The organism is Stenotrophomonas sp. IS26, assembly GCF_054188265.1.
In genome coordinates, this window is sequence record NZ_JBSZJV010000019.1 from 1 (window position 1) to 56235 (window position 56235).

The window sequence follows — 56235 nt, forward strand, 5'->3', positions numbered from 1 at the left end:
TTCTTGTCGTGGTCGACCATGGTGTCGTGGTACGGCGACTGCCAACGCCCGGCCTGGCCCTTGCTCTCTTCCTTGGTGTGCGTATACAGGTGCATGTGGGTGAAGTTGACCCAGACGAAGAACGGCGTGTCATCGTCGCTCGCCTTCTTGATGAAGCCCTTGGCGCGCTCGGCGAAGTCGTCATCGCAGGTCAGCATGCGCTTGCGGTCCAGCGGGCCGGTGTCTTCGATCTTCTGCTTGCCTACCTTGCCCCAGCGCTTCTGGTCGGTGCTGTCATCTTTGTCGGTGGCGAAACTGTGGATCACCCCGCGCGGCTTGATGGTCTCGATGAAATCCCCGAACTCGTCCTTGGGGAAGTAGTCGTACATCTCCGGCTCTTCTTCGGCATTGAGGTGGTAGAGGTTGCCGTAGAACTCATCGAACCCATGGTTGGTGGGCAGCATGTGGTTCAGATCGCCAAGATGGTTCTTGCCGAACTGCCCGGTGGTATAGCCCTCGTTCTTCAGCAGCGCGGCAATGGTGACGATCTTCTCGTTCATCCCGACCGGCGCACCGGGAATGCCCACCTTCGACAGACCGGTACGCAGCACGCTCTGCCCGGTGATGAACGATGAGCGGCCGGCGGTACAGGACTGCTCACCGTAGGAGTCGGTGAACAGCATGCCCTCGTTGGCCAGGCGGTCGATGTTGGGGGTCTGGTAGCCCATCAACCCGCGCGAGTAGCAGCTCAGGTTGGAGATGCCGATGTCGTCTCCCCAGATGACGAGGATGTTGGGCTTCTTTGCGGATGAACCGGGCTTCTTCTTTGCGGATGAGCTGGCCATGCACTTCTCCGACGACGGTGGTGCTCAATAGTCGGTGTGGGTCGCGATGGCGGCCAGCGTGTTTCTACTTAGATCGCATCAGTAAGTCTTCGCCTCCCCTGCTCATCCTTCCCAGCCGATGCCTTTTGGCGCACTGGAGAAACCGGCGGCCCGCAGCGCGTCCATCAGGCCATCGCGTCGGGCCGGCGCATCGTCGATCAGCTCCACGGTGAACGAGGTGCGCCGGCCCCGCCGCAGTGCACCGACCAGCGCCTGCGCCGCGGCAGCCGTCGTGCCGGCCAGGGACACATCGTCCGCATCGAAGAACGTCAGCAGCTGGCGCCCCCCCTGGGCCAGGTACATCAACAGACGCCCACCGCCGATCACCACCACGGCGCCGGCACGTCGCACCGGCCGGACCGCCGAGCCGTGCACCGGCCAGGGCACCACGGTACCGAACGGGTTGGCCGGGTCCACCGCGGACAGCCCGATCGCCACCTCGCCAGCACCGGGCCGCAGGGCATCGGCGACGCCACGCAGCCGATCCACGATCAGGCGATCGGCGAACTGGGCCCCGCCCAGCCCGTCCACGAAGCGCCCGCGCAGCACCCGTCCCGCATCTTCCATGCCGCGATACACCTGTTGCAGCGCCGGGAAGCCGCCGGCGATCCCTTCGGCCATCGCGGCCCCGCGGGTCACGATGCCGTGCCGGTCCAGCAGCCCCTCGGCCAGCGCCACCGCGCGCGCCGTGTCACTGATCGCCTCACGCTGCAACAGCGACCAGCGCCCGGCCAGCGCGGGGGCCGCAAAGCTGGCGATCACCGCCGGCGCGCCGTCGGCCAAGGGCGTGTCGTGCATCGGGATGCCACGGACGCGTCGACCGCGCCGCGAGGCGCGCGCGACCCGCGGCCGTAGCGCGCGGCCACCGGCCATGCCACGCAGCGGCGCCCACAGATCCGTGGTCAGGTGCCCCGACCAGGCCAGGCCCCACAAGGCATCGTGCAGCTGCGCGGCGGTGATCTCCATGGGCGGGCTGCCGGCCCGCGCCCCGTGCGTGCCCACCGCAGTGACCAGCTGGCGCGCGAAGTAAGCGCCACCGTCGGCCAGCGCCTGCAGCAGCGCGTCCTGCAGCGGCGACAGCGCGGTTGCCACCGCCAACGCGGGCAGCGTTTCTGCCGCGAATTCCTGCAGGTGCAGCGAGACCAGTCCGTCCTCCTCGCCGAGCCGCCCGTGCCCGGCCCACACCACGGTGCCCGTAGCGAGCAGCTCATCGAGCATCGCCGGCGCGTAATCGACCACGCGCGCAGGCAGGATCTGCTGTTCCCACACCGACGCCGGCAGCGCCACGCCCGCCAGCAGGAAGCAGATCTCCAGCGCCAACAGTCGTTGCAGGTCAGCGCTTCGCTGGAACAGGCCAAGCAGCAGGCGGTCAGCCTGAGCACGGACCTGCGCAGCAGCCACAGCGAACTGGACGCGCTCAACCAGCGCATCCAGACATTGCAGGCCCAGCAGCTGAACCCGGCACTATCGCTGCCATCGGCCGAGACGGCCACGCCGGACCCTGCCCCGCAGGGCAACCCCGGCAACCCGTAACGGCATGACGCCCTGTAGTTGCAGGGCACGTGACAGACGGCGCCGAGGGCGCCGTCGTTCTTTCCGGTGCAGTACCCTTGGTGGCGCAGACGTACTGCGCATCAGCAAGGAGTGCACCATGCCCGTTCCACGCCCCCGTAGCGCCCTGTCCCGCGCGCGCGCCGCCCTGGTGTCCTCCCGCACACGGCTGGCCGCGGCCTTGGTTGCCGCGCTCGCCCTGCCGGTCGCCGCCCCTGCCGCCCCGGCCCCGCCCGCATCGCCGCCACTGTCGGCCGAAGCGTCCGATCCCAGGCGGCTGGGCTGGATGCAGGGCGCGCCGCCGCCGGAAGACAAGCGCATCCGTTACACGGATGACGACTATTTCAGCTTCCCCAAGCTGCGCTGGACGGCCTGCCATTTCCGCCAGTTGATGCCCACCGTGGGCGTCAGCCGGGGACCGGGTGCCGCGCATGACCTGCCGCGTCGGCTGGATGCCGCGATCGACGCGCTGTCGTTCACGCCCACCGGCACCAACCGTCAGATGACCTGGGCACAGTCGCTGTCGGCCAACTACACCGACGGCATCGTGGTGCTGCACGACGGGGTGGTGGTCTACGAACGTTACAGCGGCTGCCTGGACGAGCACGGCCAGCACGGTGCGATGTCCGTCAGCAAGTCGATGACCGGCCTGCTCGGCGAGATGCTGGTCGCCGAGGGGGTGATCGATGAAACCCAGCGCGTCAGCGCGATTGTTCCCGAGCTGAAGGACAGTGCGTTCGGCGATGCCACGGTCAAGCAGGTACTGGAGATGACCACGGCACTGCGCTACAGCGAAGACTACGCCGACCCCAACGCCGAGGTCTGGGCGTTTTCCGCCGCGGGCAGCACCCTGCCCCCTGCCCCCGGCTACACCGGGCCGCGCAGCTATTACGATTACCTGCAGACCGTGCAGAAGCAGGGCCGCCACGGCGAGGCGTTCGGCTACAAAACGATCAATACGGACGCGCTGGGCTGGATCATCGCCCGGCGTACGGGGCAGTCGGTTGCACAGGTGCTGCAATCGCGGATCTGGCAACGCGTTGGCGCCGAGCAGGACGCGTACTACACCGTTGATTCCACCGGCACGCCGTTTGCGGGCGGCGGCTTCAATGCCGGCCTGCGTGATCTGGCCCGCGTCGGCCAACTGCTGCTTGACGATGGCAAGATCAACGGCCAGCCCATCGTGCCCGCCGCCGCCATCGCCCGTATCCGCGCTGGCGGCAACAAGCAGGCCTTCGCCAAGGCCGGCTATCCCCAGCTGCCGGGCTGGAGCTATCGCGGCATGTGGTGGATATCGCACAACGACCATGGCGCCTACATGGCGCGCGGCGTGCACGGCCAGGCGCTGTACATCGATCCCACCGCACGCGTGGTGATCGCGCGGTTCGGCTCGCACCCGGTGGCCGGCAACAGCGCCAATGACCCGACCACCCTGCCGGCGTTCGATGCCGTGGCGCGCTATCTGATGGACCGCCACTGACGGCAGTGACTGCCGACGATGCCTGCACCTCATCGGCAGGCATCGTGCACCAGGTCATCCATCCGCCGGCTCAGTGCCAGGCTCGGGCGGTCACCCGCCTTTGCGTAGGTTGCCTCGCGCTGGCGGCGCGCGGCATCGCACCGGACCGGATCGGCATGTACCGAGATCACTGCGCCCCGGAAGGCGGGCGCCGGCCGCACGTTGCGGCGCGGCGACCGGCGCGGGCGCGCCGGTGCGGTCTCTGCGCGCCGTTTGGACTTGAGCTCCTGGCGAAGCGATTCGATGTACAACGCATTGGCGCGCGTATCCACAGGCGGCGGCATGTCACGGATGCGCTCGGTCCGGCCGCTGCACGGCGTGGACTGGTACTGACGGTTGCCTTCCACGACACAGGTGTGCACCTGCCGCGGAGAAGCCTCGCTCGCTGCAGCGCTCATCATGATGGCCAACATCCACACAGGCATGGCTCAGCTCCCTCCAGGAGGCTGCAGCATCTCCCCGGCCCATCATCCCCGGCCGTGACCTGCCGCACGCTGGACGCGCGACGCGGATGATCCCGACACGGAGTCAGTGCTACGCCCTACCCCGATCCTACGGCGTGGCGCCCACGTGCAGCTCGAGCACCTCATCGCCCAGCGCATCGATCTCACCGGTCGGCCGCCAGCCGAGATAACGATAGAACCCGTGCGAGCGCACCGCCGGATCCGCTGCACACCCCAGGATCAGCCGCGTATGGCCCGCCTCGACCAGATCGGCGATGGCCAGATCCAGCAAGTACCGACCGATGCCCCGCCCTTCATAGGCCGGCAGCAACGCCAGGACCACGATCTCGCCGCCTTCGCGATCGCCAAAGCAATAGCCGACCATCCGCCCGTCTTCGAGTGCGACATGCCCCGGCAATGCATCGTCACGGATACCGGCCGCCCAGCTGTCTTCGGTGATGCCCAGTTCGGCCAGCTGAGCGGCGGAGAAGGCGTTCTCGCGGGTGCGTCCGCGCAGATCGATGCAGGCAGCGGCATCGTCTGGCAGCGCACGGCGGTAGTGAAGGTGATTTACCATGGCGCATGGATTGCAGTGAGTTTCAGGCGGTGAGCATACGCGAGCGCCGCCCTTCCGGCCGCATTGCCTCGGATAATGACGTCTGGCGCGACCCCCGGCTGCCCTGGGTTGAGTCACGCCGCGCGTGCAACAGCCGGGCCTGTTACCGCCCGCACAGTCACCCAACCTGGTCGATCGGCGCCGTGGACGCGGGTGAGAGCATTTTCAGCGGCGCGCCTGGCGGCCAGCACCGCCTTCAACCAGGCACCTTGGTCATCGTGCCGGCGCACCGTGTACACGCCTGCAATCCGGCGCCCAACACCGCCTGGAGCTATCAGATGCTGCATCTGGATGCGGCATGGGTGGCGGCAGTCACAGAAGACATGCAATCCATCGACAAAAGCGCCCCAACGGCGCCGCTGATCCGGATCGACCGCAGCCTTGCGCGCTACCGGACGTTCTGCGACATGAATGCCCTGCTGTTCTCCGGTGCCGATCCCGGAGAAAAAGAAGCAGCTGTCGTCGCTTTCATCGACGATCTCGACGTCACTGCCGGGGCGCCGGTTCCCGCCCCGGACGCAAGCGCAGCGCAACACCGGCGACTGCAGCCAGCACTCGCCCTGCTGGATGCCGCGCCGATGTCGAGCGTATCGCTGGCCGATCTGGCCACATGCACGGGGATGGACCGCTACGCGATGATCCGGGCGTTTCGCAAGGCCACGGGGCTGACGCCACATGCCTGGCAGCTCAATCGGCGGATCAATCTCGCCCGCGAGCGCCTTGCTCAAGGGCAACCGCTGGCCGAGGTCGCACACGCGCTCGGCTTTGCAGACCAGAGCCATTTCCAGCGCCTGTTCAAGGCTCACGCCGGTATTACGCCAGGCCGTTATCGCCGCTGAGTACTACGCAATATCGTGCAATACATCAACCCGCAACACCGGCACAGTCAGGCGCCCCGTTGAAGCCTGCCTACCCCCCATGGAACAGTTTCTGCTCGTTGCTGCCCTGCACTTTCTGGCGTTGCTGTCGCCCGGGCCGGACTTCTTTCTGATCACCCGCACCGCAATCCGTCAGGGCTGGCGTGTTGCAAGCGGCGCCTGCATCGGGGTCGCACTGGCCAATGGGGCCTATATTGCGCTGGCATTCTTCGGCGTCGCGGGGCTGCAGGCGGGCAGCGCGCTGTTTCAGGTGATCCAGATAGCGGGCTGCGCTTTACTGCTCTACATCGGCCTGCTGTTCCTGCGCCATGCCGGGACCGCCTCACTGCGTCTGCCGGGTGAGCAACCGGCGGAGCTGTCCCGCCTGGCACAGCGTTCGGCGTGGTTCCGAGCCCTCGGACTGGGCGCCACCTCCGCCCTGCTCAATCCCAAGAACGCCTTGTTCTACGCCAGCTTGGCGGCCATGTTGAGTGGGCCGGACACTACCGCCGGAACACGGCTGTTCTATGCGGTGTGGATGTTCGCGGTGGTGCTCGGCTGGGACCTGTTGATGGCCGGTATGGTTGGGCGCGCGGCAGCGATGGGCCGATTCAACGCAGCGCTGCCGTGGATCGAGCGCCTGTCTGGCGTGCTGCTGATCATCCTGGCACTGGCGGTATTGGGCGCGATGGTGATCTGAGCAGCTTCGACGCCTGTGACCCAGACGCAGCGGGCCCGGCATTGCCGGGCCCGCGAGCGGATTACAGGAAGCGGTAGTCGAACTCCAGCCACAACTGACGGCCGTAAGGGTCGTAGTTGCCGACCGGGTAGAACGGCCAACCACCGCCGTTCTTGTCTGCCGGTGGGCGGCTGTCACGCAGGTTGTTGACGATCAGGCCGAGCGTGGCGTTGTCATTGAGCTTGCGGTACAGGCTGGCGTTGTAGGTCATGTACGGGGCGATGCGGCCACTGCCGTCGGTCTTGGGCAACGAGCCGTAGCGCATGCCGTACAGCGTGGCGGTCCAGTCATTGATCGCCCAGGTGACGCTGCCGTTGACCTTGCTGCGCCACTGGTAGGAATCCAGCGAATTGCGCTGGTCCTGCACGTCATCGCCAGCAAACTGGCGGTAGCTGTGGTCGATCACCAGCGAATACGCCACGCGGGCCGAGAAACGACCGTAACGGCCTGCATCCCAGCGCAGATTCGACTTCAGGTCGATGCCGCGCACGGTTTCGGAGGCGGCGTTGATCGGGTTGATCAGCACGCGCACGACCTGATTGGGCTGCACGGCGGCATCGGCCGGGTTGCGGATCACCCGGCGCAGTGCATCCTGGCATTGTGCCGAGCCGATATCGCGTGCGTCACCGCCCACGGTCTGGCCGAGGCGGCAGTCCGCTTCGTCCTTCAGGATGCGGGTGGCATCGAGGTTGGTGACCTCATCGTCAATGCGGATGTCGTAGTAGTCCGCCGTGAAGTCCAGGTTCGCCGAGGGCGACCACACGAAGCCCAGGCCATACGATCTGGCGGTTTCCGGCTGCAGCTGCGGGTTGGCGCCGCTGGTGTAGTCGATCGCCAGCCCGCTGAAGTCACAGTCGTCATACGTCTGGCCGGCACTGCGGCAGCGCCAGTAGTCGGTCATGCCGGGGTTGTAGCCACGCGTTTCGGTCGCGAACACGTAGTTCATGTCCGGCGCACGGAAGCTGGTCGCCGCACTGGCACGCAGCAGCAGCGTATCGAACGGACGGAACTCCAGGCCGGTGCTCCAGGTCGCCTTGCCCAGGTGATCACCGGCGGCGCGGTACTGGTCGTAGCGTCCAGCCACGGTGGCGGTCAGGCGCTCCAGCAACGGCAGCTGCAGCTCCACGCCGGCCGCATAGCGATCACGTTCGCCACCGGCGGGAATGCCGGCATTGAGGTTCCAGAACGCACCCTGTGCCAACGCCGGGTCCGGGCGGTTGCTGTAGCCCTGGCTGCCCGCTTCGACAACGGCTGCCAGCGCGGCACGGCCACCGGGCAGATCGAACAGCTGGCCGTTGACGCTGACGCTGGCCGTCTGCAGCCACGCGGCGTTGCGGCTCTCGTAACGGTCCGACAGGCCCTCGTACTCGCCCGGGGTCAGCGGCTGGTACAGACGCGACGGATCCGGCGCGTAGACCTCCACGCCATTGCGGGTGCCGAGCTGCGGGCCGAGCAGGTACTCGTTGATACCGATCAACAGGCCCGGGCGCTGCGTCTTGTTCTCATAGCGCGAGCGGCTGTAGGCCGCTTCGTAATCCCAGTCCGAGCCGCCGATGCTGCCACGCGCGCCCACGTTGAACGACCAGGACTGCTCCAGGAACCGGTTGGCATTGCGCTGCACGCCGCCGATCTCTTCCGGTGCGAAACGCCGGTACCAGCTTTCCAGCTGACCGCTGTTCTGGTTGTAGAAGTAATTGCGCGAGGAGGTCCAGCTCGGTGCACGGGTGTTGTTGTAGATGCGCGCGGTGCCGATGGCCGCATCGGCGAACAGTTCCTGGCGATCGTTCAAGCGCCAGGTCACCGCGCTGTAGGCGTCGATGTTGCGCTTCTCGGTCTGCACGGTCCAGAACGTGGGCGCGGCCTCATTGCTGCCGCAGTACCAGCCCTGGCGCGGATTCTGCGCGCGGAACACGCTGTCGCCATACAGCGTGCTGGTGGCATCGCAGCCGTCGGTACCGGGATCGATGTAATTATTGGTGGAGGCGTTGCGGCGATACGCCACCGCCGTCGCCAGCGGTGCCACGCCACGCGGATCGTCGGTCAGCGAATCCATGAAATCGCGCTGCGAGCCGTAGATGGCCTTGCGGTTGGCGATCTCCAGCCCGAAGATCGCGTCCCACTGCTCGCCCGAGCCGCCGCCGACCGCCTGCAGGCGCTGATTGTCGCCGCCGCCCTGTTCGGTGGTGCCGGCGCGCACATTGATGCCGACGCCGTCGTAGGTCTTTTTGAGGATGATGTTGACCACACCGGCGATCGCATCGGAGCCATACACCGCCGAGGCGCCCCCGGCCAGCACTTCGATCCGGTCGATCAACGCACTCGGGATGTTGGCCAGGTTGACCACATTGACCGAGCCCTCGTAGGCCAGCGGGTAATCCGACTGGCGGCGACCGTTGACCAGCACCAGGGTGCGGTTGGGGCCGAGGCCACGCAGGTTGATGGTGTTGGCGGCCGGCGTGAAGGTGTTGCCGAAATCCTCACCCTGCACGTTGCCGGTGTTCTCGGTCAGCGCGCTGAGCGCTTCGAAGGCGCTGCGGTAGCCCTGCGCCTCGATCTGCTCCTGGGTGATCACGGTGACCGGAGATGGGCCTTCCACGCTCGCGCGGGGGATGCGCGAGCCGGTGACCGTGACGGCATCGAGCTGGGTGGGCGCATCGGCCGCGTGGACCATGGAACCTGCGCCGAGCAGGGGCAACAACGACAGAACCAGGACCCGCCGACGCAGCGGGCGATACAGCACAGACATGCAGATTTCCGGTAAAAGAGCTACGTAACGGCGCGGGCAGGCCCGTGCCAGAGCGTAGTGAGGGAGGGGCCGTGATTCTGCTGAACAGGCGGAAAAGGGGGAAATGACCGCCCGGGATATGCTTATCGGGATTTCGCCTAAGCCCTGCCCTGCAAGGACTCCGCATGCGCTTCATCCAGACCTTCGAGCTGCATCCCTTCCTGGACACCGTGGTCAGCCTGGTCGCCGCGTTCGTGCTCGGCACGTTGATCGGCGCGGAACGGCAGTACCGCCAGCGCACCGCCGGGCTGCGCACCAATGTGCTGGTGGCGGTCGGCGCAGCGGCCTTCGTGGATCTGGGCATGCGCATCGCCGGCAACGCTGAAGCCGTGCGGGTGATCTCCTACGTGGTGTCCGGGGTCGGTTTCCTTGGCGCCGGTGTGATCATGAAGGAAGGCATGAACGTGCGTGGCCTGAACACCGCCGCGACGCTGTGGTGCTCGGCGGCGGTCGGTGCGTGCACCGGTGCGGACATGCTGGCCGAAGGCGCGCTGCTGACGGTGCTGATCATCGCCGGCAACACGCTGCTGCGCCCGCTGGTCAACGCGATCAACCGCATCCCGATCAATGAGGCCGCCTCTGAAGCGACCTACGAGGTGCGCCTGAGCGTGGACCCTGCCGCCACGCCCCTGGCACGCGAACGCCTGGTGGACGCACTGGAGGCCGCGCAGTACCCGGTCAGCGACGTGCAGGTGATCGAACACGGCGACGGCCCGGTCGAGCTGGTCGCGATCCTGGTCAGCACGGCGGTCAGTGCCGACGAGCTCGATGCCGTGGTCGCCCGCCTGCAGCGGCAGCCTGGCGTGGTGCATGCCAACTGGGAAGTCAGCACCCGCGACTGATCCGCACCTTACCCTGCACAACGAAGAACGGCGACCCTGCGGCCGCCGTTTCCGTGATGGCCCGTGCGCCTTGAATCAGGCGTCGGCAGGCAGCGCGCTCTGTCGGCTCACCAGCGCGCTGAAACGTGCCAGCGAGCTCAGGTGGTGATGCACCAGCGCCAGCCAGCCGCTGCGGTGCCAGGCCACGACGGTGGCGTCCGGCAACGCGGCGAACTTCTCCACGTCCACGACCTGGAAGCCGTTGATCGACATCTGCCGGCCATCGGCCAGGGTGACGTCGATGTTGCGGTCGATCAGCAGATCGTTCTCGATCAGCGCGGCGGTGAAGCGACGGGTCTGATCATGCTCGCGCGTGTAATCGCCGCAGAAGCGCATCGCGTTGTCGACAATCTCGGTCGCCTTGCCATCCTGGAACAGCGGCACGCCGTCCTCGCTCTGGCCCTGGTTGACCTGCTTGGCGGCCGAGTCGAGCGCGAGCACGTACTCGTCCTGCTCACCGGCCTGCATGAACACGAACGGGTAGCGGCGCACGTACGCCGGCACGTAGCTCTGCTCGTCCCATACGCCATCGGCAACGAACAGGTTGCGCTGGGCCAGGCCGACGGCCACCAGCGGCATCGCGTCCTTCCCGGTGAAAATGATCGGGTAATGCTGGGCCAGCGAGCCGAACTCGCCGATCACGGCGGGGATCGCATTGGTGTCGGCAGCAAAATGCGCGGTGTCGGGCACCAGGCGCCAGGCGGCATGCAGATCCGAGCGCAGCGGCACGGGCGCTTGGTAGAACAGCGGACCGGTGGCCTGGGACGGCGCAGCGGCGGGCGGAGTCGTGGTTTCAGCAGTCATGGATTAAGTCGGATACGACGCGCCAGTCAGCCCGGGCGCGAAAGCGGGAACCGCATTGAACGGCCACTATAACGTGCCACGTCCGCGGTTTTTATTTCAATCGCGCGTTGGATTCCCGCGCCCCACTACAGTTCGGTGAATTCGCTGCAGTCCGGCAATGCCTGATCGGCCATATAGGCACCGTTCTGGAAGCGGTACACCCGCTGATACGAGCAGGCCGGATCCGACACGGTGCGCAGTTCCGACGTTTTTACCCGGCCATGCGCAAGCGAATCCTGGTTGCGTGAGGCAAACGCAGGAAACCGGTGCGCGTGCGTTTGATAGTGCAGCACCGGCATGCCCTCGCCAGCCGGATCCAGGCTCAGCGCTGCATCGAAACCATACTCGTCGTGACAGGCGCCGGCGCGGAGGTCCATATCACGCTCGCTGAAGCAGGCGCGGATGCTGGCATGGCCCTGCACCGGCAGCCGCAGCACCTCGCCAGAGTCGGCGTCGGCGTCGGCGTCGGCTGCGTGGCGCATGACGCGCGCCACGACCCGCTCGGTCACGCTGGCGCCGCCGCCGGAGTACATCGTGCTGGCCTGGGCATCCACGCCGACCAGTACACCGCCCCGCGCGGCCGGGCCAAGTTCGACCAGGGCCGGCCAAGGCTGCAGGCCGCCCTCGGCGTTGCCGATGGCCAGCGCGAGCGCGCGGCGGGAGATATCCCTGCCAGCGGAGCGCTCACGCACGATCAGCACCACCTGTTCCTCGTCGTCGCCCGGCTGCACGCGCACGCACCAGTGCTGGTCCGCGCTGCAGTACCAGCGCGGGTCGAACCCTTGGTCGCCGGCCGCCGCATCACTTGCCCCTGCAGGCGCTGCCGCGAGCGGTATCAGCCGATTGCCGGACACGTCCTGCAGGCGTGCACCCGCGTCATCCGCCGCTGCCCAGCACAACGCGGGCAACGGTGGCAGCACCATCCATACCGCCCACGCCCAGGTGCGCCTCACAGCACGCCCTCCAGCGGCCCGGCTGCACCGGTCAGCACGGCGCAGGCGTGGTCCTGGAGTTCCTCGCCACTGGCTTTGTTGCCCGCTGCCAGGTCCAGCCGGGTGGCCAGCAGCACGAAGCCCGGGGCACCGGCGGGGTCCGTCTGCCCGGCCACCACCAGCGACCAGTTGCCGATATCGGCAGGCTCGGCCAGATGAGCGGCCAGCAGACGGACCGGATTCGCGGTGAGCTCGGCACCCGGCAGCTGGCGGGCGAGATAGGCATGCCCGCGCAGCGGCTCCGGCAGTGGTTGCCAGTCCGCGCCGATGGAGGGCTGCAGCCGGCGCAGCTGGGTCAGGACATCCGCCCGCAGGCAATCCACGTGGATGTGCAACTGGTGCTGGGAGCGCCCATGCGGGGAGTTCAAGGCCAGGCTGGCCACGTCGCGCGGCAGGGACCGGCCCAGCGCCTGCTCGGTGTGGCTGCGGGCGGCCCAGGCCGCGGCGAAGTAGTTCGGTGCTCCGGCCCGCAGCAGCGCGGGGCTTTCGATCCCCGAGACCCGGTCCAGCGGCAACACCAGGAATTGGTAGTGGCCGTGCGAATCCTTGAGCAGCACATCGCGGCGCTGCGCCTCGGCGGCCACCGCCAGGCAGCTGCCACGGGGGGCGGCATCGCCGGCACAATCGCGCTGGATGATGCCCCACAGGGCGTCTGGATTGGCGGGCGGTTTGGCCGGTGGCCGGGCCGGCGTGGCGCAGGCGGCCAACAGCAGCAGCGCACAGGACAGGAAGAATCGGGCGATCACGGACAGGCTCGGACAAGGATGCGGGCCCGGCCGGCACGGCCGGTGGGCGGGCGCGATTGTACCGTGCCGGTTCTGTCGCTTCCGTGTCAGTAGGTGCTGTAAGGCACCTCGACCACCACCGGCGCGGCCGGTGCCGGCGGCTGCAGGGTGTAACGATCCAGCGCGCCGTTGTCATCGGCGAACCGCTGCGACTGCACCTGCAGGCGGTACATGACGGTGCCGAGCTTGATGTTGCCGCTGGCATCCAGCGCAGCCCCGGCCGGCAGCAGCAGGCCACCGAGATCGCTGTAGCCGCCGCCTTCCTGCGAGAAGACGTGGTCGACCAGCTCGCCTTCGCGCTTCATCGCGAACACATGCGGGTCGCCGTGCCGGCGGTTGTAGTCCTCGTTGCCGAGCAGATCGGCGATCCATACCCCGGGCAGCCGGTAGCGGGTCTCCAGCGCGATCGCATCGAGGCGGTCGCTGTCCACCACCAGGCAGCACACTGCCTGCTTGTTCTCGCGGTCCAGGATCGCGAAGCGCTCGCCCTTGGCAACCTCGCCCGGCAGGATCGCAAACGGCTGGTTCCTCAGTACCGGCTCGGCGCCACTGGCCGAATGCAGGTTGCGCCAGCCACCGAACACCGGTGCGTCCGGCTCGGCCGCCACGGCGTTGCCTGCCATCATCATTCCCAGCGTCACGATCACTGCGGCGGTGATCTTCCTGCTCTGCATGCGCTACTTCCGTTGGTTGACCTGTCGCGGCGACATCGCCGGACCTCACAAGACCGCGACACTATGCGCCAGCGGCACGGCCGCGGGCAATCGGGGCCGTTCAGCCGATCACGATGTAGTCACTGACCAGCGCGATGCCCTGGTGCTCCCCGCGCTCAAGCTGCACATACCGGCCGCCGACCTGATCGATGGCGATGCAGTCATCGACCTCCAGCAGGGCATCGGTATGCGGCTTGAACCAGCTGGCATCGCGCAGCGCCCTGGCCTTGTGCTTGGCCTCTTCGACACTGGTGGCGACCAGTAGCCGGTAGTCATGGGCCTCGCCCAGCGCGCCGGCGGCATACCCGCCTAGATTGAGAAAGTAGAGCCGCGGCGCGCCCGCCGCCGGGGCCACCTCGCCGAAGCGCACCTGGTACGCCTCCACCCCATCCACCGCGAGCCAGCCATCGACATGCAGCCCTTTGCGTTCGCCGAACCACTCCTGGCGCAACTGCGGGTAGGCCTCTTCGATGACATCGACGTTGGCGAAGGCCACATCGTGGACCTCGATCCTGGCCCGGGCATGGCGCCCGCCAAGCATGAACACGTGCAGCACCTGCGACTCCCTGCATGATCGATCGTGAGAGGCCGTCAGTGTAACGCCAGGGTAGCCACCACATGTCCCTGCGCACCGCGGTGGTATGGTCGGCGCCTGACCCCGCAGGAGCGACCCGATGACATCCCTTTACCGCTATCCCCTCGCCGCGATCATGCTCGCAGGCACCCTGTCACTGGCCGCCTGCGTCAGCACGCCGGGGCCGGAAATCAAGGGCCCAGGCCTGTGCAAGGCCGATGCGCTGGGCTGGGCTGTTGGCCAGCCGGCCGACGAAGCCAACATGCGCAAGCTGCTGGTACAGAGCGGCGCCGGCCTGATCAACCCGATCGGCCCGGCCACGATCACCACCCGTGACCTGCGCCAGGATCGCCTGCGGGTGTTCATCGACAAGGACAACGTGATCACCGCCGTCCGTTGCGAGTGATTCCGCGCGGGTAGAGCCACCCCATGGGGTGGCTCTACCCGTGGGTGGTGCAGTCGCAGCTGCCCCATCCGCGCGTTTTCGGGGTCTGGCCGATGCCCGGATTGAACGTATTGCTCGGATCCAGCTGCTGGTAGAACGCCGCCAGCGGCGGCTTGGCCGGGTACAGGTGGCCCACGTTGTGTTCGGCCGGATACTCGGCACCGCGCGCATCCAGCAGCGCCCACATCGCGTGCTCGATGGCCAATGGATCTTCCCCCTTGCGCACGATGTAGTCCTGGTGGAACACGTGGCACAGGAAATGGCCGTAATACAGCTTGCCGGCCAGGCGTGCATCGAGGTTGGATGGCAGGTGTTCCACCCACTGGCGGTCGTCGCGTCGCAGCGCCACGTCCAGGGCCACGATGTCCTCGACCTCGCGCCGGTGCACTTCGCGATACCGCACGGCCGCGCCGGCCACGGCGAAGCGATGCAGGAACGCCTTGCGCCCCTCCCCGGCGGTGCACTGGAAGAAGTCGCCCTCGCCGTCAGCGAAGTGATTGCGCAGGAAGGTCTCGGTTGCGGCGGCATCCACCGCCGACACCTTGAGCAGCAGATGGTGCTCGTAGCGGTCACGGAACTGGCCCATGCGCGCGGGCAGATGGCGTGGCAGGCAGCGCATCGCCCACTGGATCACCCGGTCGGTGACCCCGCGCAGGCCGAGACTTTCGAACCAGCCATCGACGCGGCTTTTCAACGCGAACGCAGCCGGCACCCGGGCCGTACCGAAGCGATCGATGAGCAGGAAGGTGTCCTTGCCGTAGCGCTCGCCGATGTCATACGCCTCGCGGTGCAGGTACTCGCCGGAGATCGGCAGGCGTTCGAACGCGGTCAGCAGATGGCGGCGGATCGCGGTCAGATCCTCCATCGCGTTGCTGCCGATGTAGAACACCTCACCCGGCTCGCGCGCAAACGTATCCAGCCGCACCGCGAACACCGCCAGCTTGCCGGCCGAGCCGGAGGCTTCGTAGTGGCGCGAGGGATCGGCGTTGTAGCGTGCCGGCGTGGCCGCATCGACCTGGCGCACCTGCTCGGCATACCGCGGGTCGGAGGCGGCGCGGCCGTTGCCGTTGTCCACATCGGCGGGCGCGTAGTCGCCGCGCTGCAGCCGTTCCAGGATCTGCTCGGGGGTGTCGCCCAGCGCGATGCCGAGATGATTGACCAGCTGCAGCTGGCCGTGGGCATCGACCTGGGCGAACAGCGCCATCTCGGTATACGCCGGGCCACGCCGCACCAGCGAGCCACCGGAGTTGTTGCAGACCCCGCCCAGCACCGACGCGCCGATGCACGACGAACCGATCACCGAGTGCGGCTCGCGATCCAGCGGCGCGAGCACGTTCTCCAGACGGTCCAACGTCGCCCCAGGCAGGCACACCACCTGGCGGCCCGCGTTGATCAGCTGCACGCCGGTGAGGCGCAGCGTGCTGATGATCACCACGGGACGGTCGTAATCGGCACCATCGGGGGTGGAGCCGCCGGTGAGGCCGGTGTTGGCGGCCTGCATGATCACGATGGCATCGGCCGCCACGATGACCTGCAGGGCGCGCCACTGTTCCAGCAGCGTGCCCGGGCGTACCACCGCCAGCACCGGGCCGTCGCCGAAGCGGTAGCCCCTGCGGAAGCGCCGCGTCGGTTTGTCGCCCGACAGCACGTGCGCGTCGCCGACGATGCCGCGCAGCTGCGCAAGCAACGCGGCGCTATCGCTGCCGACGCCGCTCACGGTGCGACCGCAAGGCGCCGGGTGGCGTCCACCAGCGAATCGGCACTGATATCGGCGATGGTCTTCGCGCCGGTGAGCGTCATCGCCACACGCATTTCCTTGGCCATCAGATCCAACAGGTTGGCCACGCCGGCCTCGCCCTGCGCGGCGAGCGCATAGACGAAGGCGCGGCCGAGCAGCACGCTGTCCGCGCCGAGCGCGATCATGCGCACCACGTCCAGGCCGTTGCGGATGCCCGAATCGGCCAGGATCTTCAACTCACCCTTGACCGCATCGGCGATCGCCGGCAAGGCCCGCGCGGTGGACAGCACGCCGTCCAGCTGGCGCCCGCCGTGGTTGGAGACCACGATGCCGTCGGCCCCGAAACGCACGGCATCGCGCGCATCGTGCGGATCGAGGATGCCCTTGATCACCATCGGGCCGGTCCAGAACTCGCGGATCCACTCCAGGTCTTTCCACGAAATGGACGGATCGAAGTTGTTGCCCAGCCAGCCGATGTAGTCGGCCAACCCGGTCGGGCTGCCGCGATACGTGGAGATGTTGCCCAGATCGTGCGGGCGGCCGAACAGGCCGACGTCCCACGCCCAGCGCGGGTGGGTCACCGCCTGCAGCATGCGCCGCGCCGGCGCGTTCGGGCCACTCATGCCCGAATGCGCATCGCGGTAACGTGCGCCCGGCGTCGGCATGTCCACGGTGAACACCAGCGTGGTCACGCCGGCCGCCTTGGCCCGCTCCAGCGCATTGCGCATGAAGCCGCGGTCCTTGAGCACATACAGCTGGAACCACATCGGCCGATCGATGGCCGGGGCCACCTCCTCGATCGGGCAGACCGACACCGTGGACAGCGTGAACGGAATCCCCCGGCTCGCCGCCGCCCTCGCCGCCTGCACCTCACCGCGGCGCGCGTACATGCCGGTCAGTCCGACCGGCGCCAACGCCACCGGCATCGCCAGGCGTTCGCCGAACAGCTCCGTTTCCAGGCTCAGATCGGACATGTTGCGCAGGATGCGCTGGCGCAGTGCGATGTCCGACAGGTCTGCAACGTTACGCTTCAGGGTGTGCTCGGCGTACGCGCCGCCATCGATGTAGTGGAACAGGAACGGCGGCAGGCGGCGTTGCGCCGCGGCGCGGTAATCGGTGGAGGCGGAAATGATCATGGGTCAACCGTGGGAAGAAGGAAGCCGCGACGCACGTGCGCGCCGGGCTTCGTTGTCGTCGAGCGTGCGCAGGGAGGTGTGCACGAATTCCAGGTGCGCGTGCGCGGCGGCACGCGCGCGTTCCGGGTCGCCGGAGAGCACCCCATCCATCATCTCGCGGTGCTGGACCGACAGCGGCTCAAAGGTGCGGGCCGAGGTATAGAGCTTCTCGCGGCTCTGCGAGATATTGGTCTGCAGCAGGTCGAACAGGCCGCGCATGACCTGCAGCAGCACCAGGTTGTGCGAGGCCTCGGCGATGGCCAGGTGGAAGGCCGCATCGGCCTGTGCCTCGCCGGCCGGATCGTCCTTGCCGTGCGCGGCCATCATGGTGTCGAAGGCCTGGCGGATCTTGGCGCGGTCTTCGTCGGTGGCGCGCAATGCCGCATGCCAGGCGGTCGCCCCTTCCAGCGCGTGGCGGATCTCCAGCACATCAAAGCGGTATTCCGGGTCCCCCTGGAACAGCGGCAGGTACGGCATCAACGGCTCATCGATGGTCTGCCGGGCCCGGGCCGCCGGCTCGCTCACGTAGGTGCCGCCGCCGACCCGCGCGCTCAGCAGGCCCTGGCTGGCCAGCTGCGCGATCGCTTCGCGCAGCGCCGTGCGCGACACCCCCAGCTGCACCGCCAGCGGTCGCTCGGCCGGCAGCCGGTCGCCCGGCTGCAGGTTCTGCTCACGGATCAGGCCACGCAGCTGCGCGGCCACCTTGTCGGACAGGCGTTCATTTTTCATGCCGCCATTGTCGCCCGCGTGGCGGCCGATGGGGTCGATGCCGGTGGCCGGAATGCCGCGCATGGGCTCAGGGAATCATCCAGGTCAGCCAGTAGGCCTGGACCGTGGTGATGATGCCGACCATCACGGTGAAGATCAGGCTGTGCTTGACCGTGAAGCGGAACAGGTCCGATTCCTTGCCGGCCAGGCCGACCGCCGCGCAGGCGATGGCGATCGACTGCGGCGAGATCATCTTGCCGGTCACCCCGCCAGTGGTATTGGCCGCGACCAGCAGCACCTCGGACACGCCGATCTGCTGTGCCGTGGTGGCCTGCAGCGCCGAGAACAGCGCGTTGGACGAGGTGTCCGAACCGGTCAGGAACACGCCCAGCCAGCCCAGGAACGGCGAGAAGAAGGTGAAGGCCTTGCCGGTGTGTGCCAGGGCCAGCGCCAACGTTGCCGACAACCCCGAGTAGTTGGCGATGAAGGCGAACGCCAGCACCATGCCGATGGAATAGATCGGCACTTTCAGCTCGTTGGCGGTTTCGCCGAAGGTGCGCAGCGCTGCGGCCGGGCGCATCTTCAGCAGCACGATCGCGATGACCGCGCCCAGCATGATCGCCGTGCCGGTCGCCGAGACCGCATCGAACCTGTAGACCGCCTCGTACCCGGTGGGCACCGGCACGATCGGCGGCATCTTCTGTACCAGCTGATCCAGCGACGGCACCGGGATCTTCAGCACCCAGTGCTCCAGCGCGCCGCCGGCGGCGAACAGTGCCTTGAACGGCGCGATGCTCCAGATCGTGACCATCGCGGTCAGGATCAGGAACGGCGACCACGCTTTGATGATCTGGCCGGTGGAATAGCGCGGCGCCTCCCGTGCCTGGGCGGCGGCTTCAGCGCTGGTCTCGGTATCGAAGCGGAAGATCCGCACGGGCCTCCACCTGCGCAGGAACAGGGTCAGGCAGACCAGCGACGTCAGCGAAGCGGTGATGTCCGGCAGCTCCGGGCCGATGAAATTGGAGGTCAGGTACTGCGCGATCGCGAAGGAACCGCCGGCTACCAGCACCGCCGGCCAGGTTTCCTTGACCCCGCGCCAGCCATCCATGATCGCCATGATCCAGAACAGCACGATGAGGGTCAGGAACGGCAGCTGGCGTCCAGCCATCTGCCCGATCTCGAACGGATCCAGCCCGGTCACCTGCCCGGCCACGATGATCGGAATGCCCATCGCGCCGAACGCCACCGGCGCGGTGTTGACGATCAGGCACAGGCCGGCCGCATACAGCGGCTTGAAGCCCAACCCGACCAGCAGCGCGGCGGTGATCGCCACTGGCGCACCGAAGCCGGCCGCCCCTTCCAGGAACGCGCCGAACGCGAACCCGACCATCAGCATCTGCAGGCGCTGGTCTTCGGTGACCGACAGGATCGAGGCGCGGATGATGTCGAACTGGCCGGTCTTGACCGAGACCTTGTACAGGAACACCGCGCCCAGGATGATCCAGGCAATCGGCCACAGGCCATAGACGAAGCCATACCCGGCCGCCGCGAACGCCTGCGACAGCGGCATCCGGTAGAACAGCAGGGCCACCGCCAACGCGATCGCTACGGTGATCGTGCCGGCCAGCCACCCCTTCATGCGCAGCACAGCCAAGGCGACGAAGAAGAAGGCGATCGGCAGCAGCGCGATCAGGCTGGACAGCCAGAGGTTGCCAGCGGGGTCATACAGTTGTTGCCAGGCCTGCATCGGCGGATCTCATCAAGACGGACAGGGGCCCGCGCGGTCAGCACCGCGCGAGCCAAGAACGTTCAACGATGCGCATTGGTAGTACCACTACTCATCGAAGTCGTTGAAACTGCCCGCATTGAAACGCCAAACGCAGGGCGAGCCTATTAGACCATAGGTCTAGGCTCGCCTATTGGTAGTACCATTTAACAGCCGCAGTCGTTGGAGCGGCCTTTGAGCTCGACCGAGTTGCCATCGGGATCGCGCAGGCGCAGCGACAGACCGTCGCCCTCCGCGCCGTAGTTGCGCTCGGCCGGTCCACTCAGCGCCACCTTCAGCCCCTGCAGATGCGCGCGCACCTGTTCGGCGTCGAACGGCTCCACGCGCAGGCAGACATGCTCGACATTGCGCCCTTCCCGCCCAGGTGCTGCGCCACCTTCGCGCCCCAGCGGGCCGTCGACACTGATCAGATCGATCAGCGATTCGCCGGCATGCAGATGCACCATGCCCAGCGAGGGCCGCTCGCGGGCAACCGTGCAGCCCAGCACGTCGCAGTAAAAGCGTACCGCGCGTGGCAGATCCTGCACGCGCAGCACCACATGGTCGATGCGCTGGATCTCGAAGGGACGTTCGCTGCTCATGACGACTCCAGTTTTTTAGCGATACGGCTGAACACCACCAGCACGATCAGGCACAACACGCTCACTCCGACAGCGATCACGTACTCGCCGATGCCGACCGCGATACCGATCGCCGCGGCCATGATCAGTGAGCTGGCCGTGGTCAGGCCGCTGACCTGATCGTCGCGCGAACCGCGCAGGATCGTACCGGCGGCGACAAAGCCGACGCAGGCCACCACTGCTTCGATCAGACGGACCGGATCGACCTGCAGCAGGTCGCGGTAGCGCTCTTCCTGGAAGTGCTCGGCAATGCTGTCACCGAGCCCGACAATGAGGGCGGCGGCACCGGCGATCAGCATGTGCGTGCGCAGCCCAGCCGCATGCTTGCCCATCTCCCGCTCGATGCCGAGCGTGGCGCCGAGCAGCATTGCCACGGCGATCCGCAGCAGGATTGATAGATCTTGTTCCAGTCCCATCTGCACCTCTCATCCAGCAATGGACGGAGCGTCGCAGACAAGGGCGTCTGAGCACCGTGAAGCCAGCGGCAGGCCCGGGTGAGCCTGCCGCTGCAAGGCTTACTGCGCCAGATAACCGCCATCGATGGCGTAGTACGTGCCGGTGGCAAAGCTGGCGTCCGCACTGGCCAACCAGGCCACCAGCGCAGCGACTTCCTCCGGGGTGCCGAGCCGGCCGAGCGCGTGCTTGCTCTCCAGCGCCTGCTTCACCTTCGGGTCCATCTTGTCCAGCAACGGCGTGGCGATGAACCCGGGGCCCACCGCATTGATGCGGATCTTGTCCGCGGCGTGCTCCCACGCCGCCGTCTGGGTCAGACCGACGACCCCATGCTTGGCCGCGACATAGGCCGCGGAGTTGTTGAAACCGACCTGGCCGAGGATGGAGGCCATGTTGATGATGCTGCCGCCCTTGCCCGCGCTGCGCATCGCCTGGATCTGCGCCCGCTGGCACAGGAACACGCTGTTGAGATTGACGTCGATGACGTTCTTCCAGCCCTCCACCGGGTAGTCGCCGCTGGCCGCCGACGGCCCACCGATACCGGCGTTGTTCACCGCGATATCCAGCCCGCCGAGTTCCTCGACGGTCTGCTTCACGGCCGCTTCAACGGCGTGCTCGTCGGTGACGTTCAAGGCGATGCCGATCGACTTCACGCCTTTCTTCCGCAGCGTCTCGGCGGTTTTCTCGACGGCGTCGGCCTTGAGATCCCACACCGCTACCGCTGCACCGGAATCGGCCAGCAGCTCAGCCACGGCCAGGCCGATGCCGGAGACGCCGCCGGTGACGATGGCGACCTTTCCCTTGAGTTGATAATCAATCATCGCGTTGTTCCTCGGGTTGGAATAAGGCTGCGGGCAGTGCCTGCCCATGCCTGGACCATACGCCGCGAAAACGTTACAGAACGTGCACAGGATGCTTCGCAACAATCCTTCCCATCACTGCAACGCACCTGGGCCTATGCTCGGGGTCGTACGCCCACATCCCTTCTTTCATCCGCCGATGGCGGCCGCCCTCCCCCAAGGTAAACCCATGACAGACTCCAATGACGGCCAGTTGTTCTCCCCCACCCGCCTGGGGGCCATCGACGTTGCCAACCGCGTCGCAATGGCACCGCTGACCCGCAACCGCGCGATCAACGACCGCATCCCCAATCCGCTCGCCATCCAGTACTACGAGCAGCGCGCCAGCGCCGGCCTGATCATCGCCGAGGCCACCCAGATCAGCCCGATGGGCCAGGGCTATCTCGACACACCCGGCATCTACAGCCAAGCCCAGATCGACGCCTGGAAGAAGGTCACCGATGCGGTGCATGCACGCGGCGGCAAGATCGTGCTGCAGCTGTGGCATGTCGGCCGCATCTCGCACACCAGCCTGCTGCCCGAGGGCGAGGTCCCGGTAGCACCGAGTGCCTTGCGTGCCAACACCAAAACGTTCACGGCCAAGGGCTTTGAAGAGGTCTCCGAACCACGTGCCCTGCGCCTGGACGAAATTCCCGGCCTGATCCAGGACTTCCGCCAGGCCGCGCGCAACGCGATCACCGCCGGTTTTGACGGCGTGGAAGTGCATGCCGCCAACGGCTACCTGATCGACCAGTTCCTGCGCGATGGCAGCAACCACCGCACCGACGGCTACGGTGGCAGCATCGAGAACCGCACCCGCCTGCTCGATGAAGTGGTCCGCGCGATCGTCTCGGAAATCGGCGCCGAACGCACCGGTGTGCGCCTGTCGCCGGTGACACCGGCCAACGACGCGGAGGATTCCAACCCGCAGCCCTTGTTCGAACGCGCCGTGGAGCGCCTGGATGCCATCGGCCCGCTGGCCTTCATCCATGTGATCGAAGGGGCGACCGGTGGCCCACGCGACAACATCGCCTTCGACTACGCCGCCCTGCGCGCCAAATTCAAGGGAGCCTGGATCGCCAACAACGGCTATGACCAGGCACGCGCGGAAGCGGCCGTGGCGTCGGGCTATGCCGACATGATCGCGTTCGGCCGCCCCTTCATCGCCAACCCGGATCTCGTCGAGCGCTTCCGTCTCGGCGTAGCGCTGTCCGACCTGGACCAGGACACGCTGTACGGCGGCGGTGCGCACGGCTACACCGACTACCCCAGCGTTTCAGGCTGATCCGCGCGCGGTTACCGGTCGCGCATCGCATCGGTCACATCGCCGCCGGCAAGCACCGGCAGCAGCGCCCGGGGCAGCTTGCAGGGGCGCGTGGGCACACTGTCCACGCGCCACCCGCGCCCGAGCAGGACGCCCTTCCCCTTCGAGGGCGGGCCATTGCCGGGTGCCGGGCAGCTGATGTCACTGAGCAGCACCTGTCCGTCGCGGTCCAGCCATTGCTGGACGAAGTATTCGCCATCGGCAAAGCGCATCGTGCCGAGATTGACCAACGTCAGCGGCTGGCTTTCCACATCCCCTTGCCAGGTGGACTGCAGCTCCACGCCGCTGAACAGCAGGCGCCGTCGCAGCAGCACCTGATGGTTGGCCTCCAGCAGGACCAGTTCCTCATCGCCCCCGTCCAGATAGCGGCGCGTCCAGGTGCGATCCGTGCCCCAGGGCAGGATATCGAAACTCTCCGGCGGCGCCGGTTCGCTGCCATCGGCCAGCATCATGCCCAGTTTTCCGTCCCGGCGGAACACCACCCGGCCACCGTCCATGCGCACCACACCTTCGAACGGACGACCCACGATACGGCCACGCGCGAGGTTGTACAGGTGGTTGACGCCGGCGGCCTGCTCCCGGAGCAACAGCAACGGCGGGGCGACGTGGCGTTCGTCGATGGCCATGTCGGCAGGCACCGTGTAGGCCGTGCGTCCATCCCACCACAGGCGCGGTGAGGATTCGCCGCCGAACCTTCCAAGCAATCCAGTGCCGACGGCGTCGAACCGGGTCACGTCTGAAGGCGCGAACACGACCTCGCCATTGCAGTCCAGCACCGCTGCGGTCTCGGTCTCGGTGGGATGCCGCACGCGCCACGGCGGTGCCTGCCGTTGTTCAGCATCGGGCTCGTCGAGCCCCGCTGCCAGCGCGGCCGGGGCGGCGGTGGGCGGGTTGGCGCCCTCGTTGTCCAGCACCTGCCAGCGGCCACCGCAGTAATCCAGGCGGACGTTGCCACGCTGTGCGGCAAAGTGTCCGTCGGGCATCAGCCAGCCGGGCTCGGGCGTGTCGTCGGCGCTGCCGGTGGCATGCCGGTTGACCTGCTCGGGCCAGTCGCGCCGGCCCGCAGTGCCGCCATACTGGCGATAACGGGGATACAGACCATCCTGCTGGTAGCGCGCACTGTCCGTCGCCCTGCCCTGTGCATCCACCCGCCGCCACAGCTCGCCTTGGCGCAGCCACCAGCCACCGTCGGTGACGGGCAGCAGCGCGTCGATGTCATCGGAAAACAGCGTCGTACCGGATTCATCCCGCACGTCGCAGTGCTCAGGCACCTGGACACTGCACGCAACATATACGTGGCGACCGGCGAAGGGCCCGGCCACCCACTGGACCTGGCGCTCGTCCAGTTCCATGACGGCGCGCCCGTGCAGGTCATGGAAGCGCAGCGGACCACTGCGGGCGTTCCACAGCACGCGATCGGGTATCGCCAATGGCACCCATTCGCCATCCTTCAGCGCTGGAAAACGAACCTGACCCAGCGCATCCACCACGCCCCGGCCACCGACCGCCTCACCATCGGCCTGGATGAACGCCTCCCACAACGGATCACCGGGTGCGGCCTGCGGCAGCACGAACCGTTCGTGGTACTCGGTATAACCGCGGTCCTCACGCAGCAGTCGTCCTGCATCGTCGTACCACTGCTGCGGCGTGGTGGGGCCCTGCGCACGCATCCAGCGGTCGGCGGACAGCCGATGCATGCGCGCGCCATTGGGCGGCACCAGCAGGCGGCCATCCAGGGACACCAGCGCCTCGGCGCCGAAACTATTGCCCAGCACGGTGAACGACTGCGCCGGCGCGCCGCCTGCCAGCGACATCAGCGCGCCTACCACGAACATCCTTTTCATCGGTCGCATCATGCAAAGTGGAGCTGCACGCTAGCGCCTGTCCCTTGGCGATGCAATGCATCCGGCAACATCCGTGCGGGCGATACTCCGGCGCTCAGTACACAGGCAATGAAATGAAACTGGCCTGCTGCGGCGCGTGCCAGATCTGCTGCGTCGCCTTCTGGTAATCGCCCGGTTTGGCCAGGTAGATGTTCGGCACGAACGTCTGCGGATTGCGGTCATACAGCGGGAACAGGCTTGATTGCACCTGCACCATCACCCGATGGCCCGGCTGGAACACATGGTTCGCCGTTGGTAGACCGAACGTGTAGTCCAGCACCTGGTTGCTCGCGATCGCCTTCGGGTCGCTGAAGCTCTCGCGGTACCGGCCACGGAAGATCGCCATCGAGACCGACAGCTCGTAGCCGCCCATCTCCGGCGTCGACGGCGTCTGGTCCGGATACACATCGATCAGCTTCACCACCCAGTCGCTGTCGCTGCCACTCGTGGCTGCCTGCAGATTGACCTGCGGCGCACCGCCGATCCGCAACGGTTCGGTCAAGGGCTCACTGACGAAGGTGAGCACGTCCGGGCGGCCATCCACGAAGCGCTGATCCTTCACCAGCCAGCTCGTCCACATATCCCGATCAGCGAACCGCACCGGGCGCGGCACGAACGGCACCGGCTTGGCCGGATCGGACACATAGGCCTCGAACGTCGCCTCACCCGCCTGCGGCGCTTCGAAGGACAGCTTGCCGCCCGCGCGCAGATACAGCGGCCTGGACTGCGCCACGCTGCGCGGCCATTGCTGCAGTTTGTCCCACTGGTTTTCACCGGTGTTGTAGATCAGCACCGGCGGCGTCTGCGCCGTGGGCGCGCCATCCACCAGGTACTGATCGAAGAACGGCTTGAGCACATCGCGGCGGAACTGCAGCGCGGTGTCCCCGTCGAACTTCAAGGCGCCCAGGCTGCTGCCGTCGTAGTTGACCTGGCTGTGCCGCCACGGCCCCATCACCAGATAGTTCAGCGTGTTGCCGGTGTCACGCGGCTCCATCGCCGCGTAGCTGTGCACCGCGCCCCACATGTCTTCCTGGTCCCACAGGCCCTGCAGCCACATCGTGGGCACCTTCAGCTCCGTCTTGGCCATGCGCGCGTCCAGCGCCTGTTCCTGCCAGAACGCGTCGTAGCTGGGGTGTTCGATCAGCTTGTGCCACCACGGCAACTGATCCAGGCCATTGGCCTTGGCGTAGTCCCCTGCCGAGCCGGCGCGCAGGAAGGTCGTGTAGTCGTCGTAGCCGACGCTGGGAATGGACGGCCCCTTGCCGCGCTTGGCCAGCTGGCCGGTGAAATAGCCGAAATTGACCTGCCGGAACGCACCGTAATTGAGCCAGTCATCGCCCATCCAGCCATCGATCATCGGGCTCTGCGGCGCAGCCACCTTCAGTGCCGGATGCGGGTTGGTCAGCGCCATCACCACGGTGAAGCCTTCATAGGACGAACCCAGCATGCCGACCTTCCCATTGCTTTCGGGTACATGCTTGACCAGCCAATCGATGGTGTCCCACGCGTCGGTCGCGTGGTCCACCTTCGTGGTGTTGAGCGGCCCGCGCAGCGGCCGGGTCATCACGTAATCGCCCTGGGAGCCGTACTTGCCGCGGATGTCCTGGAACACCCGGATGTACCCGCCATCGACGAACACCTCGTCGCCCTGCGGCAGGATGTCGCGCATGTTCGGCGAATCCATGCGCTTGGCACGGTTGGCGGCATCGTAAGGCGTACGGGTCAGCAGGATCGGCGCGTGCCTGGCGCCCTTGGGCACCACGATCACCGTGTAGAGTTTCGTCCCATCGCGCATCGGCACCATCACCACGCGCTTGTCGTAGTTGTCCTGCGCCGTGGGCGTCACGAAGCCCTTGGCGGGGATGTCCGGGGTCATCGGCGAGGTCTGCGCCGACACACTGGCGGCAACCATCAGACTCAACAGCGCAACTGGCACTACACGCACACGCATGGGGCTCTCCCGGCAGTGATGGCAACTCCCGCAGCCTAGCGCCGCGCGGCCTGCGCCGGTAGATGCCGATCGGCCTGTTCCGTGGCCATTTCGCGCATTCAGCCGCCAACCACCGTTTCGTGCAAAGCCTGCCAGCGCAGCGTGCCGTCCGGGCGGCTCACGAGAACCGCCAAGGCCTCACGTCGATGGCCGGTGCCCTCCGCGCCGACCTGATCCTCGCGATAGCGCACCGCGCAGGCGGCGGGCGCGAGCGGCAGGTACTGCATTGCATCGACCGTGATCTGCAGCCCGGGCCGGCTGCCATGGGCGGAGGCGAAGAGGTCGGCGAGCGCGGGCTTGTCCAAGCGGATGCCACGGATCCCGACCATGCTGAAGTCGTCGTTGAAACGGGCGAGCAGCGTGTCCAGCGCAGCCACCGGCGAGCGCCCGGTGAACCAGTCTTCGATCAGCACATGCAGGTCATGGATCTCGTTGAAGGCAAGCGTGTCATTCATGGGGAGGCTCTCAAGGCAAGGGAAGACGCCGGCAGGCGCCATAGCAGAAGCATCGGCAGCAGGCTCATGCCCGCCGCCAGCATCAGGGTGAGCGGGAACGCGTGCGCTGGCAGCACGGAGGACAGCACTGCCAGCACACAGGCCAGCAGCGCGGCGGCCAGACAGAAACTGAGTTGGCGGTTGAGATTCCACAGCGCACTGCCCGGCAGCAGCTCCGCGTCCGCCAGTGTCTGGAACGCGAGCGTCTGTGCGCTGCTGCTGCACAGGCTCCCGCCCAGGCCCATCAGTGCGAAGGCCAGCACCGGCAGCCACGGTTGACTGGCCGGTAGGCCGATCAACAACGCGATGCCGACCGCCTGGCCTCCCATGCCAGCCGTCAACAGCGGGCGCGCCCCAATGCGTGGCAGCCAGTGCCGTGTGGTGGCGATGGCGCAGGCCGAGGCGATCGCCCACGGCAGCATGAAACCCCCGATCGCTGCGGCCCCGTAGCCCTGCCGATGCAGCAGCAGCGTGGCCACCAGCTGGGTGCCGATGAACGTACCTGGCACCAGCAGATAGATCAGCATCGCCAGCCGCAGCGAGGCATGCCGCAGCAGCGACCACTGCAGGACCGGATGATCCGTAAGGCGCGCACTGCGGGCATACAACGCCAGCACCAGGGTGGCGACCACCAGCAGGCCCGCGCCGAGCATCCGCTGCCCCGGCTCTGCCAACAGGCTCAGCGCAACCAGCAACACGCTCAGGCCCAGTGAGCCCAACAGCAGCCCGCGACGGTCCAGCGCCGGTACGACCACCGGCTCACGCGGACGCACCCACCACGCCGCCAGCGCCAAGGCCACCATGGCCAGGGGCACACTGACCAGCAACACGCCGCGCCATGAGCCCCACTCCACCAGCAGGCCGCCCAGCGTGGGCGACAGCGCCGGCACCAGCAGTGCCACCGCCATGATGCGGGCGGTCAGACGCGCGCGGTCGGCCGGCGGGCATTCGCGGTAGGCCATCGCCTGCCCCACCGGAATCAACAGCCCGCCACCCAGCCCCTGCAGCAGGCGCCAGCCGATCAGCCACTCGATGCTCGGCGCGGTGCCTGCCAGCACAGCGCCCGCGGTGAACAGGGCCAGCGAGAGGCACAGCACCCTGCGCTCGCCGAGGCGCGCGGCCAGCCAGCTGCCCAGTGGAATCACCAGGGTCAGGCCGAGCATGTAGGCGTTGCCGATCCACGCCAGCTGCGGCACGGAGGCCTGCAGGTCGGCGGCGATGGCCGGATACGCGACGGTACCGATGAACATGTTCACCAGGTCCAGCGAGAATCCCAGCAGGTACAGCGTTTCCACCCTGGCCCGGTATGTCATGCGGCGCTCCAATTGCGAGGCGGCAGCATGCGCGTTGGCGGTGGCTGGATATACGGGCAACCGGATGCCAGACTGTCAAACCTTTTTTGACAGTCAGAGCGCCGCCATGGTCAGCCTGGACCGCTTCGAGACCTTCAAGGCGATTGTCGACGCCGGCAGCCTGACCGCTGCCGCGCAGCGCCTTGGCCAGAGCCGCGCCGTGGTGAGTTTCAACCTCAAACGGCTGGAGCAGGAACTGGGCGTGACCCTGCTGGTGCGCAATACCCGCAGCCTGGCGCTGACCGAGGCCGGCGAACGCTTCTACCAGCACTGCACCGCCCTGTTGGCGACTGCCGAGCTGGCGATCGAGGAGGCACGCAGCGAACAGCTGCAGCTGCGTGGCACGCTGCGGCTGACCACCACGCCGGAGTATGCGATCGCCCGGGTCGTGCCGGTGCTGGAATCCTTCCGCGCCCTGCATCCGGAGCTGCGCCTGCACCTGTCCACTTCACCGGCGCCGGCGGACCTGATTCCCGAGCGGTTCGATCTGGCGATCCGGTTGGGGCGCCTGCAGGATTCGCAGCTGCGCGCGACCCTGCTGGACGAACACGCGCTGTGCGCGGTCGCCGCGCCGTCGTTGTTGTCCACGCTGCCCGATGATGCCGCGCGCGATGACCCGGACTGGATCCGCACGCTGCCACGATTGGGGTATCCGCGCTTGGCGGATCTACCGCTGGTGGCGCCCGATGGCAGCGACCAGGTGTTTGCCTGCAACCCCGCCCATGCGGTGGTCACGGTCGATAACGCCTCAACGCTGCGCGCATTCGCGCTGGCCGGGGCCGGCGCGACGGTGTTGCCGCAGTGGTTGATCGATGACGATCTGGCGCAGGGCCGGCTGCTGCCGATCCTGCGCCGTCATCGTTTCCCGCGCCAGGGCGTGTATGCGGTGTTTCCCAACGCCACCCAGCCCTCGCGCCGGGTCCGGCTGCTGCTGGCGCACCTGCGCGAGCACCTGCCGGGGTGACCGGAGGCACGACCGACGGTCGTGCCCTGCCCGTCAGCTCAGCGGACCACCTGCTCGGCCAGCTCCAGCGGCACGCGCTGCACCGGTGCATTGGCCGCGCGCGAGAGCTGTACTTCGTACTGCCCACCGGCGATCTTCCACTGCTTGGCAGCGGTATCGAAACTGGCCAGCGTCTTCGGCTCGGCTTCGATGCGGATCCGGCGGCTTTCGCCCGGCTGCAGCGTCACCTTCTGGAAGCCGATCAGGCGGATCGGGGTGGTGCTGCCCTGCGGCAGCTGCAGGTACAGCTGCGGCACATCCGCACCGGCGACCTTGCCGGTGTTGCGCACGTCCACGCTGGCGACCACACGCTGGCCGTCCACCACCACCTGCAGGTTGTCGTAGCCGAAGCTGGTGTAGGACAGGCCATGGCCGAACGCATACTGCGGGGTCAGGCCCTTGGCGGCGAACCACTTGTAGCCGACGTTGGCGCCTTCGATGTCGTAGTCGATGGTGTCATCCGGCTTGTTCTTCGGGTTGAAGCCCAGGCCATTGACGTGCGGGCGCGGCAGCTGGCTGACATCGGTCGGCCAGGTCACCGGCAGGCGACCGGACGGATTGATCTTGCCGGTCAGCAGCGCGGCGATGCCTTCACCGCCCCGGATGCCCGGGTACCAGGCCTGCAGGATGGCCGGCACCTGCTGCAGCCACGGCAGCTCGACCGGGCCGTTGGTTTCCAGCACCACCACCGTCTTCGGGTTGGCCTTGGCCACACCGGCGATCAGCGCGTCCTGGTTGTCCGGCAGCTGCATGTGCGGCAGATCGACCGATTCGGCCGACCACTGCGTGGCGAACACGATGGCCACATCGGCGGCAGCGGCAGCGCGCGCGGCGGCGGCCACATCGCGGCCATCCACGTAATCGATGCGGGCATCCGGACGCTCGGCGCGCAGCGCTTCCAGCGGCGAGGACGGGTGGAAGATCACCGGGCCCGGCCAGGTCGTCGGCATCACACCCGGCACCGCATTGGTGCCGCGCGCGGTCCAGCCCACCATCGAGGAACCGCCGCCACCGATCACGCCCTTGTCGGCATGTCCACCGATGATGACGATGCGCTGCACGTCCTTGCCCAGCGGCAGCAGGTCATCGGCATTGCGCAGCAGCACGCTGCCTTCTTCGACGGTGCGCTGCGCGGCGTGGAAGCCGGCCTCGTCGTCGATCGGCTCATGCACAGGCGGCAGATCGAAATTGCCGTGCGCGAACATGGTGCGCAGGATGCGGCTCACCATGTCGTCCAGGCGCGCCTGCGGCACCACGCCACCGGCCACGGCCAGGCGCAGCGGTTCGTCGAAATAGACCGCCTTGTCGAACACTTCACCGGCCGACTGCTGGTCCAGGCCCGCCAGCGCCGCCTTGGAGCCGCTGTGCACGCCACCCCAGTCGGACATCACGAAACCGGGGAACTTCCATTCCTGCTTGAGCACCTCGTTCATGAGGTAATCGTGTTCGCAGCCGTAGGTGCCGTTGATGCGGTTGTACGAGCACATCGCCGAACCGGGCTTGCCGATGTCCATGGCGATCTCGAACGCCAGCAGGTCCGATTCGCGCATCGCCTGCTCGCCGATCTCGGCGCTGTGGAAATTGCGCGAGGTCTCCATGTCGTTGAGCGCGAAGTGCTTCATCGTGGAGATGACATGCTGGCTCTGCACGCCGCGGATCGACTCACCGACCAGCACACCGGCCAGCAGGGGATCTTCACCGGCGTATTCGAAGTTGCGGCCATTGCGCGGATCGCGCTGCAGGTTGACGCTGCCGGCCAACAGGATGTTGAAGCGCTGCTGCCAGGCTTCGCGACCCATGGTGGCACCGCCAGCGAAGGCGATATCCGGGTTCCAGCTGGAGGCCGTGGACGGGCCGGACGGCATCGCGGTGGCGTGGTCGCCCTTGCGCAGGCCGCCCGGATTGGTCACGCCGACACCGGCATCGGCCGACTGCTGCGCCGGAATGCCCAGGCGCGGCACGCCCGGCACGAAACCGGCCGAACCGACCGCGCCTTCCGGCAGCGGACCGCCATCCTTGCCCAGCCCGAAGTAGCTGTGCAGCATCTGGAACTTCTCATCCACGGTCATCTGCGCGACCAGCGCCTTGGCACGGGCATCGGCGTTCAGGCCGGTGTCCATCCACGGCGTGTCGCCACCGACCGGCGCGGCATACCCCAGGGTCAGCAGCGTGGCGGCGGTGGTGCCCTTCTTGCCGTCATGGGTGCGCAGCTTGATCGCCGCCGACGTGGCGGACTGGAAGCCATCGCTGAAGTAGCTTTCATTGGCTTCCAGCGCGACGCGCGACGGATCGAAGCCTGCGGTGGTGGCTGCATCGGCACTGACCGCGCCCAGCAGCACGGCCGGCGCGCCCAGGCGCGAACCGGTGACCAGCGGGGGCAGTGCCGCCGCATCGGCGGCGCTGGTGTACAGCGCGACCACGTGGCGGCCATCGTTGAGGCGCAGGTAATTCAGCGACGGCTGCTCGGTGCCCGATTCGGCCTCGATCGGCAGGCGGGTGAGCACGACGCTGCCGGTCTGCTGCGCGGCGGCCGGATCGGCGGTCACGAAACGATAGTGATAACCCAGCGCATCGGCCAGGCCCTGCAGCGGATCCACGCGGTCGGCGCGGCGCTCCACGTTGCGCACGGTCACTGCATCGACCTGCAGCTGCTCCAGCTGCGCGGCGACCACGGCGGCGTCCAGCTCACCCGGGGTCTGTTCCAGGGTCAGCACGGTGAACGCGTCGGTGGCGGCGGCCGGGGCAGCAGCCCAAGCGGAAGCGCTCAGCGAGAGCGCGATGGCGGCCGTCAGGGCCAGGGGCTTTGAAATCGTTTTCATGAGCGGACGAAACACCTTTGCTTGCGCAATAAATCCAGGGAGTCTTGCCGCAGAAGGGTGCAGCGCCATGTCGGCGGGAACCACGCGCGGGCGCGCGGAACCGTTTACAACGCAAGGCGATGACGACTACGTCCAGGCCCCTCCGCCCGTCGTGACAGCCGCACCACCCGGGAGCCCGTGACCGGCGCCCCACCCCGGAAGAGTGGGCGAGCGTGTTCATGCCTGTCAACAGGATGCTTACATTTGAGACACCACAACCCGCGCGAAATCAGGGCGACAGCGGCTTCATCACCCGGGTGTCGGCGCCCTCAACCACCTGCCCACGCTGGTCGCGCGGCTGCATCGGGGCCAAGGGCTGCCCATCGCTGTCGGCCTGCAGCACCGAGCGCGGCTCGCCGGGTGCGAACAGGAAGGCCTCGCCCCATTGGCGCAGCGCCACCACCAGCGGGAACAGCGCGCGACCGCGCTCGGTGAGCACATATTCCTGATAGCTGCGGCCTTCGCCCAGCGGCTGCTGCGCCAGCACGTCCGCTTCCAGCAAGGCCTGCAGGCGCTGGCTCAGCATGCTGCGCGACATTCCCAGGCGGCGCTGGAAATCGCTGAAGCGGCGCACCCCGTCGAAAGCTTCGCGCACGATCAGCAGCGACCAGCGGTCACCGACCAGATCCAGCGCGCGCCCCACCGGGCAGGGGGTAGTGGCATCGGTTGTCATGAGCGGCCTCCTTTCCAGGTTTCATTTTAGAACCACATGCCCCAGAATCAACTGGTTCTATTTTGAGACTACATATGGCGATCATCGCCCGACCCCCTGCCTCCCGCCTCCCCTCCGCCCTGCTGATGCTGTTCGCCTGCGCCGCCGGTTTGAGCGTGGCCAATGTCTATTACGCCCAGCCCTTGCTGGACGCGCTGGCCGCCGATCTCCAGATCAGCACCTCCCGCATCGGCGCGGTGATCGCCGCCACCCAGCTGGGGTCGGTGGCGGCGCTGCTATGGGTGGTGCCACTGGGTGACCGCGTGGACCGCCGCCGCCTGATGGCGATCCAGACCGGTGGCCTGGTGCTGGCCCTGCTGGCCGTCGCGCTGGCCGCGCAGGCCTGGAGCCTGCTGCTGGGCATGCTGGCGGTGGGCCTGCTCGGCACCGCGATGACCCAGGGGCTGATCGCCTATGCCGCCGCCGCTGCAGGCGGGCACGAGCGCGGCCGCGTGGTCGGCGCCGCACAGGCGGGCGTGGTAGTCGGGTTGTTGTTGGCACGCGTCGTGGCCGGCGCGGTGGCCGATCTGGGCGGATGGCGGGCGGTGTACCTGCTCTCGGCGGCGCTGATGGTGGTGACGGGCGCGCTGTTGTGGGCGCGTCTGCCACGGCTGCCGGTGGCGACGCCACCCACCGCACGCACCGGGTTGATCGCCTTGCTGCGGCAACAGCCGGTGCTGCGCCAGCGCGGCGTGCTGGGCCTGCTGCTGTTCACCGTGTTCGGCCTGTTCTGGAGCAGCATGAGCCTGCCGCTGGGCGCGCCGCCGTATGCGCTCACGCACACCGCCATCGGTGCCTTCGCGCTGGTCGGGCTGCTCGGTGCATTGGCGGCGGCACGCAGTGGGCACTGGAGTGACCGGGGCCATGCCGGGCGGGTGACCACCGGCGCCCTGGGGCTGATGCTGCTGAGCTGGCTGCCGATCGCCGCGATGCCCCACCACCTGGGCTGGCTGGTGCTCGGCGTGCTGCTGCTGGATATGGCAGTGCAGGCGCTGCACGTGACCAACCAGAGCCGGATTCTGGCCGCAGCCCCGCATGCGCAGGCGCAGGTGATCGCCGCCTACATGCTGTTCTACGCGGCCGGCAGTGGGCTGGGGGCGCTGGCCGGCAGTGCGTTGTATGCCGCGTTCGGCTGGCCCGGGGTCTGCACGGCGGGTGCCGGTGTGTCGCTGCTGGCGTTGCTGGCCTGGTGGGCGATGCCGGGTTATCACGCCATCACCGGTGGTCATGAGGCCTGCCCGGTTCCGGGCGGATCGCGGCTCGATAATGAGCGCTCACGTCCCGGAGCCGCCGCATGCCCCCACACCGCCACTTCGATCAACTCTGGCGCGACCGCAACGACACCTCCCGGCAACGCAGCCCGCGGGTGCTGATCCGGGTGTTCGTCGGCCCAGGCGAACTGGAAGCACGGGTGGCGTTCTACGAGCAGTTGCAGGGCGTGGTCGCCGATGCGGGCTTTCCGTTCCCCGAGGCCGGCCTGCGCCTGGCGATGGTCGGGGCGTTCCTGCTGATCGAGGGCGCGCCGGACAAGCTGGCCCCGTTCACCTCCACCACCGGCACGCTGCTGGTGGATGACGTGCAGCCCTATTACGACCGGCTGGTGGCGGCCGGGGCGCAGATCATCTTTCCACTGCAGGTCGTGCCCACCGGGGCGGCCTTCAACGCCGTGCATCCGGACGGCACCGTGGTCGAGTACGTGCACCACCGGCCCGATCCGCAGGGGCGCTGAGTAGATCCACGCCATGCGTGGATGCCCTCCATCACGCGCGTGGCCATCCCATCTGGCGCGCTGCCATTCCGCGCTCCTGAAGCATTCATCACCCCCAACCGGTTCGGAATCCGGCCGCCGAATTCGTTAGCATTTTTACTAATTGCGGGTAGGATTGTCGGTCTCAGCCTTTGACACGCGTGCTGCCGATACTCGCCGCCATGCCCTTGTTTCCTGCCCGTTTCCACCTGCTCCAGCCCTGCCGGGAGGCCCGCTGATGGGCGCCGTGCTGGCCCTGGACCGGCTGCTGGAAACCCGCCGGGTCTGGCGGGGGCAGCCGCGTGCGGCCTTCCCGGAGGTGGCCCCGCACCCGACCGGCCACCCGGCGCTGGATGCCCGCCTGCCGGGCGGTGGCTGGCCGCCCTCGGCGCTGTCGGAGGTGCTGCTGGCCTCGCCCGGGGTCGGTGAGCTGGCCCTGGTCTGGCCGACGCTGGCGCGGTTGAGCCAGCAACAGCAGACCGTGGTGCTGATCGCCCCGCCGCACCTGCCGCATGCCCCGGCGTGGGCCCGCGCCGGGCTGGCGCTGAACCAGGTGCAGGTGGTCCAGGCCAGCCCGCGCGATGCGTTGTGGGCCGCCGAACAATGCCTGCGCTCGGCCGCGTGCGCGGCGGTGCTGTGCTGGCCGCAACAGGCCGATGACCGCGCGCTGCGCCGGCTGCAGGTGGCGGCCGAAACCGGCCAGTGCCTGGGGTTTTCCTTCCGCGATGCCCGGCACGCGCGCAACCCCTCCCCGGCCGCGCTGCGCCTGCAGCTCGACGATGGCCAGGTGCGTGTCCTCAAATGCCGTGGCGGGCTGGCACCGGCCCAGCCGTTGCCGCTGGCCGTGGCCCATTGAGCGGCCGCCGTGGACTGGGCCTGCCTGCTGCTGCCGCACCTGGCGCTGGATGCCGCCCTGCGCCAGCAACCGGACCCGGCCGCGCCGCTGGTGCTGGTCACCGGCCCGGCGCAGCGGCGCGTGCTGCATGCGGTCAGTCCCTCGGCGCGGCAGCTGGGGCTGCGCCGCGGCATGCTGCTCTCAGCTGCGCAGGTGCTCACCCGCGACATGCTCACCGTGGAATACGACCCGCGCGCCGAACAGGCCACCCGCCAGCTGTTGGCCAGTTGGCTGTACGGCATCAGCTCGCAGGTCAGCCTGGATTTCCCGCACGCGCTGGCGTTGGAGATCCGGGCCAGCCGCGCGCTGTTCGGTGATTGGCCGGAGGTCGAGCAGCGGCTCACCCGTGGCCTGACCGAACTGGGTTTCCGCCACCGGCTGGTGGCCGCACCGAATCCGCATGCCGCCAGCGTACTGGCCCGCGTGCATGGCCGGCTCGGCGTGGCTGCGCACCAGGTGGAGGCGGCCCTGGCCCAGGTGCCGATCGAACGCAGCGGGTTGCCGGCCGAGGCGGTCACGGTGCTGGCGCGCTCGGGGTTGCGCACACTGGGCGCGGCATTCGGCCTGCCGCGCGAGAGCCTGGCCCGGCGCTTCCCGCCGCAGGTACTGGCGCACCTGGATGCGCTGCGCGGGATCAGCACGCCGCCGCTGCGCTATTTCCAGCCGCCGGACCGCTTCGATGCGCGCATCGAGTTCGAGTACGAGGTCGAGTCCACCCAGGCCATGCTGTTCCCGTTGCGGCGCCTGACCGCCGATCTGGCCGCGTTCCTGTGTTCGCGCGATGGCGGCGTGCTGCAGTTCGATCTGTGGTTCGAACACGAACACCACCCCGATACGCGCCTCTCGATCGGCCTGCTCGCGCCCGAGCGCGAACCGGCGATGCTGTTCGAGCTGGCCCGCAACCGTGTGGATCATCTGCAGTTGCCAGCGGGCAGCCGCGGCCTGCGCCTGCAGGCCGAGCAACTGCCGCCGTTCGTGCCGGCCGCACGCGATCTGTTCGACCCGCGCCCGCAACAGGCCATGCCGTGGGAACAGCTGCGCGAGCGCCTGCGCGCCCGGCTCGGCGATGACGCCGTGCAGGGGCTGGGGCTGCGCGCCGATCATCGGCCCGAACGCGCGACCGGTGACGCCCAGGGCGCACCCAAGGCCCCGCCTGCGGTACTGCCGATGCGCCCGGGCTGGCTGCTGGCCCAGCCGCAGGCGCTGCAGGACCCACACCTGCGCATCCTGTCCGGGCCGGAGCGGATCGAGTCGGGCTGGTGGGATGCCGACGACATCCGCCGCGACTATTACGTGGTCGAAACCACGCAAGGCCAGCGCGGCTGGGCCTATACCGCCGCTGATGCACGCAGCGGACCGTTCATGCTGCACGGCTGGTTCGCATGAGCGCACCGCTGCCCGGATACGCCGAACTGCATTGCCTGTCGGCCTTCAGTTTCCAGCGCGGCGCGTCCATCGCCGAGGAGTTGTTCGCGCGTGCCAAGGGCCAGGGCTACCACGCGCTGGCGATCACCGATGAGTGCTCGCTGGCCGGCATCGTGCGCGCTTGGCAGGCGGCGCAGAAGCACGCACTGCCCCTGATCACCGGTGCCGAATTCCAGCTGGAAGATGGCCCGAAACTGGTGCTGTTGTGCACCGACCAGGGCAGCTACGCCGCGCTGTGCCAGCTGATCACCACCTGCCGCCGGCGCGCGCCCAAGGGCGAGTACCGCTGCCTGCGCAGCGACATGGAACAGCTGCATGCGGGCCTGTTGTGCCTGTGGGTCGCCCCCAGCCCCGGGATCGAGGATGCACAGTGGCTGCAGGCCTGTTTCCCGCAGCGCCTGTGGCTGGCGGTTGAACTGCACCGCGAGGCCGACGACCGCGCGCGCCTGCAGCGCCTGCGTCGTTTCGGTCGCGACCAGGGCATTCCATTGGTGGCCAGCGGTGATGTGCACATGCATGTGCGCCGCCGCCGCGCGCTGCAGGACACCCTCACCGCGATCGGCCACCACTGCACGCTCGGCGAAGCCGGCTGGCGCCTGTTCCCCAACGGTGAGCGCCACCTGCGTACCCGCCAGGCCTTGGCCACGCTGTACCCGCCCGAGCTGCTGGCCGAAACCGTGCGCATCGCCGAGCGCTGCCACTTCGATCTCAAGCAACTGAAGTACACCTACCCGCGCGAACTGGTGCCAGCCGGCCACGACCCGGCCAGCTGGCTGCGGGTGCTGGTGGAAGAAGGCATGCAATGGCGTTGGCCCGCGGGCGAGACGCCCCAGCAACGCCACCAGATCGAACACGAACTGGCGCTGATCCACACCAAGCAGTACGAGTCATACTTCCTGACCGTGCACGACATCGTGCGCTTCGCGCGCGGCCAGCAGATCCTCTGCCAGGGCCGCGGCTCGGCCGCCAATTCCTCGGTGTGTTACGTGCTGGGCGTGACCGAGATCGACCCCAGCGAGATGGCGCTGCTGTTCGAGCGCTTCATCTCCGCCGAACGCGATGAGCCGCCGGACATCGACATCGACTTCGAACACGAACGCCGCGAGGAAGTGCTGCAGTACGTGTTCAACCGCTACGGTCGCGAACGCGCCGCATTGACCGCGGTGGCGATCAGCTACCGGGGCCGCAGCGCGGTGCGCGATGTGGCCCGGGTGCTGGGCCTGCCGCCAGACCAGGTCAACGAACTGGCCGCCTGCCTGGACCGCTGGAGCAGCCACGAGCCGCTGCCGGAGGCATTGCGCGAGCGCGGCTTCGACCCGGAGACCCCGCTGATGCGGCGGGTGGTGGCGCTGACCGCCGAACTGGTCGACTTCCCGCGCCACCTGTCCCAGCACCCGGGCGGTTTCGTGATCTCCGAACACCCCCTGTCCACGATGGTGCCGGTGGAGAACGCGGCCATGGACAACCGCACCGTGATCCAGTGGGACAAGGACGATCTGGATGTCACCGGGCTGATGAAGGTGGACTGCCTGGCACTGGGCATGCTCACCGCCGTGCGCAAGTGCCTGGCGATGCTGGAAGCGCATGGCGAGCCCAAGATGGGCATGGCCGATATCCCCTCCGGCGATGGCCCCACCTACGACATGATCTGCCGCGCCGACACCCTGGGCGTGTTCCAGATCGAGTCGCGCGCGCAGATGGCGATGCTGCCGCGCATGCAGCCGCGCTGCTTCTACGATCTGGTGATCGAAGTGGCGATCGTGCGCCCCGGCCCGATCCAGGGCGACATGGTCCACCCCTATCTGAACCGACGGAAGAAGCTCAAGGAAGAAGGCATCGAAGAGGTCGACTACCCGCCCGAGCTGGAGAAGGTCTTCAAACGCACCCTCGGCGTGCCGCTGTTCCAGGAACAGGTGATGCAGCTGGCGGTCGCCGCCGCCGGTTTCAGCCCCGGGCAGGCCGACGCACTGCGCCGCTCGATGGCCGCGTGGAAGCGCCACGGCGGGCTGGAGCCGCACCGCGACAAGCTGCTCGCCGGCATGGCCGCCAACAACTACAGCCGCGAATACGGCGAGCGCCTGTTCGAGCAGATCAAAGGCTTCGGCAGTTATGGCTTCCCGGAAAGCCATGCGGCCAGCTTCGCGCTGATCACCTATGTCAGCTGCTGGCTCAAGTGCCACCATCCTTCCGCGTTTGCCGCCAGCCTGATCAACAGCCAGCCGTTGGGGTTCTACACCCCGGACCAGATCCTGCAGGATGCGCGTCGCCACGGCGTACCGGTGTTGCCGGTGGACGTACGCTACAGCGACTGGGACTGCACGCTGGTCCCGCCCCCCTCGCCGGGCCGGCCATTCGGCATCCGCCTGGGCCTGCGCCTGGTCGATGGCTTCAGCGAGGCGGTCGCCACCGGCGTGGTGCAGGCGCGCCAGCGCGCGCCTTTCGAGAGCGTGGCCGACCTGAGCCAGCGCGCGCAGCTGGACCGTCGCCACCAGGGCCTGCTGGCCGATGCCGGTGCACTCAAGGGCTTGAGCGGCCATCGCCATCGTGCACGCTGGGACGTCTCCGGCGTGGAAAAGCCGCTGCCGCTGTTCGAATCTGCCCGCGCCACCACCGAGGCCGCCGTCCCGCTGCCGCTGCCCAGCGCGTTCGAGGACATGCAGGCCGACTACAACACCACCGGCACCACGCTGGGCCGGCACATGGTCTCCTTCATCCGCAGCCAGCTGCGCCAGCGCCGCTGCCACCGCTCCGACGAACTGGCCGCCCTGCCGCACGGGCGCAGCGTGCGCTTTGCCGGGCTGGTGCGCATGCGCCAGCGCCCGCAGACCGCCAGCGGGGTCACCTTCCTCACCCTGGAAGACGAATGCGGCATGGTCAACGCCGTGGTCTGGCGCAAGATCGCCGACCGCCAGCATCGCGTACTGGTTGAAGCGCAACTGATGCAGATCGACGGCCGGCTCGAACGCGTGGACGGCGTGCAGCACCTGATCGTCCGCCAGATGCACAACATCGACCCCCTGATCGACGGCGTGCGTACCCACAGCCGCGATTTCCGCTGAGCCATCCCGTGACCGACCTCACGCTCTGAATGTAATTCCAGACTTTTCCGACTGGTGTCGTGAATGCCCTATCCGGTATGGTCGCAGCCTTCCAAGGATCCGGAGAGCCACATGTCGCGCGCGCTGACCATCACCACGCTGGTCGTTTCCAGCCTCGCCCTGATCGTTTCCGGTTGGACCGCGCTGCGCCTGCACCAGAGCCAGTCCGAGGAGCGTGTCATCACCGCCCGTGGCCTGGTGATCCGCGATGCCAGTGGCCAGGCGCGGGTGATTCTCGGCGCCCCCGTCCCCGATCCGCTCACCAAGGGCGTCACCCAGGGGCCGCGCGCGTCACCGCTGTCAGGCCTGATCCTGCTGGGCGCCGATGGCTCCGAGCGTGGCGGCTACGGCACCGCCGATGTCGGCGACGAGGCCATCCTCACCCTCGATGATGCCACCGGCACCACCGAGGTATTCAAGGTCACCGCCAACCCGGATCGCGGCGCCACCCTGGTGGTCAAGCACCAGAACAGCACCGGCGCGATGCTGACCTCCTGGCAGGGCAAACCGGAACTGATCTTCCTCAACGACGACGAACAGACGCACTACGTCAGCCCGAACGCCGCTGCGGCGCCCTGACATCGGCGGGCGGTGATTTTCGGATAGTGCTATGACAACCTGTCCGTTGTCATGGGACCGCCCTGCCGGCGCGCCGACGCGCCGCAGCCGTCCCCGCTTCCGGAGCTCCCCATGCCCATCGCTGCCCCCACCTGGCCCCAGGCCACCACTGTCGACGAGATCCGCCACAACCTGGCGATGGTCCGCGAACGCATCGCCCGCGCCTGCGCACTGGCCGGCCGCGACCCGGCCAGCGTGCGCCTGCTGCCGGTCAGCAAGACCGTCGATGAGGCCCGCCTGCGCCTGGCGTGGGAGGCCGGCTGCCATGAGCTGGGCGAGAACAAGGTGCAGGAAGCCCAGCGCAAGGCCGCGGCGATGGCCGACCTGCCCGGCCTGCGCTGGTCGGTGATCGGCCACCTGCAGACCAACAAGGCACGCGACGTCGCACGCTTCGCCAGCGAGTTCCAGGCGCTGGACAGCCTGCGCGTGGCACAGGCACTGGATCAGCGGCTGGAACTGGAGCAGCGCACGCTGGATGTGTTCGTGCAGGTCAACACCTCCGGGGAGGACAGCAAATACGGTCTGGACCCGATCGAGGTCGCCGATTTCGTGCAGCAGCTGCCGGCCTTCTCCAACCTGCGCGTGCGCGGGCTGATGACCCTGGCGGTGTTCTCGCCGGATCCGGAACAGGTACGCCCGTGCTTCGCGCGCCTGCGCGACCTGCGCGACCGGTTGCGCCCCACCCTGCCGCCGGGCGTCAGCCTGGAGGAACTCTCCATGGGCATGTCAGGTGACGTCGAGATCGCCATCGAAGAAGGCGCTACCGTGGTACGCGTGGGCCAGGCCATCTTCGGTGCGCGTTCGACACCGGACAGTGTCTACTGGCCGACCCCGACATGAGCGGCTATCGCCTGCAATGGCAGCAGGCGGTCGCTGAGCAGCGGCGGCTGCACAGTGGCCCGGACGGACTGAAGGTGCTGAGCAGCGAGGCGGTCTATCGGGATATGCCTGCGCCATGACCGGGCGCACCCCGGGTTCACTTCAGCGCACCCATCGCACGCCGATGCGCCGGCCGACACCGGATGTGCCATGCTCGCCTCCGTTGCAACCCACCTGGAGAGCGTCGCCATGGCCAAAGGCCTGAACAAACAGAAAGAGCAGAAGAAGAAACCTGCCAAGACCGCCAAGGAAAAGAAGGCGGAAAAGAACGAAAAGAAGACCACCCGCGGTTTCGCCCCGGTCTGACCGGCGGCACCTTCGCTTACATCGCGGGCATCATGGGAGTGCGGCCACACCACGGTGTCCCGCCGCTCCTCCCGATGTCATCGCGCAAGCACCGGCACGCTCACACCTCCGCCAACCTCAGCCGCTGCGCGTCCGTTGCCGGTGGCATGCCGAACAGCCGTGAGTAGTCCCGGCTGAACTGTGAGGGGCTCTCATAGCCCACCCGGTGGCCGGCATCGGCCGCATCCAGACCGTCATTGACCATCAGCCGGCGCGCCTCCTGCATCCGCAACTGTGTGCGGAAGTCCAGCGGGCTCATCGCCGTGACCGCCTTGAAATGGGCATGGAAGCTCGAACGACTCATGCCCGCAACGCGCGCCACCTCATCGGTACGCCAGACACCACGGAAATTCGCCCGGATCCACAGGATCGCGCGGGCAACCTGGCCGTGCCGGCTGTCGCCGCGGGTGATCGCGTGCAGCACGCTGCCGTTGGGGCCGGTCAACAGCCGATAGAGGATCTCGCGCAGCACCAGCGGCCCCAGCGCCTCGGCGTCGTCCGGTGAATCCAGCAAGCAGACCAGCCGCGTGGCGGCATCCAGCAGCCCGGGTGTCATCGTGTCGAGCGCCAGGCCCGCGGCGACCGCTGGCTCGCCGGCAGGCTGCGGATACTGCAGCGCGAGCTCGCCCAGCACCGCCGCATCGAGATCGACCTGAAGGCTCAGATACGGCTGCGTCGCGGTCGCCTCGATCACCGAGCCCATCACCGGCAGCCCGACCGACGCCACCAGATAACGGGTCGGATCGTAGTAGTAAACGCTCGACCCGAGCAGGGCACGCTTACGGCCCTGGGCGACGAAGCACACGGTGGGCTCGTAGATCACCGGCATGGGCAGCGTCGCGGTGCTGCAACGGATCAGCTTCACCCCGGGCAGCCGGCACGCGAAGGTGCCATCGCGCGGTGCATGCCGGGCGATGGCATCACGGAACAACGCGAGCGGGGCCATGCAGGTCTCCATGGGCGCGGCAGGACAGGTCGACATCATCCGTCGTGTTTGTACGATCGTGCAAGCATGCCGGAGGACCCGGCTACCGGGTCAACGCGACGCGCCAGAACAATGGGAGCCCACGCAGGCACCGCCCTGCCCGCCCCGGAGATCCTTCGCATGACGTCCCCTGCCTCGCTTGATCACTACCGCCTGCTCGGCCGTTCCGGGCTGCGCGTCTCCCCCCTCTCGCTGGGCACGATGACCTTCGGCGCCGACTGGGGCTGGGGCGCCGATGACGCTGAAGCCCAGCGGATTTTCGATGCCTACGTCGACCGCGGCGGCAACTTCATCGATACCTCGGTCAACTACACCAACGGCGCCGCCGAACGCATCCTCGGCCGCTTCGCCAAGGCCCAGCGCGACCGGCTGGTGCTGGCCACCAAATTCACCATGGCGCGCGACCCGGCCAACATCAATGCCGGCGGCAACCACCGCTACAACCTGGTGCGCTCGGTGGAAGCCAGCCTGCGCCAGCTGGATACCGATCGCATCGATCTGCTGTACGTACACGCCTGGGACTTCACCACCCGCCCGGACGAAGTGATGCGCTCGCTGGACGATCTCGTCCGCGCCGGCAAGGTCCAGTATCTGGGCATCTGCAACACCCCGGCGTGGCGCGTCGCCGAACTGCAGATCCTGGCGGACCTGCGCGGCTGGTCGCCGTTGATCGCGTTGCAGATCGAGTACAGCCTGGTCGAGCGCACCGTGGAGCACGAACTCATGCCCATGGCCCAGGCGATGGGTTTGGGGGTACTGCCGTGGTCGCCACTGGGGGGTGGCATCCTGACCGGCAAGTACACCCGCGCCGATCTCTCCGACGAAAATGGTGCGGACGTGGCAAGCAGCCGCAAAGGGGTGATCGCCTCGATCGGTCATCTCAACGAACGCTCGCTGGCAATCGCCGCAGTGGTGGGTGACGTGGCGGAGGAACTGGGCGTGACGCGCTCGCAGGTGGCCATTGCCTGGACGCTGGCCAACCCCGCGGTGGTCTCGCCGATCATCGGCGCACGCACCGTGGCGCAGGCCGAAGACAATCTCCGCGCCCTCACCGTCGTGCTGAGCGAGGCGCATCTGGCCCGATTGGATGAGGCCAGTGCACCGGCACCGATCTTCCCCGCCCGCTTCATCGGCCGGCCGATGGCCCAGCAGTTGATCTTCGGCACCGCCACGCTGAGCGGGCGGAGATAAGCCATGGCAACCTCTCCCTTTGGCGGGATGCTCGCCATGGCCATCACGGTGGCCTCGCTCGCCGTTGGGCCACTGATCCCGGTCGCCGCGGCGGCTGAAGCCACCCTGCCGCACACGGCGCACAACAAGCAGGTGGTGACCGAGGCCTTCGATCGATGGGCGGCCGGTGGCACGGCGTTCTTCGGCGAAGTGCTCGCACCCGAGGTCGTGTGGACGATCGCCGGCTCCAGCCCGAGCTCAGGCACCTACCGCGGGCGGGAGGACTTCATCGCCCGCGCGGTGCTTCCCTTCGTGAGCCGGCTACGCACGCCGGTCCGCCCGACCTCCCGACAGATCTGGGCGGACGGCGAGCATGTGATCATCCAGTGGGCCGGCAACGCGGTGGCCCGGGACGGCAGGCCGTATCGCAACGACTACGTCTGGATATTCCGGATGCGCGCGGGCAAGGCGGTCGACGTCACCGCCTTCCTCGACCTTGTTCCCTACGACGCTGTCATCCACCGCCTGCCCGGCACGGACACCCCCGGCACGTGAACCCGCAGCGTGCCTGCACTGGCACCGCGCTGGCACCCGCGTTTGAAAGCGCAAACCGACAGATTGGGTGAAAAGGACCGGCGAATCACCGTGGGATAATCCGCCCCATGACCTCGCCAGACCCTCAACGCCCTCTCCTGTCCAGGGATGCGTGGAAGCGCCGTGCGGCCCTGTGGGGCGGTGCCGTGGCTGTCGCCCTGGTCGCGATCGTGTTTGCCAAGGCCAGTGATGCGGCCTTCCGGGTCTTCCAGTCGATCATCGCCCATTCGATCTGGTGGGCGCTGCTGCTCACCCCAACCGTGTTCGCGCTGTTGGCGTGGCTGACCAGTGGCGCGCTCAAGCCCACCCGCGGCAGCGGGATTCCGCAGGTGATCGCGGCCCTGGAGATCCCGACGCCCACGTTCCGGCGTGTGAATCTCTCGCTGGGCGTATCGGCAGGCAAACTCGCCTTGACCACGCTGTCGTTGCTCGGGGGCGCCTCGGTGGGCCGGGAGGGCCCTACCGTGCACGTCGGTGCCAGCGTGATGTACATGTTCGGGCGATGGTTCGGGTTCCGCGATCCGAAAGAGCTGTCGCACTTTCTGCTCGCCGGCGGCGCAGCCGGCATCGCGGCGGCGTTCAACACGCCGCTGGCGGGCATCGTATTCGCCATCGAAGAGCTCAGCGGCCGCTTCGAGCACCGCTTCTCCGGCACGCTGCTCACCGCAGTCATCGTGGGTGGCGTGGTGTCGCTGGGCCTGCTCGGCAACTACACGTACTTCGGCAAGGTGAGTGCCACGTTGCCGCTGGGGCAGGCCTGGCTGGCGATCGTGCTGTGCGGCACCGTGGCGGGGTTGCTTGGCGGCCTGTTCGCCAAAGCCGTGCTGCTGACCATGGAAGGCAGACCACGCTGGCTGGGCACGCTGCGCCAGCGCCATCCGGTCCTGCTGGCGGCGCTGTGCGGGCTCGCCCTGGTGCTGCTGGGCGCAGCGTTTGGCGCAGGGGCCTTCGGCACCGGCTACGAGCAGGCCAAGGGGCTGGTGCAGGGAGCACCCTCGGTGGGTCACGAGTTCGGGCTGATGAAGCTTGTCGCCAATCTGGTCTCCTACGTCGCCGGTATTCCCGGCGGCCTGTTCTCGCCCGCCCTGGCCGTCGGCGCCGGGCTCGGCCACAACCTCGCCGCCCTCATGCCTTCGGTCGATGAACGCATCTTCGTGCTGCTGGGGATGTGTGCCTACCTGACCGGCGTCACCCAGGCACCGTTGACCTCGGCGGTCATCTCGCTGGAGCTGACCGACAGCAGCGACATGCTGCTGCCCATCCTGGCCACCGTGCTGGTCGCGCGCGGCATCTCCGGCCTGGTGTGCCGCGTGCCGATCTACAAGGCCATGGCCGAACAGCTGGTCAAGCAGCTGCCGGGCCCCCACCCGCCTTAGTGCCGCGACTGGATCACGCGTTGACGTCGACCACGGTGCGGCCCTGCACACGCCCCTGCAGCACCTGGTCGGCCAGCGCCGGCACCTCGGCCAGACCGATCATCTGGGTGGTGCGCGCCAGCTTGCCCAGGTCCAGATCGGCCGCCAGGCGCGTCCACGCCTGCTCGCGCGCGGCGTAAGGCGCGTTGACCGAATCGATGCCGGCGAGCGTCACGTTGCGCAGGATGAAAGGCAGCACCGAGCCCGGCAGATCCGCACCCTGGGCCAACCCGAACGCCGCCACCACGCCGCGGTAGCGCGTCTGCGCCAGCACATTGGCCAACGTGTGGCTGCCCACCGCGTCGATCGCACCGGCCCAGCGTTCCTTGGCGATCGGCGCACCGGCCTCGGACAGCGTCGCGCGGTCGATGATCTCTGCCGCACCCAGTTCCTTGAGATAGGCGGATTCCTCGAGCCGGCCGGTTGACGCGACGACCCGGTAGCCCAGCGTGGAGAGCAGTGCGATCGCGATGGACCCGGCACCGCCGTTCGCGCCAGTGACCAGGATGTCGCCCTGATCCGGTGACACCCCGCCATGCTCCAGCGCCAGCACCGACAGCATCGCGGTGTAACCGGCGGTGCCGATGGCCATCGCATCGCGGCTGGAAAACGCCGCAGGAATCTTCACCAGCCACTCGCCTGGCACACGCGCCTTCTGCGCATAGCCGCCATGGTGGGTCTGGCTCAAGCCCCAGCCGTTGACCAGCACGCGATCGCCCGGCGCAAAACCCGGGTGGGTGGACGTTTCAACCACACCGGCCAGATCGATGCCGGGAATGAGCGGGAAGGTGCGGATCACCGGCGAACGGCCGCTCAGCGCAAGGGCGTCCTTGTAATTCACCGTGGAGTACTCCACGGCAACGGTGACGTCGCCGGGCATCAGATCCTGCTCGGTCAGCTGGACGAGACCGGCCGCGATGGTATCGCCGGTCTTGGTCGCAAGGAGGGCGTTGAAGGACATGGGATCTCCGGTTCGGGTGCATGAGGGACAGTGCAGACAGAACCAGTGTGCGCACCTGGCCGTACCGACGCGTTAAACGGCCCCGGCTAGCGCCCGCTCATGGAATAGGACCCGGCGCACACGTCACCCTCCTCGACCCCGGCAACCCAGGCCTTGAGCTGCTTGATCCGATCCAGGGTCAGCTGCTCGTAGTCGCCACTCTGGCACATCGGCAGAACGCTCCCATAGTCGTCTGGAGACGGATACCGCGCCGCGATCTGGGCATCGCGGAACACCAGCCAGGCGCGCTGCGCTGCCTTGAACCGCTCCAGGAAAACGGGGTCCTGAGCATTGAGCGCCAGCACGTTGGCATAGATCCGATTGAGCTCGGCATCGGCGCGCTGCGCGCTGTTGCTGGCACATTGGTTGAGCCCGGCCTGCGACTGGTTCGGGCTGTCGCAGGCCATGCCATCGGAGGTATGCGGTGACGCCACGGCCCTGACAGCCGCCTTGGGTGCCTGGGCGCATGTCGCCCCCACCGGGGCCAGTGCGCAGACAAGGAGAAGCGAAGGAAGCATGCGCATTGGATCCGCTCCACACGGGACAGCGGGGAGACCGCCACGGGCGGATTAACCGCGCCGATCCGTGAAATCCACGTGACTGCGCTTACTCCCCCAGCACGGTTGCAATCGAGGCCGTCAGCAGCGCCCGCACGGTGTCGGCGGCCACATCCGGATCGCGTACCGCGCGCATCGCCAGGCCCTCCACCAGCAGCCGCATCAATATCGTGCGGCGCTCCAGGTCGGCCTCTTCGGGCGTGCGGCCGCGCGCGATGTCGTGCTGCCGCAACCACGCGGTGATCGCCGCACTGGTCTGCCTGTCGTGCCGGCGCAGCACCTCGGCAATCACCGGATCGCGATGCGCTTCGGCGGTGATCTCCGCATACAGCGCCACATTGGCGATGGCATTGCCACGGGTTTCCAGCGTTTCGCCCCGCGCCCACAGCTGATAGCAGCGCAGCAGCCCGTCGACCAGATCGGCCGCCGCCGGCATATGGCCGATCGCATCCTGGTCGTAGGCGAGCTGCCGTTCGATCAAGGCCAGGATCAGCGCGCGCTTGTTCTCGAAGTACCGGTACATCAGGCCCTGGCTGATCTCCGCCTCCGCGGCGATGTCGCTGATCGAGCCGGCATGGAAGCCGCGGGCGATGAAACAGCGCTGCGCGGCGTCCAGGATCCGCTGGCGCTGCACTTCGGCACGCGCGGCTGCAGCGTCTTCGGCGGGGGCGCCGGATAGGGGGGTAAGCGTCATTGCTTGTCGTAGATGGCGTCCAGTTGAGCACCGATGGTACGGCAAACCCGGGCATGAATGAACGGTCATTCACCTGTCATTTCGCACACCCAGACTGCGCCGGCCCCCTTCCTTCCGTGAACCCGACCGATGCGCCACGCCCCGTTGCACCGTCGCCTGTTAGCCCTTGCCATTGCCACCGCCCTGCCCGGTCTCGCCCTCGCCAACGACGCGGAGACGACCGGCACCGCCGATGCCGCCGCGCGCGATGTGGTCGCACTGGATCAGGTCGTCGTCACTGCCCAGAAGCGTGCGACGAATCTGCAGAACACCCCGATATCGGTCTCCGTGGTGGATGCCGAAGCATTGAAGGATCGCAGCGCGATCTCGCTCGGCAGCTTGTCCGACGGCTCGATCCCCTCACTGCGGGTCACCCCGTTCGCCACACGCAGCTCGGCGCTGAACATCGGCATCCGCGGCATCGGAGCCTCCGGTGATGCCAACCAGCCCGCGCGCGACGCCGGTGTCGGCGTGTATGTCGATGGCGTGTTCATGGGCCGCGCGCAGGGCCTGGGCAGCATGCTGTACGACGTGGAGCGCATCGAGGTGTTGAAGGGGCCGCAGGGTACGCTGTTCGGCCGCAACACCGAAGGCGGCGCGATCAGCATTGTCACCAAACAGCCCACCGGCGAGTTTGGCGGCAGCGTCAGTGCCGGCGTCTCCAACTACAGTGGCTACACCACGGGCCTGCATCTGGACCTGCCGAAGGTGGGCGATGTGAGCTTCAAGATCGACGCCGTGCAGGCCAAACGCGGCGGTACCACCGACAACCCGATGCGCGGCGAGCGCGACTTCAACAGCTACGACAAGCGCGGCGCACGCTTCAGCGCGCTGTGGCAGCCCAGCGATGATTTCTCCGCGCTGTACGCCTTTGACCGCTCCTACGATGCCACCACGCCGTACCACACGCAGTTGTTGGTGCCTGGCGCCTATGTGAGCCCGCTGCAGAAGGCCGGCGCCAGCGAGGATCGACGCGATTCCGCCATCCTTGGTGGCCCGCAGGAAGACAACATCGGCCGTACCAGCGGCCACCTGCTCAACCTCGGCTGGACCCTCAGCGAGAACGTGGAACTGAAGTCGATCAGCTCCTATCGGGAACTGACCCAGGGTCAGTTCGACATGGGGCTGGTCGACGCGATCTCCGCCTACGGTGGTCCGAACACACCCTTCGGCCGCTACAGCCTTGCCCAGGTCTACCAGCACCAGTACAGCCAGGAATTCCAGCTGATCGGCACCACCTCGCAGGTGCAGTTCCTGACCGGTGCCTTCTACTATCACGAAACCGCCGGTGACAACGCGCAGACCCCCAACATGCTGCTGTGGGGCCCGGGCGACAACAGCTATACGCTCAACCCGGCGACCAACCCGTTGAACCTGGGCGACGTGCGCATCGACCGCGGCAGCAAGGCGTGGACGGACAGCCTGGGCATCTTCGGCCAGGCCACCTGGACGCCCGCCTCGCTTGAGCGCCTGCACCTGACGGCCGGTGGCCGCTACACGCGCGATGACAAGAAGGGCAGCCTGTACATCGTCAATGGGGCGGCTAAAGACCTCGCCTTCGACGATGCGTGGGGCCGTTTCGATCCGATGGTGAACATCGCCTACGACGTGGGCGAGAACGCCATGGTGTATGCCAAATACAGCACCGGCTTCAAGGCGGGCGGCGCCAACTCGCGCTCGACAACGTATACCGCCTTCGCGCCCGAAGAAGTGACGGCGTTCGAGCTCGGCGTCAAGTCGCAGTTCTGGGACAACCGCGCGCGCCTGAACCTGGCTCTGTTCGATTCGACGATCGAACACAAGCAGATGGATTTCTCGCTGCCGTTCGATCCCAACAGCGGCGAAACCCGCACCACGATGGTCACCACCAACGCGCTCAGCAACGGCACCTCACGCGGTGCGGAGCTGGAGTTCAACGTGATGCCGGTGGACAACTTCACCGTGGGGTTGAACTACGCCTACACCCGCATCGATGCGCAGCGCGCGGTCGACCCGTTCGGCGCCGGCGTGCAGGTCACGGTGCAGCCATTGCTGGCGCCGAAGAACGCCGGCAGCGTGTCGCTGGACTATCTGGTGCCGTTCGCCAACTTCTCCGCGCTGAAGTTCCACCTGGACGGCAACTGGTCCGATGGGTACTACACCAGCGAGTACGACCAGATGCTCACCGACAGTTCCTTCATCGTGAACGCCCGTGTCGCCCTGATCGACGTCCCCCTCAACAGCACGGGCTCGACCATGGCCGTCTCACTGTGGGCGCGCAACCTGCTCGACGAAGAACACCTGTTCTACAAGCTCAACAACGCCTCACTGGGCCAGAGCGGGATCTTCAATGACCCGCGCACCTATGGCCTGGACGTCACCGTCACCTTCTGATCGCCTTGGAGATCCTGATGCACCTTCGCCGCACCCACCTTGCCCTTGCCGTTGCCCTCAGCCTGCCGATGCTCACTGGCGCCGGCCTCGCACTGGCCCGCTCGCCCGTCACCGATACCGCCGCCGCATCCACCATCGCGCCTAGCACCAACGTGCAGCCGGTTGCCGCCGATGCGCAGCGCGTGATCCCGCTGCAGGGCGCCTGGAACACGCGTACCTTTGCGGGCCTGCAAGGCACCCATGGGCCGATCCCGGCCAGTGCCTTCGTGCGCACCTCCGACCTGGGCCGCCTGACCGCCGCTGACCGCGACGCACTGGCCGCTGCCGGCGTCACGCTGGATATCGACCTGCGTACCGCCGATGAGCAGGCGCAGTCGCCGGACCTGCTGGCCACCGACGCCCGCTTCGCCTACCAGCGCACCTCGCTGATGGGCACCGAGAAGATGGACCTGCAGAAAATGATGACCACCTTCCCCGACTCGCTGGGCGCGGCCTATGTGCAGTGGCTGGATCACAGCCAGCCGCAGTTCAAGCAGGTCTTCCAGCGCATCGCGGCGGAGCGCGACGGCACCGTGCTGTTCCATTGCACCGCCGGCAAGGACCGCACCGGCATCATCGCCGGGCTGCTGCTCGACCTGGCGGGGGTGTCCCGGGCGGACATCGTGCACAACTATGCGATCTCCGCGCATTACCTCGAGGGCCAGCCCAAGGACAGCGCAATGAACGCGCAGATCATGGAACTGATCAAACAGAACCCGCAGATCGGCAGGAAGATGGCCGGCATGGCCGGCACCGCACCGGAGAACATGGCGATGTTCCTGGTGGCTCTGCATCAGCAGTACGGCGGTGCCGAAGGCTACTTGAAGTCCATCGGCGTCAGCGAGGCGGAGATCGATCAGCTGAAGGTGCGGTTGGGTCAGGCGGGCTGATCTGCCCAGCGTGTCGCGTGTCGGCCACGGATGGCCCACACGTTAGATCGAGCCGCCCCCGGCCGCCTGGTGTGGTTCGGCCATGATGCGTTCAATCCAGTCCCGATAGTGGCTCACGCGCACATTGCAGGTGACCTGCCCATAGCGCCCGGGCCGGGCGGTCAGCACATTGCCCTGGACGACCTTCCACGCGCCCTGCCCGGCCAGCAGCCAGTGGCCATCGTGCTCGATGAGCACCGGGCCGCCACTGTCACCGTTGCCCAGCACAGCCTCGAGCGGCAGCGCTTCGGGTGGTGCATCGAAGACATAGCAGAGCCAGCGGTCGTACGCGCTGGTGATCCGGTTGAAGCCGCGGCGAAGCTCGGTGCGGTTGGGGCCGTTGGGAGAATGCCCCGTAGCGCCGGTACCCGTAGCGCCCTTTCCCAGGATCTTCGCGATCTGACCGGCTTCGTCGCTGTCGCCGTAAAGGGCCACCGGCGCCACGTCGGTGACCGGCGCCTTCAACCGGATCAGCGCAACATCATCGCCCGAGGCGAGAAACACCACGATCAGCATCGCCTCGCCGCTGGCCATGGCCTGATCGATCAACGTCTGCGGCAGCGTCCTGTAGCCGGGATGGGTGACCACCTGCTCAACCTCCCGCGCAGTACCGTTGATCATCACCTGCTTGAGATCGGCCTGCATCGGCAGCGTGTGCGCGGCCGTCAGCACCCACTGCGGTGCGATCAACGCGCCGTGGCCCTCGCCGGGCATGTCCACGAGGGCGGGAAACTCGGTGGCGGGAACGCGGTACTGCGCATCATCCACGTCATGACGGATGACGATGGCATGGGCGGTCGAAGACACTGCGAGCAGCATCCCGATCAACAGAAATCCCTTCATTGGTGATGCCTTGTGAGGTTCAGACAGCGGCGTCCAGATGCCCTGCGAGGCGTGGGGTACCGTTACGGCTCGCGCTCACGGGCTTCCAGCGCGCTGGCGAACTTTGCCATCAAACGCACCAGCTCCGATACCTCCTGCGCAGGCCACGAGGCGAAGATCTCCCGGCCGATCCGCTCACGTGCGGCATCCAAGCGGTCCGTCATGTCCTTGCCCTTCGGTGCAATGGTCGCCTCACGGATGCGGCGGTCCTGTGGGTTACCGCGACGCGTGACCAGCTCCATCGCGGCCAGTTTGGCCACCTGACGGCTGATGGTCGTGTAATCCCGGCCCAGGCGATCGGCCAGCTCAACCACCCCGATCGGCCCTACCCGTTCGATCACCACCAACAGGCGGAACAACGCCTGGTCCAGCGTCACGCTCGCGTCCTGGATCAGCCGTTCATCGTTGCGCGGCCGGTTCATCACGCTGGCGAGGCTGACCATCGAGAGGTGGAGCGACCTCAACCCGGCCGAATTATGTGTATCTTGCACCTTCTTTTTCACCGGCATAGCATCCCCTCCAAGTAAGTGCATATTACACATACCTGGAGCGATGCAATGGGCAACACCCCTGACGTAGTGATCTGTGGTGCCGGCGCCGCCGGCCTCACCCTGGCCATTGAACTTGCCCGCCGCAACGTGGCCTTCCGCCTGGTGGAGCAGCGGGATCAGCCGTTCCATGGGTCGCGTGGCAAAGGTATCCAGCCGCGCAGCCAGGAAGTCTTCGAGGACATGGGCATCGTCGATCAGCTGTTCGCGGCCGGCGGCCTCTACCCCGTCTCGCGCTCGCACCATGCGGATGGCACCCACACGGACGCCGCCGTCATCGAGGCCGCGCCGGCCTCCCCGGCCGAACCGTATCGACAGCCGCTGATGGTGCCGCAGTTCCTGACCGAATCCGTGATGCGCGACCGCTTGGCGGAGTTGGGGCACCGGGTCGACTTCGGGCACGGACTGATCGGCGTCGAGCAGGACGACACCGGGGTAAGCGTCCGTCTTGCCACGCCAACGGGCGAGCAGACCGTGCGCACGCGCTACCTGATCGGCACCGACGGCGGGCGCAGCTTCGTGCGCCAGGCACTGGGTATCGGCTTCCCCGGCAAAACGCTGGGCGTGCGCGCGGTGGTGGCCGACATCGTGCTGCAAGGGCTGCCACGCGACGCCTGGCATACGTTCAACCAGGACGACATGGCGCAGCGGATCTCTCTGTGTCCACTCATGGGAACACGCCTGTTCCAACTGCAGGCGCCGGTCCCGCTGGAGGGTGAGGTGGACCTCTCGGCCGACGGCCTCGGTGCCATGGTGCGTGCGCGGACCGGCCGCCATGATCTCACCGTTCTCGACGTGCAATGGGCCTCGGCCTACCAGATGAGTGCCCGGCTGGCAGACCGCTACCGCGACGGCCGTGTCTTCCTGGCAGGCGATGCTGCCCATACGCATCCACCCACCGGCGGCCAGGGCCTGAATACCAGCGTGCAGGATGCCTACAACCTTGGGTGGAAACTGGCTGCAGTGCTGCAGGGTGCACCGGCCGCGCTTCTCGGTACGTACGAACAAGAGCGACGCCCCATTGCGGCCGCCATGCTCGGGCTTGCAACCACGCTGCTTGAGCACGCACGGCGCGGCGACAATCGACGTGGGCGCGAGGTCCAGCAGCTCGACCTCGGGTACGCCGACGCCTCGCTCTCGCTACCTGCTGAGCCCCGACGTGGGCGTATCACGCCGGGGCGCCGCGCCCCCGACGCCCTTTTGCAGGGTGCGGGTGGGCAGCCAGTACGCCTGTTCGAGGTATTTCGAGGGACCCATTGGACGTTGCTGGGTTACCAAACCGGCCGCGCCGCCGCTCGTGCGCGGAAGGGTCTGCGCATCCATGTCATCGGCCAGGGCGGGGATCTGCGTGATGCGGCCGGACACTTCGCCGATGCCTACGGTCTGGCGCCGGGTGAGTGGCTGCTGATCCGGCCGGATGGCTACGTGGCTGCTGTCGCTGTTGAGGGACACATCAACGTGCTCGAAGCACACTTCGAACGGCATGCACCGTGATGCGATGCGCCCCTCACTTGCCGGCTGGGCCAGCCCGGGTTCCCTCGTCGCCCTGCGTCGCCGCACGGCTCTTCGCGAACTCCGGGAAGGTCTCCGCTATCGACGCTTTGTCCGGCAGGACGTAGAACACCCCGCCCCGCTGGAATGTCGTCTGGATGACCTGCTCGTAGAACCCCGGCGACACATTGATGCAGCCATGGGTTACCCGGTTGTCGTCTGGCGAGGGCGATGCCAGACGTTCCACGCGCCTTTCGGCCGGGACGCCCATCGCCGTCGGGTGGATGGAGACGGCGGACTCATAATCCACCCACAGCACGCGACCGGCATCGATCGACGGGCCGTAGCCGCCTACGAAGCGACCTGCCGGCGTCGTACGGTCCCGACCCGGAATCTCGCGAAGCGCAAGACCGGCAATACCGGGGGCCGTGTGGTCACCGGTGGCCGAGCCGAACAGCCCGGACGCGGCGCCGCGAAGCCGGCCCTCGCCATCGAAGACCAGCACCTGGGCAGCGGCCTTGTCCATGATTGCGAATGGATAGCCTTGGCTGTCCTTGGTGGCAACCACCCAGCCCGCGAGTTCGATCACGGTGTTGGATACTTCCTGGCCTGGCGGGAGTTCATCGACAGCGGCTGTCGGCTGCGCAGCCGCATCCTCGGCGTTTGCCACGCCGATGCTTGCCAGCGCCAGCGCCATGGTCAGTGCGCCGCGAAGGGCCAGGACTACGGGGTAAGAGTGCGTACGGATGGGACACTTCCTTGCAATGACGATTGCACGATCATCGACAACGGGTGGCCTGCGTAGGACACCCGTTGTCGATTCAAACGTTGCTCACACACGGCGCACGAGCGATCAACCGCGTGGCTTGCGGCGGGGTGCCTGTTCGAGCTGCTGCACACGGCCTTCGATCTGATCCAGACGCTGGTTGGCCTGCTGCGCGGATTGATTGGCCGATTCGGCGCTCTGGGCC

54 protein-coding genes (1 of these 54 only partly in view) are annotated in these 56235 nt (G+C 67.5%); 23 read left to right on the forward strand and 31 right to left on the reverse strand.

Translation table 11 applies throughout. The annotated features are described in order from the left end of the window. Positions 1 to 824, reverse strand: an 824-nt coding sequence (locus ACW6W5_RS14620; protein ID WP_458233653.1) for a sulfatase-like hydrolase/transferase, incomplete at its 3' end; no start/stop codon positions are given. 102 nt (positions 825 to 926) lie between these two features. Further along, a complete protein-coding gene (locus tag ACW6W5_RS14625) occupies positions 927 to 2183 on the reverse strand; it encodes an Lhr family helicase (RefSeq protein WP_193222751.1) in 1257 nt (418 codons plus the stop codon). Positions 2184 to 2189: 6 nt separating this feature from the next. Here ACW6W5_RS14625 and ACW6W5_RS14630 point away from each other — a divergent pair, with 6 nt between their 5' ends. Continuing rightward, the gene (locus ACW6W5_RS14630) at positions 2190 to 2396 is read left to right on the forward strand and encodes a hypothetical protein (RefSeq protein WP_428999812.1); all 207 of its coding nucleotides are present in this window, start codon (positions 2190 to 2192) and stop codon (positions 2394 to 2396) included. Positions 2397 to 2514: 118 nt separating this feature from the next. Further along, on the forward strand, positions 2515 to 3894 hold the full coding sequence (locus ACW6W5_RS14635; RefSeq protein ID WP_152151365.1) for a serine hydrolase domain-containing protein: 1380 nt from the start codon (positions 2515 to 2517) through the stop codon (positions 3892 to 3894). A 29-nt stretch (positions 3895 to 3923) separates the two neighbouring features. On the opposite strand, the gene ACW6W5_RS14640 is transcribed toward ACW6W5_RS14635, so the two are convergent. Continuing rightward, positions 3924 to 4358 carry a hypothetical protein gene (locus ACW6W5_RS14640; RefSeq protein ID WP_152151363.1) on the reverse strand — a complete coding sequence of 145 codons (435 nt, stop codon included), beginning with the start codon at positions 4356 to 4358 and terminating at the stop codon, positions 3924 to 3926. Positions 4359 to 4485: 127 nt separating this feature from the next. Continuing rightward, on the reverse strand, positions 4486 to 4953 hold the full coding sequence (locus tag ACW6W5_RS14645) for a GNAT family N-acetyltransferase (protein WP_152151361.1): 468 nt from the start codon (positions 4951 to 4953) through the stop codon (positions 4486 to 4488). Positions 4954 to 4958: 5 nt separating this feature from the next. On the opposite strand from ACW6W5_RS14645, the gene ACW6W5_RS14650 reads away from it, so the two are divergent. Together ACW6W5_RS14650 and ACW6W5_RS14655 are read left to right on the forward strand one after the other, a co-directional pair. Beyond that, on the forward strand, positions 4959 to 5831 hold the full coding sequence (locus ACW6W5_RS14650) for an AraC family transcriptional regulator (protein WP_152151359.1): 873 nt from the start codon (positions 4959 to 4961) through the stop codon (positions 5829 to 5831). Positions 5832 to 5910: 79 nt separating this feature from the next. Continuing rightward, complete coding sequence (locus ACW6W5_RS14655) at positions 5911 to 6549, forward strand: LysE family translocator (protein ID WP_152151357.1); 639 nt, start codon at positions 5911 to 5913, stop codon at positions 6547 to 6549. 61 nt (positions 6550 to 6610) lie between these two features. Here ACW6W5_RS14655 and ACW6W5_RS14660 read toward each other — a convergent pair whose 3' ends face one another. Continuing rightward, positions 6611 to 9334: a TonB-dependent receptor plug domain-containing protein gene (locus ACW6W5_RS14660; protein WP_152151355.1), complete on the reverse strand. Its 2724-nt coding sequence runs from the start codon at positions 9332 to 9334 to the stop codon at positions 6611 to 6613. Positions 9335 to 9498: 164 nt separating this feature from the next. Here ACW6W5_RS14660 and ACW6W5_RS14665 point away from each other — a divergent pair, with 164 nt between their 5' ends. After that, positions 9499 to 10215 carry an MgtC/SapB family protein gene (locus ACW6W5_RS14665; protein ID WP_121037020.1) on the forward strand — a complete coding sequence of 239 codons (717 nt, stop codon included), beginning with the start codon at positions 9499 to 9501 and terminating at the stop codon, positions 10213 to 10215. 75 nt (positions 10216 to 10290) lie between these two features. Here the strand turns inward: ACW6W5_RS14665 and ACW6W5_RS14670 are convergent, their stop codons facing one another. The 5 genes from ACW6W5_RS14670 to ACW6W5_RS14690 form a co-directional block, all read right to left on the reverse strand. After that, positions 10291 to 11058 (reverse strand): SapC family protein, encoded by a 768-nt coding sequence (locus ACW6W5_RS14670; protein WP_088433354.1) that lies wholly within the window; start codon positions 11056 to 11058, stop codon positions 10291 to 10293. Positions 11059 to 11183: 125 nt separating this feature from the next. Further along, entirely contained in the window at positions 11184 to 11834 is a 651-nt protein-coding gene (locus tag ACW6W5_RS14675) for a hypothetical protein (RefSeq protein ID WP_458233654.1), read from the reverse strand. A 212-nt stretch (positions 11835 to 12046) separates the two neighbouring features. Further along, positions 12047 to 12835, reverse strand: coding sequence for a CDP-diacylglycerol diphosphatase (locus tag ACW6W5_RS14680; protein WP_121037023.1), 789 nt, complete (start codon positions 12833 to 12835; stop codon positions 12047 to 12049). A gap of 86 nt (positions 12836 to 12921) precedes the next feature. Beyond that, positions 12922 to 13548 carry a decarboxylase gene (locus ACW6W5_RS14685; protein ID WP_152151351.1) on the reverse strand — a complete coding sequence of 209 codons (627 nt, stop codon included), beginning with the start codon at positions 13546 to 13548 and terminating at the stop codon, positions 12922 to 12924. Positions 13549 to 13648: 100 nt separating this feature from the next. After that, positions 13649 to 14143: a DUF1543 domain-containing protein gene (locus ACW6W5_RS14690; RefSeq protein ID WP_121037025.1), complete on the reverse strand. Its 495-nt coding sequence runs from the start codon at positions 14141 to 14143 to the stop codon at positions 13649 to 13651. Between the two features lie 118 nt (positions 14144 to 14261). Between ACW6W5_RS14690 and ACW6W5_RS14695 the strand changes: the two genes are divergently transcribed. After that, on the forward strand, positions 14262 to 14567 hold the full coding sequence (locus ACW6W5_RS14695) for a hypothetical protein (RefSeq protein WP_121037027.1): 306 nt from the start codon (positions 14262 to 14264) through the stop codon (positions 14565 to 14567). Positions 14568 to 14601: 34 nt separating this feature from the next. Here ACW6W5_RS14695 and dld read toward each other — a convergent pair whose 3' ends face one another. From dld to ACW6W5_RS14730, 7 genes are all read right to left on the reverse strand, one after another. Then, on the reverse strand, positions 14602 to 16323 hold the full coding sequence (gene dld, locus ACW6W5_RS14700) for a D-lactate dehydrogenase (protein WP_152151350.1): 1722 nt from the start codon (positions 16321 to 16323) through the stop codon (positions 14602 to 14604). Continuing rightward, positions 16320 to 17480: an FMN-dependent L-lactate dehydrogenase LldD gene (gene lldD, locus ACW6W5_RS14705; protein ID WP_121037030.1), complete on the reverse strand. Its 1161-nt coding sequence runs from the start codon at positions 17478 to 17480 to the stop codon at positions 16320 to 16322. The genes dld and lldD overlap by 4 nt, the downstream gene beginning before the upstream one ends. Before the next feature lie 3 nt (positions 17481 to 17483). Continuing rightward, positions 17484 to 18248, reverse strand: a complete 765-nt coding sequence (gene lldR / locus ACW6W5_RS14710) for a transcriptional regulator LldR (protein ID WP_121041082.1) — start codon at positions 18246 to 18248, stop codon at positions 17484 to 17486. Positions 18249 to 18315: 67 nt separating this feature from the next. Then, positions 18316 to 19974, reverse strand: a complete 1659-nt coding sequence (lldP, locus tag ACW6W5_RS14715) for an L-lactate permease (protein ID WP_152151348.1) — start codon at positions 19972 to 19974, stop codon at positions 18316 to 18318. 185 nt (positions 19975 to 20159) lie between these two features. Next, positions 20160 to 20594 (reverse strand): VOC family protein, encoded by a 435-nt coding sequence (locus ACW6W5_RS14720; protein ID WP_121037034.1) that lies wholly within the window; start codon positions 20592 to 20594, stop codon positions 20160 to 20162. Further along, complete coding sequence (locus ACW6W5_RS14725) at positions 20591 to 21049, reverse strand: MgtC/SapB family protein (RefSeq protein ID WP_121037036.1); 459 nt, start codon at positions 21047 to 21049, stop codon at positions 20591 to 20593. The genes ACW6W5_RS14720 and ACW6W5_RS14725 overlap by 4 nt, the downstream gene beginning before the upstream one ends. A gap of 99 nt (positions 21050 to 21148) precedes the next feature. Further along, the gene (locus tag ACW6W5_RS14730) at positions 21149 to 21907 is read right to left on the reverse strand and encodes an SDR family NAD(P)-dependent oxidoreductase (RefSeq protein WP_121037038.1); all 759 of its coding nucleotides are present in this window, start codon (positions 21905 to 21907) and stop codon (positions 21149 to 21151) included. Between the two features lie 208 nt (positions 21908 to 22115). On the opposite strand from ACW6W5_RS14730, the gene ACW6W5_RS14735 reads away from it, so the two are divergent. Beyond that, entirely contained in the window at positions 22116 to 23210 is a 1095-nt protein-coding gene (locus ACW6W5_RS14735) for an alkene reductase (RefSeq protein WP_152151346.1), read from the forward strand. Positions 23211 to 23221: 11 nt separating this feature from the next. On the opposite strand, the gene ACW6W5_RS14740 is transcribed toward ACW6W5_RS14735, so the two are convergent. From ACW6W5_RS14740 to ACW6W5_RS14755, 4 genes are all read right to left on the reverse strand, one after another. Then, positions 23222 to 25093: a hypothetical protein gene (locus ACW6W5_RS14740; RefSeq protein WP_152151344.1), complete on the reverse strand. Its 1872-nt coding sequence runs from the start codon at positions 25091 to 25093 to the stop codon at positions 23222 to 23224. A gap of 94 nt (positions 25094 to 25187) precedes the next feature. Continuing rightward, positions 25188 to 27083 carry a CocE/NonD family hydrolase gene (locus ACW6W5_RS14745; RefSeq protein WP_152151342.1) on the reverse strand — a complete coding sequence of 632 codons (1896 nt, stop codon included), beginning with the start codon at positions 27081 to 27083 and terminating at the stop codon, positions 25188 to 25190. Between the two features lie 98 nt (positions 27084 to 27181). Next, complete coding sequence (locus ACW6W5_RS14750; RefSeq protein WP_152151340.1) at positions 27182 to 27577, reverse strand: hypothetical protein; 396 nt, start codon at positions 27575 to 27577, stop codon at positions 27182 to 27184. After that, entirely contained in the window at positions 27574 to 28929 is a 1356-nt protein-coding gene (locus ACW6W5_RS14755) for an MFS transporter (RefSeq protein WP_152151338.1), read from the reverse strand. Before ACW6W5_RS14755 ends, ACW6W5_RS14750 begins: the two co-directional genes overlap by 4 nt. 106 nt (positions 28930 to 29035) lie before the next feature. Between ACW6W5_RS14755 and ACW6W5_RS14760 the strand changes: the two genes are divergently transcribed. Beyond that, on the forward strand, positions 29036 to 29932 hold the full coding sequence (locus ACW6W5_RS14760; RefSeq protein WP_152151336.1) for a LysR family transcriptional regulator: 897 nt from the start codon (positions 29036 to 29038) through the stop codon (positions 29930 to 29932). Positions 29933 to 29970: 38 nt separating this feature from the next. Here ACW6W5_RS14760 and ACW6W5_RS14765 read toward each other — a convergent pair whose 3' ends face one another. Continuing rightward, entirely contained in the window at positions 29971 to 32790 is a 2820-nt protein-coding gene (locus ACW6W5_RS14765; protein ID WP_152151335.1) for a beta-glucosidase, read from the reverse strand. Between the two features lie 268 nt (positions 32791 to 33058). Further along, on the reverse strand, positions 33059 to 33502 hold the full coding sequence (locus tag ACW6W5_RS14770; RefSeq protein WP_121037054.1) for a winged helix-turn-helix transcriptional regulator: 444 nt from the start codon (positions 33500 to 33502) through the stop codon (positions 33059 to 33061). Positions 33503 to 33576: 74 nt separating this feature from the next. Between ACW6W5_RS14770 and ACW6W5_RS14775 the strand changes: the two genes are divergently transcribed. The 9 genes from ACW6W5_RS14775 (at position 33577) to ACW6W5_RS14815 (ending at position 42509) form a co-directional block, all read left to right on the forward strand. After that, positions 33577 to 34914 (forward strand): MFS transporter, encoded by a 1338-nt coding sequence (locus ACW6W5_RS14775; RefSeq protein WP_121037056.1) that lies wholly within the window; start codon positions 33577 to 33579, stop codon positions 34912 to 34914. Further along, positions 34836 to 35270 (forward strand): VOC family protein, encoded by a 435-nt coding sequence (locus tag ACW6W5_RS14780; RefSeq protein WP_070425312.1) that lies wholly within the window; start codon positions 34836 to 34838, stop codon positions 35268 to 35270. The genes ACW6W5_RS14775 and ACW6W5_RS14780 overlap by 79 nt, the downstream gene beginning before the upstream one ends. A 256-nt stretch (positions 35271 to 35526) precedes the next feature. Beyond that, a complete protein-coding gene (gene imuA / locus ACW6W5_RS14785) occupies positions 35527 to 36144 on the forward strand; it encodes a translesion DNA synthesis-associated protein ImuA (RefSeq protein ID WP_088433373.1) in 618 nt (205 codons plus the stop codon). A gap of 9 nt (positions 36145 to 36153) precedes the next feature. Next, positions 36154 to 37569: a Y-family DNA polymerase gene (locus ACW6W5_RS14790; protein ID WP_152151333.1), complete on the forward strand. Its 1416-nt coding sequence runs from the start codon at positions 36154 to 36156 to the stop codon at positions 37567 to 37569. Continuing rightward, complete coding sequence (locus tag ACW6W5_RS14795; RefSeq protein WP_152151331.1) at positions 37566 to 40667, forward strand: error-prone DNA polymerase; 3102 nt, start codon at positions 37566 to 37568, stop codon at positions 40665 to 40667. The genes ACW6W5_RS14790 and ACW6W5_RS14795 overlap by 4 nt, the downstream gene beginning before the upstream one ends. Positions 40668 to 40778: 111 nt before the next feature. Continuing rightward, positions 40779 to 41285: a hypothetical protein gene (locus ACW6W5_RS14800; protein WP_121037061.1), complete on the forward strand. Its 507-nt coding sequence runs from the start codon at positions 40779 to 40781 to the stop codon at positions 41283 to 41285. Between the two features lie 111 nt (positions 41286 to 41396). Continuing rightward, positions 41397 to 42164 carry a YggS family pyridoxal phosphate-dependent enzyme gene (locus tag ACW6W5_RS14805; RefSeq protein WP_121037064.1) on the forward strand — a complete coding sequence of 256 codons (768 nt, stop codon included), beginning with the start codon at positions 41397 to 41399 and terminating at the stop codon, positions 42162 to 42164. Next, positions 42161 to 42283 (forward strand): hypothetical protein, encoded by a 123-nt coding sequence (locus ACW6W5_RS14810; RefSeq protein ID WP_264298036.1) that lies wholly within the window; start codon positions 42161 to 42163, stop codon positions 42281 to 42283. Before ACW6W5_RS14805 ends, ACW6W5_RS14810 begins: the two co-directional genes overlap by 4 nt. Positions 42284 to 42353: 70 nt before the next feature. Continuing rightward, positions 42354 to 42509, forward strand: a complete 156-nt coding sequence (locus tag ACW6W5_RS14815; protein ID WP_167390404.1) for a hypothetical protein — start codon at positions 42354 to 42356, stop codon at positions 42507 to 42509. A gap of 100 nt (positions 42510 to 42609) precedes the next feature. Here ACW6W5_RS14815 and ACW6W5_RS14820 read toward each other — a convergent pair whose 3' ends face one another. Then, on the reverse strand, positions 42610 to 43494 hold the full coding sequence (locus tag ACW6W5_RS14820; protein ID WP_121037066.1) for an AraC family transcriptional regulator: 885 nt from the start codon (positions 43492 to 43494) through the stop codon (positions 42610 to 42612). 159 nt (positions 43495 to 43653) lie between these two features. On the opposite strand from ACW6W5_RS14820, the gene ACW6W5_RS14825 reads away from it, so the two are divergent. The 3 genes from ACW6W5_RS14825 to ACW6W5_RS14835 all read left to right on the forward strand — a co-directional run bounded on the left by ACW6W5_RS14825 (position 43654) and on the right by ACW6W5_RS14835 (position 46673). Next, complete coding sequence (locus ACW6W5_RS14825) at positions 43654 to 44724, forward strand: aldo/keto reductase (RefSeq protein ID WP_152151329.1); 1071 nt, start codon at positions 43654 to 43656, stop codon at positions 44722 to 44724. A gap of 3 nt (positions 44725 to 44727) precedes the next feature. Next, complete coding sequence (locus ACW6W5_RS14830; protein WP_226956582.1) at positions 44728 to 45258, forward strand: nuclear transport factor 2 family protein; 531 nt, start codon at positions 44728 to 44730, stop codon at positions 45256 to 45258. Between the two features lie 107 nt (positions 45259 to 45365). Then, positions 45366 to 46673, forward strand: a complete 1308-nt coding sequence (locus ACW6W5_RS14835) for a chloride channel protein (RefSeq protein ID WP_152151327.1) — start codon at positions 45366 to 45368, stop codon at positions 46671 to 46673. A 13-nt stretch (positions 46674 to 46686) separates the two neighbouring features. Here the strand turns inward: ACW6W5_RS14835 and acuI are convergent, their stop codons facing one another. The 3 genes from acuI to ACW6W5_RS14850 form a co-directional block, all read right to left on the reverse strand. Continuing rightward, positions 46687 to 47673: an acrylyl-CoA reductase (NADPH) gene (gene acuI / locus ACW6W5_RS14840; protein WP_152151325.1), complete on the reverse strand. Its 987-nt coding sequence runs from the start codon at positions 47671 to 47673 to the stop codon at positions 46687 to 46689. 86 nt (positions 47674 to 47759) lie between these two features. After that, positions 47760 to 48146, reverse strand: a complete 387-nt coding sequence (locus ACW6W5_RS14845) for a lysozyme inhibitor LprI family protein (protein ID WP_193222746.1) — start codon at positions 48144 to 48146, stop codon at positions 47760 to 47762. Positions 48147 to 48318: 172 nt separating this feature from the next. After that, a complete protein-coding gene (locus tag ACW6W5_RS14850) occupies positions 48319 to 48963 on the reverse strand; it encodes a TetR/AcrR family transcriptional regulator (protein WP_121037078.1) in 645 nt (214 codons plus the stop codon). A 129-nt stretch (positions 48964 to 49092) separates the two neighbouring features. Here ACW6W5_RS14850 and ACW6W5_RS14855 point away from each other — a divergent pair, with 129 nt between their 5' ends. Together ACW6W5_RS14855 and ACW6W5_RS14860 are read left to right on the forward strand one after the other, a co-directional pair. Continuing rightward, positions 49093 to 51375, forward strand: coding sequence for a TonB-dependent receptor (locus tag ACW6W5_RS14855; protein WP_152151321.1), 2283 nt, complete (start codon positions 49093 to 49095; stop codon positions 51373 to 51375). A gap of 17 nt (positions 51376 to 51392) precedes the next feature. Further along, positions 51393 to 52304 (forward strand): tyrosine-protein phosphatase, encoded by a 912-nt coding sequence (locus ACW6W5_RS14860; protein ID WP_152151319.1) that lies wholly within the window; start codon positions 51393 to 51395, stop codon positions 52302 to 52304. Positions 52305 to 52346: 42 nt separating this feature from the next. Here the strand turns inward: ACW6W5_RS14860 and ACW6W5_RS14865 are convergent, their stop codons facing one another. Both ACW6W5_RS14865 and ACW6W5_RS14870 read right to left on the reverse strand, forming a co-directional pair. Then, positions 52347 to 53186, reverse strand: a complete 840-nt coding sequence (locus tag ACW6W5_RS14865) for a S1 family peptidase (RefSeq protein WP_152151317.1) — start codon at positions 53184 to 53186, stop codon at positions 52347 to 52349. A 62-nt stretch (positions 53187 to 53248) separates the two neighbouring features. Beyond that, a complete protein-coding gene (locus tag ACW6W5_RS14870) occupies positions 53249 to 53734 on the reverse strand; it encodes a MarR family winged helix-turn-helix transcriptional regulator (protein ID WP_152151315.1) in 486 nt (161 codons plus the stop codon). A 48-nt stretch (positions 53735 to 53782) separates the two neighbouring features. Between ACW6W5_RS14870 and ACW6W5_RS14875 the strand changes: the two genes are divergently transcribed. Beyond that, positions 53783 to 55267 (forward strand): FAD-dependent oxidoreductase, encoded by a 1485-nt coding sequence (locus tag ACW6W5_RS14875; RefSeq protein WP_152151313.1) that lies wholly within the window; start codon positions 53783 to 53785, stop codon positions 55265 to 55267. Between the two features lie 13 nt (positions 55268 to 55280). Here the strand turns inward: ACW6W5_RS14875 and ACW6W5_RS14880 are convergent, their stop codons facing one another. Together ACW6W5_RS14880 and ACW6W5_RS14885 are read right to left on the reverse strand one after the other, a co-directional pair. Then, entirely contained in the window at positions 55281 to 55961 is a 681-nt protein-coding gene (locus ACW6W5_RS14880; RefSeq protein WP_152151311.1) for a hypothetical protein, read from the reverse strand. A 156-nt stretch (positions 55962 to 56117) separates the two neighbouring features. After that, positions 56118 to 56235 carry the end of a hypothetical protein gene (locus tag ACW6W5_RS14885; RefSeq protein WP_121037094.1) on the reverse strand. 152 nt of this gene lie beyond the right edge of the window, so 118 of the gene's 270 nt are visible here — the last part of the coding sequence; its start codon lies beyond the right edge, outside the window; the stop codon is at positions 56118 to 56120.

Excerpts from the sequence above, each read along its gene's own strand:
- acuI (WP_152151325.1), bottom strand. The coding sequence starts at position 47,673 with ATGTCCTTCAACGCCCTCCTTGCGACCAAGACCGGCGATACCATCGCG.
- ACW6W5_RS14650 (WP_152151359.1), top strand. The coding sequence starts at position 4,959 with ATGGATTGCAGTGAGTTTCAGGCGGTGAGCATACGCGAGCGCCGCCCT.
- ACW6W5_RS14850 (WP_121037078.1), bottom strand. The coding sequence starts at position 48,963 with ATGACGCTTACCCCCCTATCCGGCGCCCCCGCCGAAGACGCTGCAGCC.
- ACW6W5_RS14755 (WP_152151338.1), bottom strand. The coding sequence starts at position 28,929 with ATGACATACCGGGCCAGGGTGGAAACGCTGTACCTGCTGGGATTCTCG.
- lldR (WP_121041082.1), bottom strand. The coding sequence starts at position 18,248 with ATGAAAAATGAACGCCTGTCCGACAAGGTGGCCGCGCAGCTGCGTGGC.
- ACW6W5_RS14685 (WP_152151351.1), bottom strand. The coding sequence starts at position 13,548 with ATGCAGAGCAGGAAGATCACCGCCGCAGTGATCGTGACGCTGGGAATG.
- ACW6W5_RS14725 (WP_121037036.1), bottom strand. The coding sequence starts at position 21,049 with ATGGGACTGGAACAAGATCTATCAATCCTGCTGCGGATCGCCGTGGCA.
- ACW6W5_RS14645 (WP_152151361.1), bottom strand. The coding sequence starts at position 4,953 with ATGGTAAATCACCTTCACTACCGCCGTGCGCTGCCAGACGATGCCGCT.
- ACW6W5_RS14825 (WP_152151329.1), top strand. The coding sequence starts at position 43,654 with ATGACGTCCCCTGCCTCGCTTGATCACTACCGCCTGCTCGGCCGTTCC.
- ACW6W5_RS14830 (WP_226956582.1), top strand. The coding sequence starts at position 44,728 with ATGGCAACCTCTCCCTTTGGCGGGATGCTCGCCATGGCCATCACGGTG.
- ACW6W5_RS14660 (WP_152151355.1), bottom strand. The coding sequence starts at position 9,334 with ATGTCTGTGCTGTATCGCCCGCTGCGTCGGCGGGTCCTGGTTCTGTCG.
- ACW6W5_RS14760 (WP_152151336.1), top strand. The coding sequence starts at position 29,036 with ATGGTCAGCCTGGACCGCTTCGAGACCTTCAAGGCGATTGTCGACGCC.
- ACW6W5_RS14795 (WP_152151331.1), top strand. The coding sequence starts at position 37,566 with ATGAGCGCACCGCTGCCCGGATACGCCGAACTGCATTGCCTGTCGGCC.
- imuA (WP_088433373.1), top strand. The coding sequence starts at position 35,527 with ATGGGCGCCGTGCTGGCCCTGGACCGGCTGCTGGAAACCCGCCGGGTC.
- ACW6W5_RS14860 (WP_152151319.1), top strand. The coding sequence starts at position 51,393 with ATGCACCTTCGCCGCACCCACCTTGCCCTTGCCGTTGCCCTCAGCCTG.
- ACW6W5_RS14640 (WP_152151363.1), bottom strand. The coding sequence starts at position 4,358 with ATGCCTGTGTGGATGTTGGCCATCATGATGAGCGCTGCAGCGAGCGAG.
- ACW6W5_RS14810 (WP_264298036.1), top strand. The coding sequence starts at position 42,161 with ATGAGCGGCTATCGCCTGCAATGGCAGCAGGCGGTCGCTGAGCAGCGG.
- ACW6W5_RS14735 (WP_152151346.1), top strand. The coding sequence starts at position 22,116 with ATGACAGACTCCAATGACGGCCAGTTGTTCTCCCCCACCCGCCTGGGG.
- ACW6W5_RS14820 (WP_121037066.1), bottom strand. The coding sequence starts at position 43,494 with ATGGCCCCGCTCGCGTTGTTCCGTGATGCCATCGCCCGGCATGCACCG.
- ACW6W5_RS14765 (WP_152151335.1), bottom strand. The coding sequence starts at position 32,790 with ATGAAAACGATTTCAAAGCCCCTGGCCCTGACGGCCGCCATCGCGCTC.
- ACW6W5_RS14635 (WP_152151365.1), top strand. The coding sequence starts at position 2,515 with ATGCCCGTTCCACGCCCCCGTAGCGCCCTGTCCCGCGCGCGCGCCGCC.
- ACW6W5_RS14770 (WP_121037054.1), bottom strand. The coding sequence starts at position 33,502 with ATGACAACCGATGCCACTACCCCCTGCCCGGTGGGGCGCGCGCTGGAT.
- ACW6W5_RS14805 (WP_121037064.1), top strand. The coding sequence starts at position 41,397 with ATGCCCATCGCTGCCCCCACCTGGCCCCAGGCCACCACTGTCGACGAG.
- ACW6W5_RS14720 (WP_121037034.1), bottom strand. The coding sequence starts at position 20,594 with ATGAGCAGCGAACGTCCCTTCGAGATCCAGCGCATCGACCATGTGGTG.
- ACW6W5_RS14730 (WP_121037038.1), bottom strand. The coding sequence starts at position 21,907 with ATGATTGATTATCAACTCAAGGGAAAGGTCGCCATCGTCACCGGCGGC.
- ACW6W5_RS14875 (WP_152151313.1), top strand. The coding sequence starts at position 53,783 with ATGGGCAACACCCCTGACGTAGTGATCTGTGGTGCCGGCGCCGCCGGC.
- lldD (WP_121037030.1), bottom strand. The coding sequence starts at position 17,480 with ATGATCATTTCCGCCTCCACCGATTACCGCGCCGCGGCGCAACGCCGC.
- ACW6W5_RS14855 (WP_152151321.1), top strand. The coding sequence starts at position 49,093 with ATGCGCCACGCCCCGTTGCACCGTCGCCTGTTAGCCCTTGCCATTGCC.
- ACW6W5_RS14780 (WP_070425312.1), top strand. The coding sequence starts at position 34,836 with ATGCCCCCACACCGCCACTTCGATCAACTCTGGCGCGACCGCAACGAC.
- ACW6W5_RS14750 (WP_152151340.1), bottom strand. The coding sequence starts at position 27,577 with ATGAATGACACGCTTGCCTTCAACGAGATCCATGACCTGCATGTGCTG.
- ACW6W5_RS14815 (WP_167390404.1), top strand. The coding sequence starts at position 42,354 with ATGCTCGCCTCCGTTGCAACCCACCTGGAGAGCGTCGCCATGGCCAAA.
- lldP (WP_152151348.1), bottom strand. The coding sequence starts at position 19,974 with ATGCAGGCCTGGCAACAACTGTATGACCCCGCTGGCAACCTCTGGCTG.
- ACW6W5_RS14655 (WP_152151357.1), top strand. The coding sequence starts at position 5,911 with ATGGAACAGTTTCTGCTCGTTGCTGCCCTGCACTTTCTGGCGTTGCTG.
- ACW6W5_RS14865 (WP_152151317.1), bottom strand. The coding sequence starts at position 53,186 with ATGAAGGGATTTCTGTTGATCGGGATGCTGCTCGCAGTGTCTTCGACC.
- ACW6W5_RS14695 (WP_121037027.1), top strand. The coding sequence starts at position 14,262 with ATGACATCCCTTTACCGCTATCCCCTCGCCGCGATCATGCTCGCAGGC.
- ACW6W5_RS14835 (WP_152151327.1), top strand. The coding sequence starts at position 45,366 with ATGACCTCGCCAGACCCTCAACGCCCTCTCCTGTCCAGGGATGCGTGG.
- ACW6W5_RS14775 (WP_121037056.1), top strand. The coding sequence starts at position 33,577 with ATGGCGATCATCGCCCGACCCCCTGCCTCCCGCCTCCCCTCCGCCCTG.
- ACW6W5_RS14745 (WP_152151342.1), bottom strand. The coding sequence starts at position 27,083 with ATGCGTGTGCGTGTAGTGCCAGTTGCGCTGTTGAGTCTGATGGTTGCC.
- ACW6W5_RS14670 (WP_088433354.1), bottom strand. The coding sequence starts at position 11,058 with ATGACTGCTGAAACCACGACTCCGCCCGCCGCTGCGCCGTCCCAGGCC.
- ACW6W5_RS14800 (WP_121037061.1), top strand. The coding sequence starts at position 40,779 with ATGTCGCGCGCGCTGACCATCACCACGCTGGTCGTTTCCAGCCTCGCC.
- ACW6W5_RS14870 (WP_152151315.1), bottom strand. The coding sequence starts at position 53,734 with ATGCCGGTGAAAAAGAAGGTGCAAGATACACATAATTCGGCCGGGTTG.
- ACW6W5_RS14665 (WP_121037020.1), top strand. The coding sequence starts at position 9,499 with ATGCGCTTCATCCAGACCTTCGAGCTGCATCCCTTCCTGGACACCGTG.
- ACW6W5_RS14880 (WP_152151311.1), bottom strand. The coding sequence starts at position 55,961 with ATGGCGCTGGCGCTGGCAAGCATCGGCGTGGCAAACGCCGAGGATGCG.
- ACW6W5_RS14740 (WP_152151344.1), bottom strand. The coding sequence starts at position 25,093 with ATGAAAAGGATGTTCGTGGTAGGCGCGCTGATGTCGCTGGCAGGCGGC.